General features: G+C 69.8%; 52 protein-coding genes. 25 read left to right on the top strand and 27 right to left on the bottom strand.

Annotated elements, in window-relative coordinates:
* Positions 1-265 precede the first annotated feature (265 nt).
* The 4 genes from ACFWNN_RS32080 to ACFWNN_RS32065 form a co-directional block, all read right to left on the bottom strand.
* The gene (locus ACFWNN_RS32080) at positions 266-1,003 is read right to left on the bottom strand and encodes an SAM-dependent methyltransferase (RefSeq protein WP_382443680.1); all 738 of its coding nucleotides are present in this window, start codon (positions 1,001-1,003) and stop codon (positions 266-268) included.
* Positions 1,004-1,232: 229 nt separating this feature from the next.
* The gene (locus ACFWNN_RS32075) at positions 1,233-1,631 is read right to left on the bottom strand and encodes a VOC family protein (protein WP_382443679.1); all 399 of its coding nucleotides are present in this window, start codon (positions 1,629-1,631) and stop codon (positions 1,233-1,235) included.
* Complete coding sequence (locus ACFWNN_RS32070) at positions 1,628-2,425, bottom strand: helix-turn-helix domain-containing protein (RefSeq protein ID WP_382443678.1); 798 nt, start codon at positions 2,423-2,425, stop codon at positions 1,628-1,630. Before ACFWNN_RS32070 ends, ACFWNN_RS32075 begins: the two co-directional genes overlap by 4 nt.
* Before the next feature lie 10 nt (positions 2,426-2,435).
* Positions 2,436-3,410 (bottom strand): ROK family protein, encoded by a 975-nt coding sequence (locus ACFWNN_RS32065; protein WP_382443677.1) that lies wholly within the window; start codon positions 3,408-3,410, stop codon positions 2,436-2,438.
* A 38-nt stretch (positions 3,411-3,448) separates the two neighbouring features.
* On the opposite strand from ACFWNN_RS32065, the gene ACFWNN_RS32060 reads away from it, so the two are divergent.
* From ACFWNN_RS32060 to ACFWNN_RS32020, 9 genes are all read left to right on the top strand, one after another.
* The gene (locus ACFWNN_RS32060; protein WP_382443676.1) at positions 3,449-4,456 is read left to right on the top strand and encodes a Gfo/Idh/MocA family oxidoreductase; all 1,008 of its coding nucleotides are present in this window, start codon (positions 3,449-3,451) and stop codon (positions 4,454-4,456) included.
* A complete protein-coding gene (locus ACFWNN_RS32055) occupies positions 4,453-4,917 on the top strand; it encodes a heme-degrading domain-containing protein (RefSeq protein ID WP_382443675.1) in 465 nt (154 codons plus the stop codon). The genes ACFWNN_RS32060 and ACFWNN_RS32055 overlap by 4 nt, the downstream gene beginning before the upstream one ends.
* A gap of 360 nt (positions 4,918-5,277) precedes the next feature.
* A complete protein-coding gene (locus ACFWNN_RS32050; RefSeq protein ID WP_382443674.1) occupies positions 5,278-6,684 on the top strand; it encodes a family 2B encapsulin nanocompartment shell protein in 1,407 nt (468 codons plus the stop codon).
* Between the two features lie 19 nt (positions 6,685-6,703).
* The gene (locus tag ACFWNN_RS32045) at positions 6,704-7,768 is read left to right on the top strand and encodes a hypothetical protein (protein WP_382443673.1); all 1,065 of its coding nucleotides are present in this window, start codon (positions 6,704-6,706) and stop codon (positions 7,766-7,768) included.
* The gene (locus ACFWNN_RS32040; protein WP_382443672.1) at positions 7,761-8,774 is read left to right on the top strand and encodes a hypothetical protein; all 1,014 of its coding nucleotides are present in this window, start codon (positions 7,761-7,763) and stop codon (positions 8,772-8,774) included. Before ACFWNN_RS32045 ends, ACFWNN_RS32040 begins: the two co-directional genes overlap by 8 nt.
* Positions 8,775-8,810: 36 nt before the next feature.
* Positions 8,811-10,211, top strand: a complete 1,401-nt coding sequence (locus ACFWNN_RS32035) for a family 2B encapsulin nanocompartment shell protein (RefSeq protein ID WP_382443671.1) — start codon at positions 8,811-8,813, stop codon at positions 10,209-10,211.
* A 16-nt stretch (positions 10,212-10,227) separates the two neighbouring features.
* Positions 10,228-11,262, top strand: coding sequence for a family 2 encapsulin nanocompartment cargo protein polyprenyl transferase (locus ACFWNN_RS32030; protein WP_382443670.1), 1,035 nt, complete (start codon positions 10,228-10,230; stop codon positions 11,260-11,262).
* 21 nt (positions 11,263-11,283) lie between these two features.
* A complete protein-coding gene (gene ispH, locus ACFWNN_RS32025; RefSeq protein ID WP_382443669.1) occupies positions 11,284-12,225 on the top strand; it encodes a 4-hydroxy-3-methylbut-2-enyl diphosphate reductase in 942 nt (313 codons plus the stop codon).
* Positions 12,215-13,921, top strand: a complete 1,707-nt coding sequence (locus ACFWNN_RS32020; RefSeq protein WP_382443668.1) for a 1-deoxy-D-xylulose-5-phosphate synthase — start codon at positions 12,215-12,217, stop codon at positions 13,919-13,921. Before ispH ends, ACFWNN_RS32020 begins: the two co-directional genes overlap by 11 nt.
* On the opposite strand, the gene ACFWNN_RS32015 is transcribed toward ACFWNN_RS32020, so the two are convergent.
* The gene (locus ACFWNN_RS32015; RefSeq protein WP_382443667.1) at positions 13,884-14,981 is read right to left on the bottom strand and encodes an acyltransferase; all 1,098 of its coding nucleotides are present in this window, start codon (positions 14,979-14,981) and stop codon (positions 13,884-13,886) included. The genes ACFWNN_RS32020 and ACFWNN_RS32015 overlap by 38 nt on opposite strands.
* Positions 14,982-15,036: 55 nt before the next feature.
* Entirely contained in the window at positions 15,037-15,636 is a 600-nt protein-coding gene (locus ACFWNN_RS32010) for a TetR/AcrR family transcriptional regulator (RefSeq protein ID WP_382443666.1), read from the bottom strand.
* A 105-nt stretch (positions 15,637-15,741) separates the two neighbouring features.
* Here ACFWNN_RS32010 and ACFWNN_RS32005 point away from each other — a divergent pair, with 105 nt between their 5' ends.
* Positions 15,742-16,587, top strand: a complete 846-nt coding sequence (locus ACFWNN_RS32005) for an alpha/beta fold hydrolase (RefSeq protein WP_382443665.1) — start codon at positions 15,742-15,744, stop codon at positions 16,585-16,587.
* Between the two features lie 51 nt (positions 16,588-16,638).
* Here ACFWNN_RS32005 and ACFWNN_RS32000 read toward each other — a convergent pair whose 3' ends face one another.
* Entirely contained in the window at positions 16,639-17,760 is a 1,122-nt protein-coding gene (locus ACFWNN_RS32000; RefSeq protein ID WP_382443664.1) for a citrate synthase, read from the bottom strand.
* Between the two features lie 41 nt (positions 17,761-17,801).
* Here ACFWNN_RS32000 and ACFWNN_RS31995 point away from each other — a divergent pair, with 41 nt between their 5' ends.
* Positions 17,802-18,926: a citrate/2-methylcitrate synthase gene (locus ACFWNN_RS31995; RefSeq protein WP_382443663.1), complete on the top strand. Its 1,125-nt coding sequence runs from the start codon at positions 17,802-17,804 to the stop codon at positions 18,924-18,926.
* Here ACFWNN_RS31995 and ACFWNN_RS31990 read toward each other — a convergent pair.
* On the bottom strand, positions 18,919-19,068 hold the full coding sequence (locus tag ACFWNN_RS31990) for a hypothetical protein (protein WP_382443662.1): 150 nt from the start codon (positions 19,066-19,068) through the stop codon (positions 18,919-18,921). The genes ACFWNN_RS31995 and ACFWNN_RS31990 overlap by 8 nt on opposite strands.
* A 71-nt stretch (positions 19,069-19,139) precedes the next feature.
* On the opposite strand from ACFWNN_RS31990, the gene ACFWNN_RS31985 reads away from it, so the two are divergent.
* Positions 19,140-20,084, top strand: a complete 945-nt coding sequence (locus tag ACFWNN_RS31985; protein ID WP_382443661.1) for a GlxA family transcriptional regulator — start codon at positions 19,140-19,142, stop codon at positions 20,082-20,084.
* Here ACFWNN_RS31985 and ACFWNN_RS31980 read toward each other — a convergent pair.
* Positions 19,989-20,522, bottom strand: coding sequence for a MarR family winged helix-turn-helix transcriptional regulator (locus ACFWNN_RS31980; RefSeq protein WP_382443660.1), 534 nt, complete (start codon positions 20,520-20,522; stop codon positions 19,989-19,991). The genes ACFWNN_RS31985 and ACFWNN_RS31980 overlap by 96 nt on opposite strands.
* Positions 20,523-20,616: 94 nt before the next feature.
* On the opposite strand from ACFWNN_RS31980, the gene ACFWNN_RS31975 reads away from it, so the two are divergent.
* On the top strand, positions 20,617-21,174 hold the full coding sequence (locus ACFWNN_RS31975; protein ID WP_382443659.1) for a YceI family protein: 558 nt from the start codon (positions 20,617-20,619) through the stop codon (positions 21,172-21,174).
* Here the strand turns inward: ACFWNN_RS31975 and ACFWNN_RS31970 are convergent.
* Entirely contained in the window at positions 21,161-21,964 is an 804-nt protein-coding gene (locus ACFWNN_RS31970) for a universal stress protein (protein ID WP_382443658.1), read from the bottom strand. The two genes, ACFWNN_RS31975 and ACFWNN_RS31970, sit on opposite strands and share 14 nt — an antisense overlap.
* An 84-nt stretch (positions 21,965-22,048) precedes the next feature.
* Between ACFWNN_RS31970 and ACFWNN_RS31965 the strand changes: the two genes are divergently transcribed.
* Positions 22,049-22,699, top strand: coding sequence for a response regulator (locus ACFWNN_RS31965; protein WP_382443657.1), 651 nt, complete (start codon positions 22,049-22,051; stop codon positions 22,697-22,699).
* Here ACFWNN_RS31965 and ACFWNN_RS31960 read toward each other — a convergent pair.
* Positions 22,696-24,261, bottom strand: a complete 1,566-nt coding sequence (locus ACFWNN_RS31960; protein ID WP_382443683.1) for a GAF domain-containing protein — start codon at positions 24,259-24,261, stop codon at positions 22,696-22,698. The two genes, ACFWNN_RS31965 and ACFWNN_RS31960, sit on opposite strands and share 4 nt — an antisense overlap.
* Before the next feature lie 318 nt (positions 24,262-24,579).
* Between ACFWNN_RS31960 and ACFWNN_RS31955 the strand changes: the two genes are divergently transcribed.
* Positions 24,580-25,224, top strand: a complete 645-nt coding sequence (locus tag ACFWNN_RS31955) for a hypothetical protein (RefSeq protein ID WP_382443656.1) — start codon at positions 24,580-24,582, stop codon at positions 25,222-25,224.
* Here the strand turns inward: ACFWNN_RS31955 and ACFWNN_RS31950 are convergent.
* The 3 genes from ACFWNN_RS31950 to ACFWNN_RS31940 all read right to left on the bottom strand — a co-directional run bounded on the left by ACFWNN_RS31950 (position 25,221) and on the right by ACFWNN_RS31940 (position 27,768).
* The gene (locus ACFWNN_RS31950) at positions 25,221-25,898 is read right to left on the bottom strand and encodes a family 16 glycoside hydrolase (protein WP_382443655.1); all 678 of its coding nucleotides are present in this window, start codon (positions 25,896-25,898) and stop codon (positions 25,221-25,223) included. The two genes, ACFWNN_RS31955 and ACFWNN_RS31950, sit on opposite strands and share 4 nt — an antisense overlap.
* A gap of 101 nt (positions 25,899-25,999) precedes the next feature.
* Positions 26,000-27,157, bottom strand: coding sequence for a hypothetical protein (locus ACFWNN_RS31945; RefSeq protein WP_382443654.1), 1,158 nt, complete (start codon positions 27,155-27,157; stop codon positions 26,000-26,002).
* A gap of 110 nt (positions 27,158-27,267) precedes the next feature.
* A complete protein-coding gene (locus ACFWNN_RS31940; RefSeq protein ID WP_382443653.1) occupies positions 27,268-27,768 on the bottom strand; it encodes a CGNR zinc finger domain-containing protein in 501 nt (166 codons plus the stop codon).
* 117 nt (positions 27,769-27,885) lie between these two features.
* On the opposite strand from ACFWNN_RS31940, the gene ACFWNN_RS31935 reads away from it, so the two are divergent.
* The gene (locus tag ACFWNN_RS31935) at positions 27,886-28,320 is read left to right on the top strand and encodes a nuclear transport factor 2 family protein (protein WP_382443652.1); all 435 of its coding nucleotides are present in this window, start codon (positions 27,886-27,888) and stop codon (positions 28,318-28,320) included.
* A 1-nt stretch (position 28,321) separates the two neighbouring features.
* Positions 28,322-29,002 (top strand): MOSC domain-containing protein, encoded by a 681-nt coding sequence (locus ACFWNN_RS31930; RefSeq protein WP_382443651.1) that lies wholly within the window; start codon positions 28,322-28,324, stop codon positions 29,000-29,002.
* Here the strand turns inward: ACFWNN_RS31930 and icmF are convergent.
* Positions 28,999-32,205, bottom strand: a complete 3,207-nt coding sequence (gene icmF / locus ACFWNN_RS31925) for a fused isobutyryl-CoA mutase/GTPase IcmF (RefSeq protein WP_382443650.1) — start codon at positions 32,203-32,205, stop codon at positions 28,999-29,001. The genes ACFWNN_RS31930 and icmF overlap by 4 nt on opposite strands.
* A 136-nt stretch (positions 32,206-32,341) precedes the next feature.
* On the opposite strand from icmF, the gene ACFWNN_RS31920 reads away from it, so the two are divergent.
* On the top strand, positions 32,342-32,680 hold the full coding sequence (locus ACFWNN_RS31920) for an iron chaperone (RefSeq protein WP_382443649.1): 339 nt from the start codon (positions 32,342-32,344) through the stop codon (positions 32,678-32,680).
* Here the strand turns inward: ACFWNN_RS31920 and ACFWNN_RS31915 are convergent.
* Positions 32,677-33,933 carry a LuxR C-terminal-related transcriptional regulator gene (locus ACFWNN_RS31915; protein ID WP_382443648.1) on the bottom strand — a complete coding sequence of 419 codons (1,257 nt, stop codon included), beginning with the start codon at positions 33,931-33,933 and terminating at the stop codon, positions 32,677-32,679. The genes ACFWNN_RS31920 and ACFWNN_RS31915 overlap by 4 nt on opposite strands.
* Before the next feature lie 132 nt (positions 33,934-34,065).
* On the opposite strand from ACFWNN_RS31915, the gene ACFWNN_RS31910 reads away from it, so the two are divergent.
* Positions 34,066-34,971 (top strand): NADP-dependent oxidoreductase, encoded by a 906-nt coding sequence (locus ACFWNN_RS31910; RefSeq protein ID WP_382443647.1) that lies wholly within the window; start codon positions 34,066-34,068, stop codon positions 34,969-34,971.
* A 473-nt stretch (positions 34,972-35,444) separates the two neighbouring features.
* Here the strand turns inward: ACFWNN_RS31910 and ACFWNN_RS31905 are convergent, their stop codons facing one another.
* A complete protein-coding gene (locus tag ACFWNN_RS31905) occupies positions 35,445-36,380 on the bottom strand; it encodes a polyprenyl synthetase family protein (protein WP_382443646.1) in 936 nt (311 codons plus the stop codon).
* Positions 36,381-36,558: 178 nt separating this feature from the next.
* Between ACFWNN_RS31905 and ACFWNN_RS31900 the strand changes: the two genes are divergently transcribed.
* The gene (locus tag ACFWNN_RS31900) at positions 36,559-37,521 is read left to right on the top strand and encodes an aldo/keto reductase (protein ID WP_382443645.1); all 963 of its coding nucleotides are present in this window, start codon (positions 36,559-36,561) and stop codon (positions 37,519-37,521) included.
* A gap of 41 nt (positions 37,522-37,562) precedes the next feature.
* Here ACFWNN_RS31900 and ACFWNN_RS31895 read toward each other — a convergent pair whose 3' ends face one another.
* On the bottom strand, positions 37,563-37,718 hold the full coding sequence (locus ACFWNN_RS31895) for a hypothetical protein (RefSeq protein ID WP_285630839.1): 156 nt from the start codon (positions 37,716-37,718) through the stop codon (positions 37,563-37,565).
* Between the two features lie 89 nt (positions 37,719-37,807).
* Here ACFWNN_RS31895 and ACFWNN_RS31890 point away from each other — a divergent pair, with 89 nt between their 5' ends.
* Complete coding sequence (locus ACFWNN_RS31890; protein WP_382443644.1) at positions 37,808-38,206, top strand: molybdopterin-binding protein; 399 nt, start codon at positions 37,808-37,810, stop codon at positions 38,204-38,206.
* 4 nt (positions 38,207-38,210) lie between these two features.
* Positions 38,211-38,759, top strand: coding sequence for a hypothetical protein (locus tag ACFWNN_RS31885; protein WP_382443643.1), 549 nt, complete (start codon positions 38,211-38,213; stop codon positions 38,757-38,759).
* A 15-nt stretch (positions 38,760-38,774) separates the two neighbouring features.
* On the opposite strand, the gene ACFWNN_RS31880 is transcribed toward ACFWNN_RS31885, so the two are convergent.
* The 8 genes from ACFWNN_RS31880 to ACFWNN_RS31845 all read right to left on the bottom strand — a co-directional run bounded on the left by ACFWNN_RS31880 (position 38,775) and on the right by ACFWNN_RS31845 (position 46,456).
* Positions 38,775-39,965 (bottom strand): acyl-CoA dehydrogenase family protein, encoded by a 1,191-nt coding sequence (locus ACFWNN_RS31880; RefSeq protein ID WP_382443642.1) that lies wholly within the window; start codon positions 39,963-39,965, stop codon positions 38,775-38,777.
* A gap of 1 nt (position 39,966) precedes the next feature.
* The gene (locus ACFWNN_RS31875; RefSeq protein ID WP_382443641.1) at positions 39,967-40,794 is read right to left on the bottom strand and encodes a 3-hydroxyacyl-CoA dehydrogenase NAD-binding domain-containing protein; all 828 of its coding nucleotides are present in this window, start codon (positions 40,792-40,794) and stop codon (positions 39,967-39,969) included.
* Complete coding sequence (locus ACFWNN_RS31870; RefSeq protein ID WP_382443640.1) at positions 40,791-41,510, bottom strand: acetoacetate decarboxylase; 720 nt, start codon at positions 41,508-41,510, stop codon at positions 40,791-40,793. The genes ACFWNN_RS31875 and ACFWNN_RS31870 overlap by 4 nt, the downstream gene beginning before the upstream one ends.
* A 2-nt stretch (positions 41,511-41,512) precedes the next feature.
* On the bottom strand, positions 41,513-42,256 hold the full coding sequence (locus tag ACFWNN_RS31865; protein WP_382443639.1) for a crotonase/enoyl-CoA hydratase family protein: 744 nt from the start codon (positions 42,254-42,256) through the stop codon (positions 41,513-41,515).
* Positions 42,253-43,401 carry a CaiB/BaiF CoA transferase family protein gene (locus ACFWNN_RS31860; protein ID WP_382443638.1) on the bottom strand — a complete coding sequence of 383 codons (1,149 nt, stop codon included), beginning with the start codon at positions 43,399-43,401 and terminating at the stop codon, positions 42,253-42,255. Before ACFWNN_RS31860 ends, ACFWNN_RS31865 begins: the two co-directional genes overlap by 4 nt.
* A gap of 116 nt (positions 43,402-43,517) precedes the next feature.
* Positions 43,518-44,426 (bottom strand): LysR family transcriptional regulator, encoded by a 909-nt coding sequence (locus ACFWNN_RS31855; protein WP_382443637.1) that lies wholly within the window; start codon positions 44,424-44,426, stop codon positions 43,518-43,520.
* A 10-nt stretch (positions 44,427-44,436) separates the two neighbouring features.
* Positions 44,437-45,372, bottom strand: coding sequence for a hypothetical protein (locus ACFWNN_RS31850; protein WP_382443636.1), 936 nt, complete (start codon positions 45,370-45,372; stop codon positions 44,437-44,439).
* A 49-nt stretch (positions 45,373-45,421) separates the two neighbouring features.
* Positions 45,422-46,456, bottom strand: coding sequence for a methyltransferase (locus ACFWNN_RS31845; protein ID WP_382443635.1), 1,035 nt, complete (start codon positions 46,454-46,456; stop codon positions 45,422-45,424).
* A gap of 288 nt (positions 46,457-46,744) precedes the next feature.
* On the opposite strand from ACFWNN_RS31845, the gene ACFWNN_RS31840 reads away from it, so the two are divergent.
* Together ACFWNN_RS31840 and ACFWNN_RS31835 are read left to right on the top strand one after the other, a co-directional pair.
* Positions 46,745-47,542 (top strand): hypothetical protein, encoded by a 798-nt coding sequence (locus tag ACFWNN_RS31840; protein WP_382443634.1) that lies wholly within the window; start codon positions 46,745-46,747, stop codon positions 47,540-47,542.
* Between the two features lie 10 nt (positions 47,543-47,552).
* Positions 47,553-48,839 carry an FAD-binding oxidoreductase gene (locus ACFWNN_RS31835; RefSeq protein WP_382443633.1) on the top strand — a complete coding sequence of 429 codons (1,287 nt, stop codon included), beginning with the start codon at positions 47,553-47,555 and terminating at the stop codon, positions 48,837-48,839.
* A 63-nt stretch (positions 48,840-48,902) separates the two neighbouring features.
* Here the strand turns inward: ACFWNN_RS31835 and ACFWNN_RS31830 are convergent, their stop codons facing one another.
* On the bottom strand, positions 48,903-51,449 hold the full coding sequence (locus ACFWNN_RS31830; RefSeq protein ID WP_382443632.1) for a BTAD domain-containing putative transcriptional regulator: 2,547 nt from the start codon (positions 51,447-51,449) through the stop codon (positions 48,903-48,905).
* 63 nt (positions 51,450-51,512) lie between these two features.
* Between ACFWNN_RS31830 and ACFWNN_RS31825 the strand changes: the two genes are divergently transcribed.
* Positions 51,513-53,138: a C39 family peptidase gene (locus ACFWNN_RS31825; protein WP_382443631.1), complete on the top strand. Its 1,626-nt coding sequence runs from the start codon at positions 51,513-51,515 to the stop codon at positions 53,136-53,138.
* Positions 53,139-53,261: the final 123 nt, after the last annotated feature.

The raw sequence follows: 53,261 nt of genomic DNA, 5'->3' as shown, positions 1-53,261 counted from the left end.
CGCTCATCGGCCGGAAAAGGCCGGGCTGAAAAGCGCCCGGCCGAGCTCGAGAAGCTAGCACCTCGCACCCAAAGTCAAGCCCCAATCGCCATGCGTGGGCGGAACCGGCTCTCGGAGTGGCATCAGCCCGTTCGGGCTCGCCTTCGGCATCGCGTGCCAGGCCTCGTAGGTGGCTGGCTTTGCGTTGACGGCTGTCCGGTTGAGTTCGCGCGCCTGGCCAAGACGGTGGTCGCCTTGCGTTCGCGACTGCGGTTGAGTGGTGGTGTCAGGGCTTGCGGGCCTCGACCAGGAACCGTTCTGACGTCGACACGAACTCGCCGTGTTCCTCGATGTGTTCGTGCATCGCGCGCAGACGGTCGCGGTAGGCCTCCACCGTGAAGCCCGGCACGGTCCACAGCACCTTGCGCAGGAAGTGCACCACCGCGCCGACGTCGAAGAACGCCACCCGCAGCGACACCGGTTCGAGTTGGAGCACCTCCAACCCGGCTGCTTCGGCGTCCGTACGGGCGGTCGCTGTCGACCTTGCCTGGCTCACCGGTTGCGGGCCCATCATGAAGTCGGTGAGCTCGCGGTTGGTGCCTGCGCCGATCTGCTGCGAGAAGTAGGTCCCGCCCGGCTTCAGCACCCGCGCGATCTCGCTCCATGGTGTGAGGACGGGGTGCCGGGAGATCACCAGGTCGAAGGTCGAGGCGCGGAACGGCAGCGGGCCGTCGTCCGGTGCCCGCACCACCAGCGGCAGGTTTCCCGCCGCCACCAGGGCGTTGGGCGGCCAGGACTCGGTCGCGGCCATCAGCGGCGGCAGGACGGGCGCGGAGGCCGTGACCTCTCCTCCGCCGGTTTGCAGGTCCAGGGCTGATGAGACCGCTCTCAGGCGGTCGGCGATCTGGTTCGCGTAGCCCCACGGCGGGCGTTGCTCGGTGGCTCGTCCCGCGAACCAGCCGAAGTCCCAGCCGTCCAGCGGGACGGCCTCGCCTTCGGCTACGAGCGTCTCGAAAGTCCCCATGGGAGCGAATGTCATCACAGAAGTACCGGGTGGGCCACCGAGATCGGCGGCACCTGCCCTGGGCGCTGAGACGCCGCGTCCCTGGTTCGTCTCGCGCTCGGCGGGGCAGGTGCCGCAGGGGGTTACAACGACCGAACGGCCGCTTGGTTACGCCCTAGGACGCAACACAAGCACGGCCGTTCGGCCTACAGTCGGGTTGTCACTCTCTTGAGGGAACCGATCGGGTGCTTCAGGCTCCGCGGTAGTTGCCGAAGCTCCAGCGGTTGCCCTCGGGGTCGGCGACGGTGAACCCGCGCGAGCCGTAGTCCTCGTCGCGCAACCCGCGGATCTCCGTTGCTCCGTTCGCCAACGCCTGCGCGTGCAGCTCGTCGGGCCGGTCCGTGACGACGTAGACCGAGGCCTGACCGGCCCTGGTCGCCTCGACCTCGCCGACCGACCGCACGACGGACCCGAGCATGACGCCGCCGCCCTCGGGCCAGACCATCTCGCAGTGCACGACCTCGCCGTCGCCCTCCCCCGGCACGACGAGATGTTCCTTGAACCCGAACGCCTCCACGAGGAAGCGGATCGCGCCGGGTGCGTCCTGATAGGACAGTGTGGGCCAGCAGGTGGGCGGTGGTGTGCTCATGAGGACAACTCTGCGCCCTGCCCGCCCTCGCTGCCTTGTACGAATGGAAGCTCGGCCGCGATCCACTCCGTCGGGGTCGCCCCGCAGAGCGCCCGCCAGTCCCGGTTGAAGTGCGCCTGGTCGGTGTACCCGCAGGCCGCGGCCACCTCGGTCAGCGTGGGCCGCACCTCCCCGCGCAGCATCCGGTTGGCCCGCTCGAACCGCATGACCCTGGCCATCACCTTGGGCGTGAGCCCGTACTCGACGGCGAACCGCGCGCTCAGGTGCTGCCGGCTCCACCCGACCTCGGCGGCGATCTCCGCGACCGGCGCCCCGGCCGCCAGCCGCTGCCACGCCCACGCCACCTCGACCTGCTGGCGCACCGGCCGGACCATCGCGCCGAACAGCTCGTCGAGGAGCGCGAACCGGTCGAGCCACGTGGGCGCGTCCTGCACCCGTTCGCGTAGGCCGGCCGGTGCGTCGAGGGCGTCGAGACCGACGGTGGTCGCGCTCAGCCCCCCGGCCGGCATCCCGAACAGGGCCCGCAGGCCCAGCGGCGTGAGGTCGCACTGCACGCCGTGCTGGAACCCGTCGTGCGTGATGAGGACGGCCTCGTCGTGCAGGCCGCCGCACAACGTGGCGAACCGGCCCTCCGGCAGGTCGACCGTGCCGTCCAGCGTGACCACGAGGGTGAGCGACCGGGACGGCAGGCCGCGGTGCACGCCGGGTTCGGTCCGCATCCGGTACCCGGAGTAGCGCGTGACGAACGGCCGCAGCCGCGGGTGCGGCAGACCGATGACGTGCTCGACGTCCACGAGCCCGATGCTAGAACAACTCTCCCAGGATCAGCAGCCCAGCGCCGATGGGCACCAGGTCGGCGCCGAACTCCGTCACGCTCACGTCCACTTCGGGCATCGCCCGCAGGTAGAGGTCGGGCGACGCGAGCACCTTCCGTCCACTCAGGACGATCTGGTCGAGGTCGAGCAGCTGCACCAGGTTCGTGACCGCCGCCGCGATGACCCGGGCCGCGTCGACGCCCGTGGTGGCCGCGTGCACCGCCTCGATGCAGCCGCGCCGTCCACAGACGCACAGCGGGCCGTCGAGCTGGATGGTCGTGTGGCCGAACTCGCCGGCGCCTGACCGCGTGCCGCGATGCACCTCCCCTCCGAGGAAGAGGCCCACGCCCAGACCGGTGCCCACGAAGACGAGTGCGGCGTCCTGCAACGGCCTGCGCCACGCCTCGGCCAGCACGGCGGCGTTGGTGTCCTTGTCGACGACGACGGGCAGGCCGAGCCGTTCGGAGACCAGCGCGCGCAACGGCACCGCGGACCAGCCCGGCAGGCCGTTCGGGGACACCACGCCGTCGCGGAAGTCGAGCGGACCGGCGATGCCGATGCCCAGGCCCAGCACCTTCGGGTCCGGCTCGACCAGCGGTTCCAGCGCGGCGAGCACGTCGGACGGGGTGAACATCGGCGGCAGCGGCACGACGGACGACGACACCGGCTCGCCGGTCAGGTCGAGCTTCACGACCCGCAGCTCGTCGCGGTCGACGTAGGCGCCGTACGCGAACGCGCCATCAGCCACCAGCCGCAACGAACGGCGGGGCTTGCCGCGACCCCCGTCGCGCACCGCGCCCGTCTCCTCCAGCAGGCCCGCCGCGATGAGCCTCGCCACGATCTTCGAGACCGCCTGCGGGGTCAGCTCGGCCTGCTCGGCGATGGAAGCCCTGCTCAGGGCACCTGAGCGGACGAGCCGGAGCACGGTCCGGTCGTTGTGCGAACGCAGCGAGGTGAGGTCCACGGTCGCAATTATTCAACAGCGTTGCTTTAATCGGAAGCATGACAAGGGTCGGACTTCTGGGCTACGGCATCGCGGGGCGGGTCTTCCACGCGCCGCTCATCACCTCGACCGAGGGCATGGACCTCGTCGCGATCGTCACGGCGAACCCGGAGCGGCAGGCGCAGGCCCGCGCCGCGCACCCGGACGCGAAGATCGTCACCGCCGACGAGCTGTTCGCGCTGGACCTCGACCTGATCGTCGTGGCCACGCCGAACCGGACGCACGTCGAGTACGCCCGGAAGGCGATCGACCGGGGCGTCGCGGTCGTGGTGGACAAGCCGTTCGCGCCGTCGTCCGCCGAGGCGCAGGACCTCCTGGACGCCGCCCGAGCCGCGAACGTCCCCCTGACGGTCTTCCAGAACCGCCGCTGGGACAGCGACTTCCTGACCCTCCGCGAGATCGTCGGACAGCTGGGCGAGGTGCGGCGCTTCGAGTCGCGGTTCGAGCGCTGGGTGCCGGAGATCTGGGACAACTGGCGCGAGTTCGGCGACCCCGCGGAGGCCGGCGGCCTGCTCTACGACCTCGGCGCGCACCTCGTCGACCAGGCGCTGGAGCTGTTCGGCCCGGTCAAGTCCGTCTACGCGGAGCAGGACCGGCGACGCCCCGGCGCGCAGGTCGACGACGACGTGTTCGTGGCGTTGACGCACGAGAACGGCGTGCGCTCGCACCTGTGGGCGAGCGCGCACGCGGCGAACTACGGGCCGCGGTTCCGGGTGCTCGGCAGCGAGGGCGCGTTCGAGATCGACGGCCTGGACGAACAGGAGGACGCGCTCGCCGCCGGACGCCGCCCGGCCGACGGGAACTGGGGCCGCGAGACCCGCACCGGACGGCTCGGCGTGCTCGACGAGACGACCGAGATCACCGTCGAACCCGGTGCGTACCAGCACTTCTACGCCGAGCTGGCCGCCGGGCGCGTCCCGGTCGACCCTGCCGGCGCCATCGCCTCGCTCCAGGTCATCGAGGCCGCTTTCCTGTCCGCACGCGAGAACAAGGTGGTCGAGCTGTGAGCTCAGAAGAACTCCTCGCCCAGGAGCGCAGGCTCCAGTTCACCCGGTTCGGCAACGACGTCGCGATCGACCTCGGCCTGCACCTGCTCGACGCCGCCCGCGAGCAGGGTCTGCCGATCGCGATCTCGGTGCAGCGCAACGGGCACCGGCTCTTCCACGTCTCACTGCCCGGCACCGCGCCGAACAACGACAGGTGGCTCGAGCGCAAGGCGCGTGTCGTCGAGCTGTTCGGCCACAGTTCGTTCTACGTTGGGGAGACGTTCCGCGAGAAGGGGACGACGTTCGAGGCGGAGTCGCGGCTCGACCCGGACCTCTACGCCGCGCACGGCGGTGTGTTTCCCGTCATCCTTCGGGGGACAGGCCCCGTCGGCACCGTCGGAGTGTCCGGACTCCCCCAGGCGGAGGACCACGCGTTCGTCGTCGCCGAGCTGGAATCGTTCCTGAACTCGCGCGACGCGTAATAACTCGAATAGTCGTTGGTACAAATTGACAGCCACCACTTCGAGTGGATTTCGGTCCACTCGAAGTGGAGTCACATAACATCGGAACCAGTGCGGACAATGCGCACGAAAGAGTGATCCTACTGGTCCAAACGAGTGCTCGATTCCATCGATCCGAGAATAATGATCAGTCACCCACCTGCCGATACAACTGCCGTTGCGTGAGGCAGCAGTTGTACGCTCTGTAGCGCCGACAGGCCTAAACCACCCACCCGAATGTCGCCTTTTTGGCCCCTTCACAGTTCTCAACAGCGCGAACTAACGTCCGTTCCGGCTTATCGGATTGGTCCATTAGCGCATTGAGATAGGTGGGTACCGGTTGTGACTGTGACGGATTCTGACCTCAATGAGGGCCGTCAGCAGCTGAGTTTGGGCACGGCCGCCGCACGAAATCTGGCCACTACCACCAAGTCCGTCCCGCAGATGCAGGGAATCACTTCCCGCTGGCTGCTCAAGGTGCTGCCCTGGGTGCAGGCCGCGGGTGGTGCGTACCGCGTCAACCGCCGTCTCACCTACACGCTGGGCGATGGCCGCGTCTCGTTCACGAACATCGGCGCGGAGATCCGCGTCGTGCCCCTGGAGCTCACCGAACTGGCTCTGTTGAAGGGCTTCGACGACGAGGAGGTGCTCTCCGCGCTGGCCGGCCGCTTCACGCAGCGGGAGTTCGGCATCGGCGACGTGATCGTCGAGAAGGGCCGCCCGAAGGACACCGTCGTGCTGATCGCGCACGGCAAGGTGGACAAGATCGGCACCGGTGAGTACGGCGGCGACACCGTGCTCGGCAACCTCGCGGACGGTCAGTACTTCGGGGAGACCGTCCTCGCGGGACCGCAGGGCGAGTGGGAGTACACGGCCAAGGCCGTCACCCCGGTCACCGTGCTCACGCTGTCGTGGGAGGACTTCCAGGCGCTCAACGGGGAAGCGGGCGGCCTGCGAGCGCACATCCAGCAGACGTTCAACAGCCGCAACAAGCCGCAGGACGAGCACGGCGAGGCCGAGATCGGACTGTCGTCCGGTCACGACGGCGAGCCGATCCTGCCCGGCACGTTCGTCGACTACGAGCTCTCGCCGCGCGAGTACGAGCTGAGCGTCGCGCAGACCGTGCTGCAGGTCCACAGCCGCGTCGCCGATCTCTACAACCACCCGATGGACCAGATCGAGCAGCAGTTGCGGCTCACGATCGAGGCCCTGCGCGAACGCCAGGAGCACGAGATCGTCAACAACCGCTCGTTCGGCCTGCTGCACAACGCGGACCTCAAGCAGCGCATCCACACCCGGTCCGGCCCGCCCACCCCGGACGACTTCGACGAGCTGCTGTCGATCGTGTGGAAGGACCCCGGGTACTTCCTCGCGCACCCGCGCACGATCGCCGCGTTCGGCCGTGAGCTCAACAAGCGCGGCCTGTACCCGCAGCACATCGACTTCAACGGCCAGCAGGTGCCGGCGTGGCGCGGCATCCCCGTGCTGCCGTGCAACAAGATCCCGGTCTCCGACACCCGCACGTCGTCGGTGATGCTGATCCGCACCGGCGAGCAGAACCAGGGCGTCATCGGCCTGCACCAGACCGGCATCCCGGACGAGTACCAGCCGGGCCTGTCGGTGCGGTTCATGGGCATCAACGACCAGGCGATCATCAACTACCTGGTCAGCGCCTACTACTCGGCGGCCATCATGGTGCCGGACGCGATCGGTGTGCTGGAGCACGTCGAGCTCGGTCGCGAGGGCTAAGGCGTTGGCGTCCTTCACCATGCCGGAGTTCTACGTGCCGCACCCGGCGCGGATGAACCCGAACCTCGAACGGGCCCGCGTGCACTCCACGCAGTGGGCGCGGGACTTGGGGATGCTCGACACCGGGGTGTGGACCGAGGAGGTCCTCGCGGGCGACGACTACGGGTTCATGTGCGCGTGGACCCACCCGGACGCGCCCGCGGAGATCCTCGACCTCATCACGGACTGGTACGTCTGGGTCTTCTACTTCGACGACGAGTTCTTCGCGGAGTTCAAGCAGGGCAAGGACGTGGCGGGCGCGAAGGCCTACCTCGACCGGCTGCCGGCGTTCATGCCGCTCAACGGCACGGACCCGTGGCCGGAGCCGGAGAACCCGACCGAACGCGGCCTCGTCGACCTGTGGCAGCGGACGATCCCGCTGATGTCGCAGGACTGGCGGCGCCGGTTCACCACGAGCACCCACAACCTGCTCCTCGAGTGCATGTGGGAGATCCGCAACATCGAGAGCGGCACGGTCGCCAACCCGATCGAGTACATCGAGATGCGCCGCAAGGTCGGCGGCGCGCCGTGGTCGGCGAACCTGGTGGAGGTCTCCGAAGCAGCCGAGGTGCCCGCGTCCGTCGCGGGCACCCGGCCGCTGCGGGTCCTGTCCGACACGTTCTCCGACGCGATCCACCTGCGCAACGACATCTTCTCGTACGAACGGGAGGTCGAGCGCGAGGGCGAGAACTCCAACGGGGTGCTCGTGTTCGAGAAGTTCTTCGGCCACGACACGCAGACCGCCGTCGAGGCCGTGAACGCCCTGCTGACCTCACGCCTGCACCAGTTCGAGAACACCGTGTTCACCGAGCTCCCGTTGCTGTTCGCGGAGAACGCGCTGGCACCGGACGAGCAGGCGCGGGTGCTGAAGTACGTGAAGGGCCTGCAGGACTGGCAGTCCGGCGGCCACGAGTGGCACCTGCACGCGGGTCGTTACACCAAAGTGGACGGTGGTGGCGGCAACTCCGCTTTCTTCCGCACGATCCTGCGCGGGCCGACCGGTCTGGGCACGTCCGCGGCGTGGCTGGGGGTGGCCCGTGGTTGAGATCCCGTCGTTCGACATGCCGTTCTCCGCCCGGCTCTCGCCGCACGTCGACAAGGTCCGCCAGCACAGCAAGCTGTGGGCGCGCGACATGGGCATGCTCGACGGCACCGTGTGGACCGAGGCGTACTACGACCAGTCCGACTTCGGCTCGTTCACTCCCCTGGCCCACCCGACGCTCGGCCTGGACGCGCTGGTCCAGATCAGCGACATGCACGTGTGGGCCTGGTACGTGGCGGACCTCTTCTACGACGGCTACTTCCGCACCAGGGACCTCCCCGGCGCCAAGGCGTTCGTCGCTCGGATGCGGTCCATCATGGACAGTCCGGCGCAGCCGACGTGGACCGTGGCCGAACGAGGACTCGCCGACCTGCTCACCCGCGCGCCGCTCGACCAGCGCGACCGGGAGTCGCTCGACGAGTACTTCGACGCGATGCTGTGGGAGGTCCACGCCAACGCGCTCGGCCGGGTGCCCGACCCGGTCGACTTCGTGGAGATGCGGCGGCGGACCGTCGCCGCCGACATGTCCGCACGGCTGGCCGCCGGGCCGTTGATGGACCGGCTGCCGCCGGAACTGCTGGCCAACTCCACCATGCAGGCGCTGGTGGACGCGTTCGCCGACATCACCAGCCTCAAGGCCGACGTCGTGGGCTACCAGCGGTTCGGCCCGGACACCGGGCTCGTCACCAACGCGGTGCACGTCGTGCGGACCTTCTTCGACTGCGAGCTCCAGCAGGCGATGAACATGGTCGCGGACCTGGTCAACGCCCGCATGAAGCAGTTCGCGACGTCGGCGGCGGACGACCTGCCGTACCTCGCCGACCAGTACGGGCTCGACTCGGCGCAACGCATCGCGTTGAAGGCGTACGTCGAGGCGTTGAAGGCATGGCTCGCGGGCGAGCTCATGTGGACGCAACGCACGGGCCGTTACGAGCCCGACCCGACGCCTGCGACGGCGTCTTTCCTCCGCCCCACCGGACTCGGTACCGCTGCGGTCCTGGTCCGCTAGTTCCACAACCGCACCAACAGATTGGCAGGATTTCCCGTGACTGTTACCGATCCGGGCCTTGGGGTCGAGAACGCGCAGCTGAGCCTCTCGACGGCCGCCGCTCGCAACCTCGCCACGACCACCAAGTCCGCACCGCAGATGCAGGGGATCTCGCCCCGGTGGCTGCTGCGCATGCTGCCCTGGGTCGAGGCGAAGGGTGGTGCCTACCGCGTCAACCGCCGGCTCACCTTCGCGATCGGCGACGGCCGGGTCACGTTCACCGCCGTGGGTTCCGAGGTGCGGATCGTGCCGCAGGAGCTGGGCGAGTTCGTGCTGCTGCGCGGGTTCGAGGACGAGGCCGCGCTCACGGCCGTCGCGAACCGCTTCGAGCAGCGCGAGTACGAGCCGGGCGAGGTGATCGCGCAGCGCGGCCAGTCCGTCGACGAGATCATCGTGATCGCGCACGGCAAGGTCACCAAGACCGGGCGCGGCGAGTACGGCGACGACGTGGCGCTCGGCACCATCGCGGACGGCGAGTACATCGGTGACGAGCCGGTGCTCTCCGGTGCCGACAAGGACTGGAGCTTCACCGCCCGCGCGTTGACGCCGACGACGGCCGTGGTGCTGTCTCGGGCGGCGTTCGCGCAGCTCAACGGGCAGATCGACCCGTTGCGCGAGCACATCCAGCAGCAGCTCGCGAACCCGACGAACGCCTCCAACAAGCACGGCGAGGCCGAGATCGACATCTCGTCCGGCCACGACGGCGAACCGACGCTGCCCGGCACGTTCGTCGACTACGAGCTGCGGCCGCGCGAGTACGAGCTGAGCGTGGCGCAGACGATCCTGCGCGTCCACACGCGTGTCGCGGACCTCTACAGCCAGCCGATGGACCAGGTCGAGCACCAGTTGCGGCTGACGATCGAGGCGCTGCGCGAGCGCCAGGAGTTCGAACTCATCAACAACAAGGAGTTCGGCCTCCTCGCCAACGCGGACCTCAAGCAGCGGGTCAGCACCAACTCCGGCCCGGTGACGCCGGACGACATGGACGAGCTGATCTCGCGGCGCCGCAACACCAAGCTGATCCTCGCGCACCCCAAGGCGATCGCGGCGTTCGGGCGTCAGCTCAACAACCGCGGCCTGTACGTGCCGACGGTCGAGGTCGAGGGCAAGGCGCTGCAGTCGTGGCGCGGCGTCCCGATAGCGCCGTGCGACAAGATCCCGGTCAACAAGAACGGCACCACGTCGATCATCGCGCTGCGGCTCGGTGAGGAGAAGCAAGGCGTCGTCGGCCTGCGCCAGACCGGCCTCCCGGACGAGTACGAGCCCGGCCTCAACGTGCGGTTCATGGGCATCGACGAGCACGCGATGCTCAAGTACCTGGTGTCGACGTACTACTCGGCCGCGGTGCTGGTGCCGGACGCCCTGGGCGTGCTGGAGAACGTGGAGATCGGTCTCTAGAGCCATGACTGCGGAGATGACCGAAGCGTTGGCCGCCGGGCGTCCGTCCGGCGAGGTCCTCGCGTGGAGCCGGAGCCTCGTGCTGCCGGCTCTGCGCAAGGCCGTCGACCAGCTGCCGCCGTCGTTGCGGGCCGTCGCGGAGTACCACCACGGGTGGCGCGACGAGTACGGCAACCCGGTGCTGGAGAACGGCGGCAAGGCGATCCGTCCCGCGTTGGTGCTGCTGGCGGCCGAGGCCGTCGGCGGCACCGCCTCCTCCGCCGTGCCGGCGGCGGTCGCGGTCGAGCTGATCCACAACTTCTCGTTGCTGCACGACGACGTGATGGACCGCGACACGACCCGGCGGCACCGGCCCACGGCGTGGACCGTGTTCGGCGTGAACGCGGCGATCCTGAGCGGTGACGCGTTGCAGGCCGTGGCCGTGGACGTCCTTGCCGCGTCCGGACATCCGCGGTCGCTGGAGGCGATCCGGACGCTGGGCGACGCCGTGGTGGCGTTGCTCGACGGGCAGGCGTACGACCTGGACTTCGAGACGCGCAACGACGTGTCGGTGGCCGAGGTCGAACGGATGGCGCGCGGCAAGACCGGTGCCCTGCTCGGTGCCTCGACCGCGTTGGGCGCGCTGTACGGCGACGGGTCCGACGGGCAGGTCGAGGCGATGCGCGGGTTCGGTGCCGAGCTCGGGCTCGCGTTCCAGCACGTGGACGACCTGCTCGGCATCTGGGGCGACCCGGAGGTGACGGGCAAGGCCGTGCACTCGGATCTGGTGAACCGCAAGAAGTCCCTGCCGGTCGTGCGCGCGTTGAACGCCGGTGTGCCCGCCTCCGAGGAACTCGGCGTGCTGTACCTCGGGTCGCAGGAGATGGACGCGGAAACGCTTGCGCGAGCGGCTCATCTGGTCGATCTGGCCGGTGGGCGGGCGTGGAGCCAGACGCAGGCCGACGAGCTCCACACGCAGGCGCTGGTGCATCTCGGCGAGGCTTCGCCGACCGCGCGTGCGGCCGTGGAGCTCGGCACGCTCGCCCAGCTCGTGACACACCGGGACCACTGACCCTGCTCGGAAAGGCGTTAGATGAAGGAACATCCGCCGCGTTCGGTGCTGCTCGCGTCACCCCGGTCGTTCTGCGCCGGGGTGGAGCGCGCCATCGAGATCGTGGAACGACTGCTCGACCAACGCGGCGGCCCCATCTACGTGCGCAAGCAGATCGTGCACAACGTCCACGTCGTGCGTTCGCTGGAGGCTCGTGGCGCCGTGTTCGTGGAGGAGCTGTCCGAGGTGCCTTTCGGTGCCACGGCGGTCTTCTCCGCGCACGGCGTGTCTCCGGCGGTGCGCGCGGAGGCCCGTCTGCGGGACCTGGACGTGCTGGACGCGACCTGCCCGTTGGTGACGAAGGTGCACGCGGAGGCTCGACGTTTTTCTGAGCGCGGCGACACGATCGTGCTGATCGGGCACGCCGGGCACGAGGAGGTCGAGGGCACGCTCGGCGAGGCGCCGGACCAGATGGTGCTGGTGGAGACCGTCGAGGACGTGCTCGCGCTGGACATCACCGGGCCGGTCTCGTACCTGACCCAGACGACGCTGGCCGTGGACGAGACCCTGGAGGTCATCGCCGCGCTGGAGCAGAAGTTCCCGCAGTTGCGCGGGCCCGGTTCGGACGACATCTGCTACGCCACCACGAACCGGCAGATCGCGATCCGCGAGGTGGCGGAGCAGTCGGACCTGGTGCTGGTGGTGGGGTCGAAGAACTCGTCCAACTCGGTGCGGATGGTCGAGCTGGCCGCACGCGGTGGCACGCCGGCCTACCTGATCGACGACGCCTCGGAGATCGATCCGGAGTGGCTCGCCGGGGTGTCGTCCGTCGGGCTGTCGGCCGGTGCCTCGGCGCCGCCCGAACTGGTGGACGAGGTCGTGGCGGCCTTGGAGGCGTTGGGATCCGTGACGGTGTCCACGCACACGACGGCGGTCGAGACGATCGCGTTCACGCTTCCTCTGGCGGTGCGCCGTGCTGGCTGACATCACCTCGCCCTCGGACGTGCGCGCGCTGTCGTCGTCGGAACTCTCCTCGCTGGCCTCGGAGATCCGGTCGTTCCTGATCTCCAAGGTGCATCGGACCGGCGGGCACCTCGGGCCGAACCTGGGGGCCGTCGAGCTGACGATCGCCGTGCACCGGGTCTTCACGTCGCCGGTCGACGTGGTGCTGTTCGACACCGGGCATCAGGCGTACGTGCACAAGATGCTGACCGGCCGGTGCGCGGAGTTCGACTCGTTGCGGCAGGCCGGTGGGCTGTCGGGATATCCGTCGGCGGCCGAGTCGGCGCACGACGTCATCGAGAACTCGCACGCCTCCACCGCACTGTCCTATGCGGACGGTCTGGCCAAGGCGTTCGAGCTGGCTTCTGCCGAACGCCGGGTCGTCGCGATCGTCGGCGACGGCGCCCTGACCGGGGGCATGTGCTGGGAGGCGTTGAACAACATCGGCGGTTCCTCGCGTCCGGTCGTGGTGCTGCTGAACGACAACGGCCGTTCGTACGACCCGACGGCCGGTGGTCTCGCGGCGTCGTTGCTGGCCGGGTCGGCGCGGGCGTTGTTCGAGTCGCTGGGCCTGGCCTACCTCGGCGAGATCGACGGCCACGACGTGCACGCCGTCGAGAACGCGTTGTGGGAGGCCAAGTCCCTGGGCCGGCCGGTGGTCGTGCACTGCAAGACCGTGAAGGGCAAGGGATACACCGCCGCCGAGTCCGACGAGGCCGACCGCATGCACGCCGTGGGTGCCTCGGGGGCCACGTCGAGCCGGACGTGGACCGACGCGTTCTCCGACGAGATCGTGGCGATCGGCACCGACCGCCCGGACGTGGTGTGCGTGACCGCCGCGATGCTCGAACCCGTGGGCCTGCGCCCGTTCTCCGAGGCCTTTCCCTCGCGGATCTTCGACGTGGGCATCGCCGAGCAGCACGCCGTGACGTCCGCGGCGGGCATGGCGATGGGCGGCCTGCACCCGGTGGTGGCGGTCTACGCCACCTTCCTGTCGCGGGCGTTCGACCAGCTCCTGATGGACGTCGCGCTGCACCGGCTGCCCGTGACGTTCGTGCTGGACCGGGCGGGTGTGACGGGCCCGGACGGTGCCTCCCACCACGGCATGTGGGACGCCTCGATCCTCCCGGTGGTCCCGGGCCTGCGCCTCGCCGCCCCGCGCGACCCGTCGTCGCTGGCCACTCTGCTGCGGGAGGCGGTCGAGGTCTCGGACGGTCCCACGGTCGTGCGCTACCCCAAGGCGGCGCTGGGGCCGGACGTCCCCGCGATGCGGCACGTGGGCCACTTCGACGTCCTGCGCGAGGTCGAGGACGCCGAGGTGCTGCTGATCTCGGTGGGACCGCTCGCGGGTCCCTGTCTGGCGGCGGCGGAGGAACTCGCCGCGCACGACGTCCGCGTCGACGTCGTGGACCCGCGCTGGATCGCGCCCCTCGACCCGCACCTGATCAAGTTCAGCGGCCGGTACCGGCTGGTGCTGGCCGTGGAGGACACCACGTCGACCGGTGCCCTCGGGGCCCGACTCGGTCAGGCGCTGGCCGGGACGTCCACGTGCGTGGCGACGTTCGCGCTGCCGCCGCGTTTCCTGCCGCACGACTCCAGGGCTCGCATCCTGCGCGCCCACGGCCTGGACGCCGCCGGCATCACGACGAGCGTGCTGAAGCGCCTCGGCGTGAAGTGACCACCCAGCCGATGGCGAACGACAACGCGATGGCGCCGGCTCCCACCAGCGGCGCCTTCACCTCGGCGGGTGCTTCGAGCGGCCGCAGTGCCGTGGCGAGCGCGAGCAAGATGGGCCCCTGCACGACGAACGCGACGTAAGCGGACCGCGCCAGCCCCTCGACGAAGGGTCCCTGGCGCGTCAACCGCCGCTGTGCCAGCCCGATCAGCCACAGACTCCCGGCCACCACCAGGATTCCTTCGACCAGGGCGAGGACGGCGGCCTGCCACCGCCACCCGCCGAGGAACGGTTCCGCGCTCTTCGCCAGGTCCAGGACGCCCATCAGTGCGGCGGCGACCGGGAGGAGCGCGATCGTGCCGATGACGACGGTGCGGGTCATGCGGTAGATCTCGTCCGGCACGCGTTCCGCGAGCTTGCGCCCACCGATGGCGCCGAGCAGCAACATGCCCAGGCACTGCGGCCACCACCAGAGGTGCAGGTCGCCGACCTGGCCGCTGCGCGCCGGGAACACCAGCCGCGTCAGGAAGGTCGTTCCGGCCACGACGACCGTCATGCCGAGAACGGTCCGCGTGGTGATGATGCGTTCTTTTATGGGCGGTGCCAACGCGATCCCGATGCTGAAGATCAGCAACACGCCCACGAACCACAGCGATCCGCCGTCCAGGAACGGATCGCGTCCCGTGAACGCCTGCCACCACGTCACGTCGCGCCCGGCGCCGGTGTAGGCGAGCCACACGAACGTCGGCCACACCACCAGCGCGCTGACCACCCAGGGCGTGCCCAGCCGGACGAGCCGCTCGGCGATGAACCGCTGCCTGCCTTTGCGCTCGATCGAGCCGGGCGTGAAGATCCCGGCCATGAAGTAGAACGTGCCCATGAAGAACAGCCCGGACGGCCCGATCACCGCGGCCAGCACCGTCTCGACGCCGGGGTGGAACGTGACCTCGTTGACCTCGTCGTAGGGCCAGCCGCCGATCGCGGAGTAGCCGAGCAGCGCGTGGCCGCCGATGACCCACGCCACCAGGATCACCTTCAGGTTGTCCACTGCGGACAATCTCATGGTTTTCATGGTCCGCTTCTCCTGGCGATCACGCCAGCGGCCAAGAGGGGTCTCGTCAGCCGGTGAACAGCTGGCCGAGCCGGTAGTCGACGATCTCGGCGGCCCTGGTCGCGTCGTAGGCGTCCACGAGCATGCCGCTGAGCAGGCCGCCCGTCATGATCGCCAGCGCGTCCGCCTCCAGCTGGAGGTCGAGGCCCGGTGCGATCCGGTCGCGTTGCCGTGCGTGCTCGAGCTGGTCCGCGATCAGGCGCACGAGGTGCGGCAGCATGGCCTGCTGGTCCGGCGCCTGGCTGCCGCGCGTGACGTCCACGGCGAAGTAGGCGATCTGCACCGCGCACAGCATGCGGGTGCGTTCGTCCGTCGGCAGGACCCCGAGCACGCACGCGCGGATGACAGCGCGTTCGTCGCCCGTCTCGGCCGCCTCCGCGATGACCTTCCCGGCCCGTTCGGCGCCCAGTTGGGTGATGCGTTGCCAGGCGTGGCGCAGCATCTCCTCCTTGGTCGGGAAGTAGTACTGGATCTGGAACATCGACACGCCCGCCTCCGCCGCGACCGCGCGCAGCGTCACGGCCTGCAGGCCCTGCGTCGACGCGATCCGGAAGAGCGCCTCCGCGAGGTCACGCCGTTTCTCGTCGTGGTCAACGCGCTTGGGCATGTGATCACTGTGGCACAGCGGCCGGTGTCGACGGGCACCGCACACGCCTGTTACATTGCATCTGCATTGGAAAAAACATCTGGGGGTGTGATGGTCGGGAAGTTCGTGGATCAGAAGGCAGCGGACCGCTACTTCGCCACGTACGAGGCGATCCGGAGCAAGTGGCCGGTGCCGTCCGAGGAGCTGGACGTGAATACCCGGTTCGGCACGACGCGCGTGCGGCGCAGCGGCACCGGCACGCCGATCGTGCTGCTGCACGGCGCCATGGGCACTTCGTTGTCCTGGTACCCCTGGGTCGGCGAACTGGCGGCGCGGCACACCTTGTACGCCGTCGACATGATCGGCGAACCAGGGCGTTCGGTCCAGACTCGGCCGATGGAGAGCACCGACGACGAGGCGGACTGGCTCGCCGACGTCCTCGCGGGCCTCGGTCACGAGAAGGTCCACCTGATCGGGATGTCGCGCGGCGCCTGCCTGGCGCTGAACCTCGCCACCCGGCGTCCTGCCGGGGTCGCCGGCATCCTCGCCTTCGAACCGGGCGGGTTCGGGATCGACTTCCGGAAGTTCGTCCTGTGGAGCATCGGCGAGCTGTCCCGCTGGTGGCTGCCCGCCGCGATCCTGCGCCGGATCAGCAAGGGCGATCCCGCCGTGCGCCACACGATGCGCCCGCTGGTGTTCCGCGGCATGAAGTACAAGGTCCAGATGGCTCCGCTGCACGTGTTCACCGACGACGAGCTGCGGTCGATCGAGGTGCCCACCTACTTCATCCTGGGCGAGCGCTCGTTGATCAAGGCACGGCAGCTCGCCGCGCGCGTCGAGTCGCTCGTGCCGCGCGTGCGCACCGAGATCGTGCCCAGGGCGACCCATGCGCTGAACCTGGAGGAACCCGAGCTGACCACCGCGCGGATCCTCGCCTTCGCCGGGGAGGACCACGCCGCCCTGCCGGAGTGAACTCGCGCTGAGGTGCCAGGCGTCCTGGGGGTCGCCTGGCGCTTCGCACGGCTACGGCCTGTCGCCCGTGTAGACGCCCATCGTGCGGAACCGCAGGCCCGGCTCCTTGTACTCCTCCATCGCGTGCGCGATCCACCCGACGATCCGCGCGATCGCGAAGATGGCCTCACCGGCGTCCGGCTGCATCTTGAACATCAACGCGAACTGCGCGAGCGCCAGGTCGACGTTCGGGAAGCCCTGCGTCTGCGTGGCGATCACCTTGTCCGCCACCAGATCCCCGTGCCTGCGCAGCTCCGCCAGCAGGAAGTCGGCTCGCGGATCGCGCTGCTGGTACACCCGGTGCCCGAACCCCGGGATCGGCTGACCGGACCGCAGGTGCTCGGCCACCGTCCCCATCGGGTCGGACTCGGCCTGCATCAGGAACCGGCACGCGATCGTCGTCGCGGTGCCGTGCTTCTGCCCCTCCATCGCGCCCATGCCGGCGGACACCACGGCGTAGGGGTGGGCGTGGGCCGAGGCGGCGACCCTGGCCGCCATGGTCGAGATCGCCAGGTCGTGATCGGCCAGCAGGATCAGCGTCGCGTTCAGCAGGTCGGTCTGGGCGGGTTCCGGCGAGAGGCGGGCCCAGAGGCGCTCCGCGATGTCGGTACCGGCGGGCCGGCCGACCAGCGGCAGCGACTCGACCACGTCGGCGATCAACGACTTGGCGCTGGTGATGGCCCGGTCCAGGTCGTACCGGAGCGGATCACCGACGCTCGCCAGCGCGATGGCCACCCTGACCCGGTCGGTGAGTGTGGCACTGTCGGGGAGGGCCATCCAGATCTCCTGGCCCTCGGGGAACTGGACGCCGACGGAGTCGATCCCGGTCCACAGCCAGTGAGCGACGTCCTCGAACCGCTTGGTGGCGGCCATCTCGGGAACCGGCCGCCCCCGGTAGTACAGGCGGTCGTTCTCCAGCAACGAGATCCTGGTGCGGATGCGATCGGTCACAGCGGCCACTGCTCCGCGGGCACCAGTGCGTTGCGCCAGGGCCTCCACCTGGGCCACGTCGAACATGCTGGAGCGGTTGACCTTGTTGCTGGTCAGGAGCCCGCGGCTGACGTACGCGTAGACCGTCGCCGGCTTCACGCCGAGGCGACGGGCAGCTTGATTCGTCGTCAACATTGATTCCATCAACGTTGACTGTACAAGACATGTTGACGGAACCTTTGTGCATGTTGATTGATGCACCCAAAGGGCTTAAAGACGTCGTCGTCACGACCACCCGGATCGGGGACGTGAACGGGGCCGCGGGCTACTACCACTACCGCGAGCACGACGCGATCGACCTGGCCAGGACGCGGTCGTTCGAGGAGGTGTGGTTCCTCTTCACCGAAGGCAGGCTGCCGACCGCCGACGAAGCCGCCGCGTTCGCCCGGCAGACCGCCGAGCTGCGGGAACTGCCGGCGTCGATCAGTGAGGTGCTGCCCGCCATCGCGCGGTCGGGGTGCACGGCGCTGGCCGGGCTGCGGACCGCGTTGTCGATGGTGCCGTGCCGGCCGATGTGGGACGCGCCGATGAGCGAGCGGAAGGCGGACGCGCTCAAGGTCAGCGCGATGACGCCGACGATCCTGGCTGCACTGCACCGAATCAACTGTGGACTTGACCCGATCAACCCCAGGGTTGATTTGTCCACGTCGGCGAACTGGTTGTACATGTTGACTGGACAGGAGCCGTCAACGTGGACGAGTCGTGCTGTAGAGCAGTACTTGATCGCCACGATCGACCACGGCTTCAACGCGTCAACATTTACTGCGCGCGTCGTGGCGAGCGCCGGGGCCGACGTCGTGTCCGCGGTGACGGCGGCGATCGGGACGTTCTCCGGGCCGTTGCACGGGGGCGCACCGGACCGGGCACTGGAGGCGCTGGACCTCATCGGGTCGCCGGACAACATCGACGCGTGGGTGCGGGAACGCATCGAGCAGGGCGACCGGATCATGGGGTTCGGCCACGCCGTCTACAGGACGGAGGACCCGCGGGCGCGCCTGCTCAAGGAGGTCGCGCTGGAGCAGCCGACCGCGCTCACCGAGTTCGCGGTCACCGTCGAGCGCAGGGTCACGGAGCTGCTGGCCGAGCTCAAGCCCGGCCGGCAGCTGTACGCGAACGTGGAGTTCTACGCCGGCGTGGTGATGGAACGGTGCGGGATTCCGCGCGAGATGTTCACGCCGACGTTCGCGTGCAGCCGGGTGGTCGGATGGTGCGCCAACGCCCTCGAGCAGTCCGAGGACAAGAAGATCATCCGGCCGGTCGCCCGCTACACGGGCCCGGAACCCCGCATCGGGGAGGCACGACTCAGGTGAGGTACCTCAGGTCGTCGCGAACGCGGACGCGGTCGCGGTCGTTGACGTCGGAGGAGCCCGCCAGACCGGCGTTCTGGTCGCGGTGCCGGTCGAGCCAGACGGAGAGTGCTGCCACTGCCAGGACGATCGCTGCAAGAGTCATGTCAGTAAGTTTGCGGCCATCAACATCCCGCCAACAGTGGCAGATCTGACGCTGCACGCTAAAATCCTGCCATGCTCCGTTCCGTGGCGGTTCCGCTCATCGACGGCGTCGCGCCGTTCGAGTTCGGCCTGCTCTGCGAGGTGTTCGGCGTCGACCGCACCGAGGAGGGCGTGCCGCTGGTCGACTTCCGGGTGTGCGGGGAGACCCCGAACGAACCGGTGCCGACCAACATCCGCGGCGTGAGCATCACGCCGGAACACGGGTTCGACGCGCTGCAGAGCGTCGACCTCGTCGCCCTGCCGGCCGCCAGCGTGCGCGACGAGTACCCGGAGAAGCTGGTCAAGGCGCTGCGCGAGACCGACGCGACGTTGCTCAGCGTGTGCAGCGGGGCGTTCATCCTCGGCGCGGCCGGCCTGCTCGACGACCGGCACTGCACCACGCACTGGCGTGAGGCGCGCACGTTCCAGGAGCGCTTCCCGAAGGCCCAGCTGGACGCGGACGTGTTGTTCGTGGACGACGGCAACATCATCACCAGCGCCGGCACGGCGGCCGGCATCGACGCGTGCCTGCACCTCGTGCGCCGCGAGCTGGGCACCAAGATCGCCAACACCATCGCGCGCCGGATGGTCGTGGCCCCGCAGCGCGACGGCGGTCAGCGGCAGTTCGTGGAGCTGCCCATCCCCGAGTGCAGCGCCGACAGCCTGGAGCCGGTGCTGGAGCGGGTGCTCGACACGATCGCGGACAACCACACGGTGGCCACGATGGCGAAGCTCGCCGTCATGTCCGAACGGACCTTCGCGCGCCGGTTCGCAGCGGAGACCGGCACCACGCCGAACAAGTGGCTGTCGCTCCAGCGGGTGCTGCACGCGCGCAGGCTGCTGGAAGAGACCGACCTGGACGTCGACGCGGTCGCGACCAGGTCAGGCTTCGGGACAGCCGCTCTCCTCCGACACCACTTCCATCGGGTCGTCGGCGTCGCACCGAGCGATTACCGCCGCACATTCTCCTGTCGTTAGGCGCCCGAAGATCTTCTCGGAGATCTCCCGCAACGCCACCACCTCGGAGTCACTGAGCAGGTCGAACACCAGCTTGTGCACGGTCTCGGCGTGCGACGGCGCGGCCGCCTCGATCGCCGCGCGACCCTCGTCGGTCAGCACGACGAACGACCCGCGCCCGTCACTGCGGCAGTTCTCCCGGCGCACCAGGCCGCGTTTCTCCATCCGTGCGACGTGATGTGAGATACGGCTCTTCTCCCAGTGCAACGAGCGTGCGAGTTCTAAGACCCGTACGCGCTCATCGGGCGTGTCCGTGAGCTGCACGAGCACGGTGAAGTCGGCCATCGACAGGTCCGAGTCGACCGACATCTGCCTGCTCAGATGCGCATTGAGCTCCCCCTGCATGCGGACGTAGGCACGCCACGCCCGCTGCTGTTCAGGTTCCAACCATCGTGTCACTGCTCCAGCATACGGGAATAGTTGACACATCATCCACGTTCCGGCAGGGTGAGTGACACTTCAACCAAATCGAGCAACCGAAGGACTTGACACCATGACCACCGCCACCAACCTCACCGAACTGACCGGCGACTACGTCATCGACGCCTCGCACTCCCGCATCGGGTTCGTTGCGCGCCACGCGATGATCACCAAGGTTCGTGGTGCGTTCAACGAGTTCGACGGCAAGATCGCCATCGACGGCGACAAGCCGGAGAACACCACCGCCGCCGTGACGATCAAGTCCGCGACGATCGACACCCGCAACGCGCAGCGCGACGGTCACCTCACCACCAACGAGTTCCTCGACGTCGAGACCTACCCGGAGATCAAGTTCGTCTCGACCTCCGCGAAGCAGGTCGACGACGACAACTTCGAGATCACCGGTGACCTGACCATCAAGGACGTCACCAAGAGCATCACCATCCCGTTCGCCTTCGAGGGCGTGGCCGTCGACCCGTTCGGCAACACCCGCGTGGGCTTCGAGGGCTCGCACACGATCAACCGCAAGGACTACGGCGTCAGCTGGAACGCGGCGCTCGAGGCCGGCGGCGTGCTGGTGAGCGAGAAGGTCGTCCTGGAGTTCGAGATCTCCGCGATCAAGCAGGCCTGACGACGGCCACCGGGCACGGGGCGTGGTAGATCAGGGCCTGCGAGGTAGATCCGAGCAGCATCCCGGCGAATCCGCCACGCCCCCGCGTCCCGACGGCGAGCAGTCCGGCGCGGTGCCCGAGCTCCAGGAGCAACGGAATCGGCCGCTCCCCCACCACGAGCTCCTCGACGACGACGTCCGGGTACTTCTCGAGCCACCCGGACAGTCGCGCCTTCAGCAACGACGACTGCTCGTCGACGTGCGCCATCGCCGCTACCACCGACGTTCTCGCAGCCGCGGCCTCCTCGAACGCGAAGCCGATGGCCGCGTCCGACTCGGGCGACAGGTCGACCCCCACCACCACGGGCCCGTCCTGCTGATGCCCCCGCACCACCACCACGGGACTGTCACCGTGAATCGACAGCGCAACGGCCGTTGAGCCCACCAACGCTCCGGTGAACCCGCCCAGCCCATGCGACCCGACCACCACTTCTCGTGCGCGTGCAGACTCCGCGATCAACACGGGCGTGGGGTGCTCCATGCGCAAGTCGTGCTCAACAGGCACATCAGGCGCTTCCGCCCGTGCGACCGCAACGGCCTGAGAAAGCCACATCCGCCCCTGGTCGTACATGGCCGACCGCAGGTCACGCGCCGACGAGATGACCTCGGGATACCCGCGCGTAGGCAACGTGTACGCGTGCACAAGCCGCAACGGCGCACCGTGCCGCATACACGCGCGAGCGGCCCACGCCACCGCGGTGAGCGCAGACGAGGACCCGTCGACCCCGACAACCACAGGCAGTCTGCTCATGATCCCAAAGTAAGCCCGATCGTCGTAGCGAGCCCTCTGCCGTTGGTCCCCTCATCGCAGGGTCTTTGGGCTACCGTGACCCCCATGGCGACGCGTGTTTTCCTCGTCGACGACCACGAGATCGTCCGCCGCGGCATCGCGGACCTGCTCGGCGAGGAGTCCGATCTCGAGGTGGTCGGCTACGCCGCGTCGGTGGCGGAGGCCCTGGCCAAGGTGCCGGGCGCCCAGGCCGACGTGGCGGTGCTCGACATCAGGCTCCCCGACGGCAACGGCATCGAACTCTGCCGCGAGCTCCGCAGCAGAATCCCGGGCCTCCAGTGCCTGATGCTCACGAGCTTCGCCGACGACGAGGCCCTGTTCGACGCGATCATGGCCGGCGCCTCGGGCTTCGTGCTCAAGCAGATCCTCGGCGCCGACCTCGTCAACGCCGTCCGCACCGTCGCGGCGGGACAGTCCCTTCTGGACGCCCGCACGACCTCCGCGCTGCTCAACAGGATCCGCCGCGAACGTGAGGAGGGCGACCCGCTGCGCATGCTGAGCGAGCAGGAGCGCACCGTCCTCGACCTGATCGGCGAGGGCCTCACCAACCGGCAGATCGCCGAGCGCATGTTCCTGGCGGAGAAGACCGTCAAGAACTACGTCTCCCACCTGCTAGCCAAGCTCGGCATGCAACGCCGCACCCAGGCGGCGGTCTTCGCCTCCCAGTTCCGCAAGGACGGCGAGAAGCCGCACTAGCCCAGCGGCACGCGCCACACCACGCAGGCGCCGCCGCCCTCCGTCGCGCGCACCGCGAGCGACCCGCCGAACTTCGACGCGCGGTGGGCCAGGTTGCGCAGGCCGCTGCGTGCCACGTCGGCGGGAATGCCGACCCCGTTGTCCTGCACCGTGATCACGACGTCCTCGCCGGCGTCGATCAGCACCGTCAGCTCGGTGGCGTCGGCGTGGCGGACCGCGTTGGTGACGGCTTCGCGCACCACGGCCTCGACGTGTTCGGCGAGTTCGGGGGGCACCGAGTTGTCGACGGTGCCGGACATGCGGATGGACGGCTTGAGGTGCGTCGCCTCGGTCAGGCCCGCCACCAGGTCGAGGAGGCGGCGGCGCAGCGAGGTGTTGTCGGTCGAGTGCAGGTCGAAGATGGACGTGCGGATCTCGCGGACCGTCTCGTCGAGCTGTTCGACGGCGGTCTGGAGGCGGGCGGCCACCTCGGGTTCGGTGACGCGGCGCATGGTGGCCTGCAACGTCAGGCCCGTGACGAAGAGGCGCTGGATGACGTGGTCGTGCAGGTCGCGGGCGATGCGGTCGCGGTCTTCCAGGACGTCGAGCAGGCGTTGGGAGCGTTGTTGCTCGGCGAACTCCAGGGCCACGGCGGCCTGGTCGGCGAACGACGCGAGCATCGGCACCTGGTCCGGCAGGAAGCGGGTCTCGCCGCCGCGGCGCAGCACGAGCAACGCGCCGGTCACGCCCATCTCGGAGCGCAGCGGCACGGCGAGCGCCGGGCCGAAGGACTTGCCGAGGTCGTCGACCAGCAACGGCACGCCCGAGCGCACCACCTCGTCGACGGCGTAGTCGGTGGCGTTGAAGTCGTCGACCTTCGCACCGGCGCCGGCGGCGACGGACAACGGCGCGTGCTGACCGTCGCCCAGCACCACCAGGGCGGCGTCGGCGGCGGCCAGCTCCACGGTGCGCTGCGTGATGAGGCGCAGCGCGTACTCGCCCGACGCGCCGCCGAGGAGCTCGGAGTTGACCTCGCCGATGGCTTCGAGCCAGCGCTCGCGCATGCGGGAGCGTTCGAACAGGCGGGCGTTCTCGATGGCGATGCCCGCGGCGGCGGCGAGGGCCTGCAGGACGGCCTCGTCGTCGGCGGTGAACTCGGCGGCGTCGATCTTCTCGGTCATGTAGAGGGCGCCAAACACCTCGTCGCGCACGCGGACGGGCACGCCCAGGAAGCCGTGCATCGGCGGGTGGTTGGGCGGGAAGCCGACGGACATCTCGTGCTGCGAGAGGTCGCGCAGCCGCAACGGCGCCGGCTCCTTGATGAGCAGGCCGAGCAGGCCCTTGCCCTCCGGCAGGTGGCCCATCGTGGCGCGGGTCGCCTCGTCCACGCCCACGTACACGAACTCCGCCAGGTCGTCCCGGGTGCCGAGCACGCCCAGCGCGCCGTAGCGGGCGCCGACCAGGTCGACGGCGGCCTGGACGATGCGCTGCAACGTCGAGTCGAGCTCCAGGCCGGACGCCACCGCCAGCACCGCGCCCAGGAGCTCCTGCATGTGGTCACGGGTGGTGACGATCTCGTCCATGCGGTCACGGACCTCGTCGAGCAGCTCGTCGAGGTCACGGCGACCGGGCGCGTCAGGCACGCCGCCTAGATTCGCACACTTTTCGGCCCCGCACGGCCAGGGCCTGTTTCAGGCAATCGTTCGATGAGAGGCGCGGTCGAGGTGGTTCCTGGCGGTGCGGGCGGCCGACCCGCATACCGGCGCGTATTCGGGTCGGCCGCCCGTGCCGTCAGGGGCCGCCTCGGCCCCGGCTGTCGCGGACGATTGCCTGAAACAGGCCCTAGCAAGTGAGGACCTTCGACCGTGGCTGACTCGTGAAAGCGGCCGGAGAGTATGACCATGACGATCGCTGTGCCCGGCTCACTCGGACTGGCGGGTGAGGACGTGCGCAACGTCCTCGCGCTCGCGAGAGCCTCGGTCGACGGCGTGCGGTTCGAGGTGCGCCCCGAGCAGATCGAGCTGCACACCTCCGTCCCGCACGACCGGGAGACGCGCCTCGCCTGCGGGGTGGCGTTGCTCAACGCCCGGCTGGCGTTGCAGGGGCACGGCATCCGTCCACTCGTGACGCTGTTGCCGGGGCCGAGCGCGAACGACGCGGCGGCGGCCATCCGGCTGGGCGGGTACCAGGAGCCAGGGCCGGACGTGGTGGCGCTGCTGCACGCTCTGCGCACCAACCGTCGCACGTGGACGGCTTATCCCGAACTGGCGTCGTGGCGCGGGCTGCTGTCGCGGGCGGCCGAGGTCGAGCGGGCCTGGTTGCACGTGCAGAGCCCGACCGAGCTGGTGCTCTGCACGTTCAACCAGGGCGCGGCGGCGGAGATCCGGGCGGGGCAGGCGATGCAGCGCGTCGTGCTGACGGCGGCGACGGTCGGGTTCGCCGTCTCCCCCGCGCTCGACGCGGTGAGCCTGTCCGCGTTGCGCGCGGACCTCCGCCCGTCCCTCGGCAACACGCTGGTGCCGCAGGTCGTCCTGCACCTGGGCTAGGTCGTCAGGAACTTCGACGGGTCGGCCACGGGTGACTCGACGACGAGGTCCTTGTACTCGTCCTCGATGCCCTTGTTGTGGATCTGGATGGCCAACGGGGCCTCGCGGCCGGCGGGTTCCTTCTTGTCCTCGAACTTCAGGACCTCCGTCGCCTTGCACTGCACGGCGCCGTCGGGCAGCGGGCAGCACGCCATCCGCGCGATCCCGGTGTCACCGTCGGCGAGGATCTCGCACTGGGCCCACTTCTTCACGTCCCAGCTCGGGTGCGGGTACTTCGTGAACAGCTTGCCGCCGCCGTTGTTGTGGCCTGGGCGGTAGTCCCACGCGCCGCCGTTGGGCGGCTGGAACTGGATGGCGCCGAGCCCGTTCAGGGCCGGTGTCGCGATCCTGCCCCAGATCAGCACGGTCGGCTTGTGGTCGCCGGAGACCTGGCGCAGCTTGAAGATCCAGCGGAAGCTCTTGTACTGCCGCCTGTTGTAGTAGATCCAGCCGCGGGTCGCGTTCTTCTGGCTGTGGATCGCGCCGTTCTTCACGACGAACGCGTCCTTGGCGTGCATGGTCCAGCCGTCGAGCGTCCTGCCGTCGAACACGGGCACCAGCACGGGATCCGCCTGAGCCGGGGTTCCCGAAGCCAGTGCCAGCGCCAGCACAGCTATCCACAATGGACGTAACATGGTCGACCGTCCTCCGAGGTGGCGCGGCGACGGTGACATCACCGTAGAACCGATTCCTCGGAGCGGTCAACGGAAACGCGTGTTTCTGAAAACGGACATCCCTACCTGGCCAGCACCGCCTTCCAGAGCAGCCGCGCGAGTTCCGGGTGGCAGATGTCGTTGTGGGCACCCGCGATTCCGTCGATGCGGCGGATCACGGACGTGCAGTCGACGTTGTGCACCTGCCCGCGCGACAGTTCGCCGGGAGATCCGATGTTGTGGCCGTGTGCGTACGTGCCCTGCACGCCGTGCGAGCCGATGCCGCCGTACTTCGGGTACGAGTCGAGGTCGATCTGACGGCCCGAGCGCGCGGCCAGCGGATAGAAGCGGCCGATGGCGTAGTCGTTCGACGACGTGGTGACGATGATCGGGCCCGGCACGCGGGCCAGCACGCCGCGGAAGTAGCCGGAGCCGGGTTCGCCGGGCAGCCGTTCCGCGAACGACCACAGCGACATCGCGCCCTGCACCAGCGTCAGCGTCGCGGCGGGCACCACGTTCGCCATCGCGGTCGCGGTGATGCAGCCGAAGCTGTGGCCCATCAGGTGGATGCGGGCGGACGGCGCGGCCTGCGCGACGTCCCGGGCGATCCGCGCGGCGCCGCTCTCGCCGAAGACCTTGGCGCGCCGCTTCATCTTCCAGAACGTCAGGATCCGCAACGGCGACAGGATGCCGCCCAGCGCCGGGTCCTCCAGGCACGCGCGGTAGAGCTGCTCGGCGTCGAACACCATGCCGTCCTCGCCCGGCAGGTCGGGCACCGAGCCCTCCAGGTAGTCGTAGGCCTGCTTGACGGCGGCCGACATCCAGCCGGGGTGCTGCCGCGCGGCCTCGACGATCGTGCGCACCGCGGCCGTGCGCCCGGCGCCTCCGCCGAGACGGTTCGCCTGCGCCTTGATGAACTCGTCCGAGCGCACGTCCTCGTCGCCCCACGCCTTGGACGGCCAGTGCAGCCCGACGAGCAACGCCTTGAAGCCGCCCGGAAGCCCGTGTGCGGCTTCACGTTCGGCGCGGCAGTCCGCCATGGTGCGGACCCACTGCCCGTACTGGTAGCGGGCGGCCGGCACGTCGCCGTTCCACCCGTGTATGAAGAAGAAGACGTCGGTGACGCCTCGGCGGGCGTCGTACAGCACGTCCGCGCTGTCGCGCCCCCGCTCGTTGCCGGTCTCGTCGAAACAGACGAGGTGATAGCTGATGTCGTGACCTGGCACGGATTCTCGGGACATCACGGATCACCACCACACAAAACGCGCCCAACCTGTTGTCCGTTTAATCGGAACCGGCGCGGCTCATGTTTACCCCCGCTGATCAGGAAAACCCGTTCGGACCAGGGGATTCACCCCCGGTTGCGCCGGTAGTGGCGGGCCGCGCGGACCCGGTTGCCGCACGACGGCGAGCACCATTCGCGGCGCGGGTGGTCCTTCACGAAGTACAGCACGCAGCCCGGCGCGTGGCAGGCGCGCAACAACACGCGGTCCTCGCCGGTGAACAGCTCCACCGCCTCGGCGGCGATCGCGGCCCGTTCACGATCCGCGAGTGATCCCTCGCTTTCGTTGTGCCGCAAGAACTCGCCGTCCCGCACGGTCAGCTGCGGCCAGAGCCGCGCGCTGCGCGCCGCACGGTTGACCGCGACCACCGCACGTTCGAGGTCACGCCCCTGCGCGATCTCACGGGTGTCCTCGGTGACGACGGCGGCGAGGTCCCGCAGCGCCTGCCGCAGCTCCAGGAACGCCTCCAGATCGGCCTCGTCGGCCGGCACGCCCAGGAACTCGCGAAGCCCACCGACAGTCGTCAGGTCGTCGTGCAGGTGCGACCGGTTGGCCCAGATGGTGTTCATCAACAGGACCGGACGGGGCTCGTCGGGCGTCAGCACGCCTAACGGTAACACAGGCTTGCATCCGTTAGGTCTTCGTTCTAACGTTTACAACGTCGCCCAACCGTTGGAAGGATCGTCGTGAAACTCGTGCCCCCGTTCACCGCCGAGACCGCCCGCCTGAAGGTGCAGGCCGCCCAGGACGCCTGGAACACGAAGGACCCCGTGCGCGTCGCCGGGGCCTACACACCGGACTCGGTGTGGCGCAACAGGTCCGAGTTCGTGCACGGCACCGACGAGATCGTGGCGTTCCTGACGAAGAAGTGGGAGCGCGAGCACGAGTACGTGCTGCGCAAGTCGCTGTGGGCGTTCAGCGACAACCGCATCGCCGTGCGCTTCCAGTACGAGTGGCGCGACGACGAGGGCCAGTGGTGGCGCAGCTACGGCAACGAGAACTGGGAGTTCGCCGAGTCGGGCCTGATGGCGCGGCGCGAGGCGAGCATCAACGACGTGAAGATCGCCGAGTCGGAACGGCGCGTCGACCCCCTGTCCACCGACGAGATCCCGGCGGAGTGACGTGCACGTCGAGGCGTTGTGGCGCTACCCGGTGAAGTCGCTCGGCGGCGAGCCCCTGGACCAGGCGGTGTTCACCTCCGACGGCGTCGAGGGCGACCGGCTGGTGCACGTGCAGGGACCACGGGGCGTGCTGACCGGGCGCACGCGGTACGGGCTGCTCACGATCCCCGCCACGACCGGGCCCGACGGGCCGCTGGTGGACGGGCACCCGTGGGACAGCTGGCAGGCGCACGAGAAGGTGCTCCCGTTCGGCGGAAGGCTGACCCGCTACGCCGGGCCGGAGCGCTTCGACGTGCTGAACGTGCTGGTGGCGACGGACGGGCAGGTGGCGGCCGCGGGCGTCGACGTCCGGCGGTTGCGGCCCAACATCCTGATCGGCGGGGTCGAGGCCGGAGTCGAGGACACCTGGCCCGGTCACGCCCTGGTGGTCGGGGACGTGGTGATCGGGATGTACCAGAAGCGCGCCCGGTGCGTGGTGACCACGATCGACCCCGACACGGGCGCGCAGGACCTGGACGTGCACCGGCGCATCCGGCACGAGTTCGGCGGCGTGCTGTGCCTCGACAGCTGGGTGATCCGGTCCGGCGTGGTGAACGTCGGCGACCCGGTCGAGGTGGTGCCGACCGACGAACTGCCCGCGCACGTCGGCGGGTGGATCGTCGGCCGGCCCTACGCCGTCTAGATGTTGCGGCGGTACTGGCCGCCCACCTCGAAGAACGCCTCGGTGATCTGGCCGAGCGTGCACACGCGGGCCGCGTCCATCAGCACCGCGAACACGTTCTCGTCCGTCTGCGCCACCTCCCGCAACCGGGCCAGCGCCCGTGCGGCCTCGTCGCGGTGCGCGGCCTGGTAGGCGCGGGTGCGGTCGACCTGCGACTCCTTCTCCTCCTCGGTGGCGCGGGCGAGCTCGATCTTCACGACCTCGCGCGTGCCGTCCTCAGGCAGGAAGGTGTTGACGCCGATCAACGGCAGCGAGCCGTCGTGCTTGCGCTGTTCGTAGAGCATCGACTCGTCCTGGATGCGGCCGCGCTGGTAGCCGGTCTCCATCGCGCCGAGGACGCCGCCGCGTTCGGAGATGCGGTCGAACTCCATCAGCACGGCCTCTTCGACGAGGTCGGTGAGCTCGTCGATGACGAACGAGCCCTGCAGCGGGTTCTCGTTGGCGGAGAGGCCCCACTCCTTGTTGATGATCATCTGGATGGCCATCGCGCGGCGCACCGACGACTCGGTCGGGGTGGTGATGGCCTCGTCGTAGGCGTTGGTGTGCAAGGAGTTGCAGTTGTCGTACAGGGCGCAGAGAGCCTGCAACGTCGTGCGGATGTCGTTGAAGTCCATCTCCTGCGCGTGCAGCGAACGACCTGAGGTCTGCACGTGGTACTTGAACTTCTGCGAACGCTCCTGAGCGCCGTAGCGGTCGCGCATCGCCACGGCCCAGATCCTCCGCGCCACCCGGCCGATGACGCTGTACTCGGCGTCCATGCCGTTGGAGAAGAAGAAGGACAGGTTCGGCGCGAAGTCGTCGATGTTCATGCCGCGCGCGAGGTACGACTCGACGTAGGTGAAGCCGTTGGCGAGAGTGAAGGCGAGCTGGCTGATGGGGTTCGCCCCGGCCTCGGCGATGTGGTAGCCCGAGATCGACACCGAGTAGAAGTTGCGCACCTGCTGCTGGATGAACCACTCCTGGATGTCCGCCATCATGCGCAGCGAGAACTCCGTGGAGAAGATGCAGGTGTTCTGGCCCTGGTCCTCCTTGAGGATGTCGGCCTGCACGGTGCCGCGGACGTTGGCCAGCGCGAACGCCTTGATCTGGGCGTGCTCCTCCGCCGACGGCTCGCGGCCCTCCTTCTCCGTGAAGACGCCCACCTGCTGGTCGATCACGGTGTTCAGGAAGTACGCGAGGATCGTCGGCGCCGGGCCGTTGATCGTCATCGACACGGACGTCGTGGGCGCCACCAGGTCGAAGCCGTCGTAGAGCGCCTTCATGTCGTCCAGTGAGGCGATCGAGACGCCGGACGTGCCGATCTTGCCGTAGACGTCCGGCGGGGTGTCGGGGTCGCGGCCGTAGAGCGTCACCGAGTCGAACGCCGTGGACAGTCGCGTGGCCGGGTTGCCCTTGGAGAGGTACTTGAAGCGGCGGTTCGTGCGGAACGCGTCGCCCTCGCCCGCGAACATGCGCGCCGGGTCCTCGCCCTCGCGCTTGAACGGGAAGACGCCCGCGGTGTACGGGAAGAAGCCGGGGAGGTTCTCCTTGCGCAGGAACCGCAGCAGCGAGCCCTCGTCGTCGTAGCGCGGCAGGCTGACGCGGCGGACCTGATTGCCGGACAACGTCTCGCGCGTCAGCGACGTGCGGATCTCCTTGTCCCGCACCTTGAACACCAGCTCGTCGCCGGAGTACTGCTCGACGGTCGCGGGCCACGCCGTCAGCAGGTCGGTGCTGGACCGCTCCACCTTGCGTTCGGCGTCGGACGCGAGCTCGGCGATGTCCTCGACACCCTTGCCCGCGGCCTCCAACGCCTTCTGCGCGGCGGAAAGCTGCGTGTGCGTGCGCACGGCCTGGACCTGCTCGTCGGTCTTGCGGTGGTAGCCGCGCACGGTGTCGGCGATGTCCGAGAGGTAACGCGCGCGCGACGCCGGCACGACCGTGGACGCCGAAGTCGACGTCTTGCCGGACACCGGAACGAGGGTGCCGTCCTCCACGGCGAGGCCGTGATCGACGAGGCCGTCGCGCAGGAACTGGTACAGCGCGGTCACGCCGTCGTCGTTGAACGTCGCGGCGGACGTGCCGTAGACCGGCATGTCCTCCCACTTCACGCCGAACGCCTCACGGTTGCGCACCATCTGACGCGCGACGTCGCGGCGTGCGTCCTCGGCGCCGCGGCGTTCGAACTTGTTGATGGCGACGGCGTCGGCGTAGTCGAGCATGTCGATCTTCTCCAGCTGCGACGCGGCGCCGAACTCCGGCGTCATCACGTACAGCGAGAAGTCGACGAACGGCACGATGGCCGCGTCGCCCTGACCGATACCGGGCGTCTCGACGATGACCAGGTCCGCACCGGAAGCCTTGCACGCCACGATGGCCTGCTCCAGGCCGTCCGGGATCTCACTGCCCGCACGGCGCGTGGCGAGCGAGCGGAAGAACACGTGGTCGCCGTCGAGGCAGTTCATCCGGATGCGGTCGCCGAGGAGCGCGCCACCACCACGGCGGCGCGTCGGGTCGACGGCGAGCACGGCGATGCGCAGCTTGTCCTGCTGGTCGAGGCGGAACCGGCGCACGAGCTCGTCGGTCAGCGACGACTTGCCGGAACCACCGGTGCCCGTGATGCCCAGCACCGGCACCTTGCGGGTGGTCTCCAGCGGCTCGGCGGTGCCGGCCTCGATGTGCGTGATCGCGCGCGCCAGGGCCTCGTCGGCACCCGTCAGCAGCGCGTCGTGGCTGAACGGCGCGGTGAGCGCGTGGTCACACTCCTCGATCATCAGGTTGATCATGCGGGCGAGCCCCATCGTCTGCCCGTCCTGCGGCGAGAAGATCCGCGCGACCCCGCGCGAGTGCAGCAGCTCGATCTCCTCGGGGACGATCACGCCGCCCCCGCCGCCGTAGACGCGGATGTGCCCGGCGCCGCGCTCGTTCAGCAGTTCGACCAGGTACGAGAAGTACTCGACGTGGCCGCCCTGGTACGCGCTGATGGCGATGCCCTGCGCGTCCTCCTGGATCGCCGCGTTGACGACCTCCGCGACCGACCGGTTGTGCCCGAGGTGGATGACCTCCGCGCCCTGCGACTGCAGGATCCTCCGCATGATGTTGATCGCCGCGTCGTGGCCGTCGAACAGGCTGGACGCGGTCACAAAGCGCACCGGGTTCGCCGGCTTGTGCAGAGTGGTCGCCATGAGAATAGTTTGACTTCCTACTATTGGACGTGCAACCGAGCGTGGTCCAGGTCTCTGTATCGAGCAGGAACGACATGATCCCGCCACCGGCCACAGGTTCGCTCGCGGAGCACTCAGCGCAGGTAGCGTGCCCGGCATGACCGACGTCGACGACTACTTCGCGAGCCTCGACGCGTCGTCGCGGGACGCGTTCGCCCGGATCCGCGTGCTGGCGGAGGAACTCGCGCCCGCCGCGGAGCAGGGCACGAGCTACGGCATGGCGGCGCTGCGGGTGCGGGGCAAGCCGCTGCTCGGGTTCAAGGCCGCGAAAGATCACCTGGCCGTGTTCCCGTTCAGCCCGGCCGCGATCGACGCCGTACGCGACCAACTGGTTGGTTACTCGCTGTCCAAGGGGACGATCCGCTTCACGGCGGACCGGCCGCTGCCCGACGACGTCGTCCGCGACCTGGTCCGGCACCGGCTGAGCGAGATCTAGCGCGAGGCGGCGCCCCACTCGTGCGCGAGCGCGGCGGCCTCGCCGCGTGACCCCACGCCGAGCTTCTCCAGGATCTTCGCGACGTGGAACTTCACCGTCGACTCGCTGATGTGCAGCTCACCGGCGATGTCGCGGTTGCGGCGGCCACGCGCGAGCTGCCCGAGCACCTCCAACTCCCGCGCGCCGAGCACGGTCAACGGGTCCTCGCGCGGGTTCTCCGGCGGCCCGAGCGGCACGTGGATCGTCACCGTCGCACCCCAGCCGGGCACGGCGTCGACCTCGACCTCACCGCCGAGCGGCCCGAGCCGTTCCGGAACCCGCCGCACGTCGAGACTGCCGCACGACAGGGTGCCGGGACCGTTGTCGCGGACGGTCGCGCGCAGCACCGCGCCCGCGATCTTCCAGCCGATGTGGACGCGACTCACCCCGCCCTGGTCGTCCAGCATCGCGTGCACGGTCGACCGGACCACCGCCGCGGCCGTCGAGGCGACCTCGGTCGGCACGACGCGGTCCGCGCCCTCCTCCGCACCGGGCGGGCCGAGGTCGAGCCGCACGTCCCGGCCGCGCAGCACCCGGCGCAGCGACTCGGCGAGGCGTTCGAACGCGTCACCTGCCCGTTCCTCGACCTGGGCGCGGTCGAGGTCGGCCCGCGCCCGCAGCTCGACCAGCGCGGTCACGGCGAGGTCGACGGCACGCGACCGGGCTCCCGAGTCGGCGACGTCGCGATCGCGCAGCACACCGAGCAACGCCGTCAGCGCGGCGCCGTAGACGTCGCCGAGGTCGGAGATCGCCACGGCCCGTGCCGCTGCTGCGGCGCGCGACACGGCGAGAGTGGCGGGCACCGCCTCGTTGCGCATGCCCTCCATGTGCGAGGTGACGACATCCCACAGCGCGTTGGCGACCGTCAGCACGTGCGACGGCACCGGTACGTCGTCGTCGCGCAGCAGCACGAGCATCGCGCTGGGCTCGGACATCGCGCTGACCAGCACCACCACCGGTATCTCGGTCTCCCCCACGACCGCGCGGCCCTGCCAACTCCCCCGCGCGGGCACCTGCGAGCGCAGCGCGGCGAGGTCGGCGATCGTCACGGACGGCCCTGACGACTCGCCGCGGAACTTGAACGGCGCGTACGAGCAGTTGGACAGCTCCGCGATCGCCACGTGCGGGATGTCCGCGGCCAGCGCCTCGGACACGCGCTGGAGCGTCTCGCCCAGCGGCGCCTGGATCAGGGCGGCGGCGGTCTGGAGGTCCATGAGACCGAGCGTAACCCCGCAGGCCGGGCAGCCGGCTGGTCTTTCGACTAGGGCGAACTAGCCGAAGTACGGGCATAGGTGATCGAGCTGGATCGTTAGTGTTGATACGTCAACCAAATGAAGGAGTCAGCCATGAAGGCGATCAGCTACACCACGCACGGCGGTCCCGAGGTCCTGAGCCTGGGCGAGGCCGACGCCCCGCACGCGGGCCCCGGCCAAGTGCGCCTGAAGGTGGTCGCGGCGGCGGTCAACCCGCTGGACCACAAGATCCGCAATGGCTGGTTCCCGCAGATGACGCCGCCGTTCCCGGCCGTCCCAGGCCTGGAGGCCGCCGGAGTCGTGGACGAGGTCGGCGAGGGCGTCACGGGCGTGCAGGTAGGCGACGAGGTGCTCGGCTGGGTCACCGCCGGCTACGCCGAACACGCCCTGGCCACCGACTTCGCCCCGAAGCCCGCGACCCTCGACTGGGACCAGGCCGCCGCGCTGCCCACTGCCGTCGAGACCTCGGCCCGCGTCCTCGACCTGCTGGAGGTGGGCGAGGGCGACACGCTCCTGATCCACGGCGCGGCGGGAGTCGTCGGCGCGGTGGGCGTGCAGCTCGCGATCGCCCGCGGCGCCAAGGTCATCGGCACCGCCTCCCCCGCGAACCACGACTACCTGCGCTCGCTCGGCGCCACCCCGGTCGCGTACGGCGAGGGCCTGGGCGACCGAGTCCGCGCCGCCGCCCCGGACGGCGTCGACGCCGTGTACGACGCGGCCGGGCAGGGCGACCTGCCGCTGTCGATCGAGCTGCGCGGCGGCACCGACCGGATCGTCACGATCGCCGACCCGGCAGCCGCGGACCTGGGCGTTCCGTTCTCGTCCGGCCGCAGCGGACCGTTCGGGGACGAGCTCGCCGGGTACGCGCGCCTCGCCGCCGACGGCAAGCTCGCGGTGCGGATCGCGGCGAGCCTGCCGCTGGCGGACGCGGCGAAGGCGCAGGAACTGGTCGAGTCCGGGCACGCGGCGGGCAAGGTCGTGCTGCGCCCGGAGGAGTGACGGTCGGGAGGCGTCGGTCGGGAGAGCGGCGGCCAGGGGGTAGCGGTCAGCTGCGAGGGGCGGTCGGCTCGGCGGATGCGGTCGGTTCCAAGGAAGCGACGGCCAAGCAGGGCGGTCGGCTCCGCGGGTGCCGTCGCTGGCGGGCGGTTGGCCAAGCAGGGCGGTCGTCTAAGCAGAGCGGTCGGCTCAGCCGAGAGGTCGGCCCGGTCGAGCGGTCGGCTGAGCAAAACGGCCAGCTCCGCAAGTGCCGCCAGCAGGCGGTCGACTAGGCGGGTGCGGTCGGCTGCGGAAGGCGGTCGGCCCGGCGGGGCGGTCGGCTGGACGGGGCGGTTGGCCAAGCAGGGGCGGTTGGCCAAGCAGGGGCGGTTGGCCAAGCAGGGGCGGTTGGCCAAGCAGGGGCGGTTGGCCAAGCAGGGCGGTCGTCTCACACGAGCGGTCGGCTCCGCGGGTGCCGTCGCCGGCAAAGCGGTCAGCTAGGCCGGCGCGGTTGGCTGCGAGGAGGCGGCCGGTTCGGCCGGGGCCGTTGGCTGCGACGGCACGACGGCGACCAGCCGGTCCGTCGTCACCCTCCTCGCCAGGCCCGCCAACTCCCCCGCCGCGACGGCCTGCGGCGTGCACTGCCGCAGGTGGTTCAGGCCGCGCGCGAGCAACAGCTCGGCCTGCTGTTCGCACCACCGCAGCCCGCCCGCCGCCACCACGGCCGCGTGCGAGTCGGGGCCGTCCACCTCCACGCCCGCGTTGATCGCCACCACGACCGGGAGCGTGCGCCGTCCCGAGGCCAGGTCGTCGTGGATGCCCCGGATGTCGTCCACGTGCTTGCGCGCCAGGCCTAGGTCGTCGCCGAACTGCCGCAGGTGTGCTGCCTGGCTCGCGGTCGCGCCGGCGGCGAGGGCTCCCAGTTCGCACGCCGCCGCGGGGAGGGAGCTGTGCTTCGCCGCCGCCACGCCCAGGTGCTGTGCCATGTCCGCGGAGGCGTCCTCGTCCATGCCGATCTCCTGGACGTAACCGTCCACAACGGACATCAGCGCGACGTTCAGCAGCATCACGCCCGGCTTGGTGAGGCGTGCGCAGGCGAGGGAGAGGAGGGCGTCGGCGGCCGAGACCGTCCGGTCGGCGCCGAACACCTCGCGCGCGCCCGTGCGGTGCATCAGGTCCGCGTGCAGCTTTTCGTGCACGTCGGCGAACTCCAGTGCGACCGCGATGAGCGCCACGTCGTCGTCGCCGAAGGCGGCGGCGGAGAGTTGCACCAGGGCGGCCGTCGAGAAGTCCTGGGACGCCAGGGCGTGCTCGACCACCTCGCGGGTTTCGCCGGGCAGTTCGTCGAGCGCCGCGCGCACCAGCGGAGCCACCGCGGCGCGGGTGCGGGCCTGCACGTCCTGCGGCGGCGCGGCCACGTCGATGCTCGTCATGCGCTTTCCTCTCAGACCCCGGGAAAACGACGCTAAACCCGCAGCTCAGGCGAACAGGCGCGAACACCACTGTCGTGTCGAAGAGAGGCACTATCCGGCGAGCGCGACTAGGTTGATGTTGAACGGGCTGTCGTCACCATCACCCGACCGTGATCGTCGTTTTCCTGAGGGGCTGACCGTGCGGTACACCAAGCTCGCGGGCATGGACGTGTCCGAGATCTGTCTCGGCATGATGAGTTACGGAGATCCGAAGCGCGGCGGCCACCCGTGGTCGTTGCCGGAGGAGGAGTCCCGGCCGTTCGTGAAAGCCGCGCTCGACGCCGGCATCAACTTCTTCGACACCGCCAACACCTACTCGGACGGCTCCTCCGAGGAGATCACCGGCCGGCTGCTCAAGGACCTCGCCCAGCGCGACGAGATCGTGCTCGCCACCAAGGTGCACCACCGGATGCACGAGGGCCCGAACGGGTTCGGCCTGTCCCGCAAGGCGATCTTCGCCGAGATCGACAACTCGCTGCGCCGCCTCGGCACCGACTACGTGGACCTGTACCAGATCCACCGCTTCGACCCGACCGTGCCGCTGGAGGAGACGCTCGAAGCGCTGCACGACGTCGTGAAGTCCGGCAAGGCGCGGTACATCGGCGCGTCGTCCATGTACGCGTGGCAGTTCGCGAAGGCGTTGTTCACGCAACGGCAGCACGGCTGGACTCGGTTCGTGTCGATGCAGAACCACTACAACCTCGTCTACCGCGAGGAGGAACGGGAGATGCTGCCGCTGTGCGCGGACCAGGGCATCGCCGTGATCCCGTGGAGCCCGCTCGCCCGCGGCAGGCTGGTGCGCGACTGGGACTCCTCGACCGCCCGCACCGAGACCGACGAGTTCGGCAAGCGCCTCTACCTCGACTCCGACCGCGAGATCGTCGAGACGGTCGCCGAGGTCGCGGCGGCCAGGGGCGTGTCCCGGGCGCAGGTCGCGCTGGCGTGGCTGCGGCGCAACCCGGTCGTGACGGCGCCGATCGTCGGTGTGACCAAGCCGGGACAGCTGGACGACGCGGTGGCCTCGGTCGACTTCGAGCTCACCGACGACGAGGTGCGGCTCCTCGAGTCCGGGTACCAGCCGCGCGGCATCGCCGGGCACTGACGAAGAGGGGCACCCGGTGCGGAACCGGGTGCCCCGAACGTTCAGCTCACTCCGTGCTCTGCGGCGAGCCGCCGGAGGTTCGCCAGATCGGCCCCGTGCACGTCAGCCGCGTACGCGTCCTTCTGCTCGACCGCGACGCGCGTGGCCTCCTCCGCCTGCTCGATGCGGGCGAGGAGGTTGTCCCTGAACTCGTTCATGCATCACGACCTGTCGGATTGAAGAGTTCCCTGCGGTTCGCACCGTACCCGCCCGGCTTCCGGGCGAACGCGGGACTAGGCTTCGGTCCGTGCCGAACTTGCGGATCAGCGAGGCCGCCGCGCTGCTCGGGGTGAGCGACGACACCCTGCGCCGGTGGATCGACCAGGGCCGTCTCGCGTCCGTGGTCCTGGACAACGGGCGCAAGGGCGTCAGCGGGACCGAGCTCGCGCAGTTCGCGCAGAAGATGACGGACGTGGCCGAGCCCGGCGCGACGGTGGCCGCCTCGGCCCGCAACCGCATGAAGGGCATCGTCACGCGCGTGCTCAAGGACGGCGTGATGGCCCAGGTCGACATGCAGGCCGGGCCCTTCCGCGTCACGTCCCTGATGAGCCGGGAGTCGGCGGACGAGCTCGGCCTGGAGGTCGGCAGCGTCGCGGTGGCCTCGATCAAGTCGACGCACGTGGTCGTCGAGATCCCCGAGGCCTGAGACCGTGTTCCTGGTCCACGGCGGGGAAACCGCGGCCGACGCGCCCGTTCTGCGCACCGGCGGGGTCCCGCTGGTCCCGGACGGATTCACCTGGCCCCTGTGCCGCGAATGCGGTGGCGCCATGCAGTTCCTCGCCCACCTGCCGCTCGACATCGGCGCGGTGGCGGTGTTCATGTGCCAGAACGACCCCGGCATGTGCGACGAGTGGGACGCCACCTCTGGCGGCAACCGCGCCCTGCTGTTCACCGCTCCGCTCTCACCGGCCGTCGTTCCCGCCGAGGGCGAGACGCTGCTCGGCGCGGTGACCGCCTTGGGGCCTCACGCCGAAGAGCCGCCCGAGGAGTTCGTCCTCGGACGGCTGGGTGGTGAACCCGAGTGGTGGCAGAACGACGAGACGCCCGCTTGCCCGTCCTGCAGCGCTCCCATGACCTTCGCGGCCCAACTCGAAGAGGGGCGCGACCACCGGACCGCGATCAACTTCGGCGGCGGTGGCCGGGGGTACGTCTTCCACTGCCGGCCCTGCGGAGAGGCCGCGTTCCTCTGGCAGCGTTGACGTCCGCGGACGGCCCTACACGAACGCGCTCTCGCCGGTGATCGCCTTGCCGACGATCAGCGTGTTCATCTCGCGGGTGCCCTCGAACGAGTAGATCGCCTCGGCGTCGGCGAAGAAGCGCGCCACGTCGTAGCCGAGCACGATGCCGTTGCCGCCGAAGATCTCCCGCGCCCACGCGACGACCTCGCGCATGCGGGAGGTCACGAACGCCTTGGCGAGCGACGAGTGCTCGTCCTGGAAGATGCCCGCGTCCTGCAACCGGGCGAGCTGCACGAGCATGCCCCACGACGCGGTGATGTTGCCGAGCGACTGCACCAGCTTGTCCTGCACCATCTGGAACCGGGCGATCGGGCGGCCGAACTGCTCACGTTCCTTGGCGTAGGCCAGCGCCAGCTCGTACGCGCCGATCATCACGCCGAGGGCCTGCCAGGCGACGCCACCGCGGGTCGCGCGCAGGATCTCGGCGACGTCGCGGAACGAGTTGATGTTCTGCAGGCGATTCTCTTCGGGCACGCGGACGTCGGTCAGCGTGATCTCGGCGTTCTCGACGATCCGGAACGCGATCTTGCCCTCGATCTTCTCGGCGACGAAGCCGGGCGTGCCCTTCTCCACCACGAAACCCTTGACCTGGTTGTCGTCCAGGTCGCGCGCCCACACGATCACGTAGTCGGCGAAGGTGGCGTTGCCGATCCACTTCTTGGCGCCGTTGAGCACCCACGCGTCACCGTCGCGGCGGGCCGTGGTGCGCATGCCGCCCGCGACGTCGGAGCCGCCCAGCGGTTCGGTCATGGCGAACGCGCCGATCTTGTCCATCGCGGCCATGGCCGGGAGCCACCGGTCGCGCTGCTCCTGCGAGCCGCCCGCGTAGATCGAGTACATCGCGAGTCCGTTGTGGACGCCGAAGAAGGTGGCGATCGACGCGTCGGTGCGGGTCATCTCCATCGCCAGCATGCCGGTCAGGAGGTTCGAGACGGCGGCGGGGTGGTCGCCGTAGCCCTCGTACGACAGGGCGGTGAGCCCGGCGCCGCGGAACTTGCCGATCAGCTCGTGCGGGAACTCGCCCTTGGCCCAGTTCTCGTTGACCAGCGGCTTGATCTCGGTGGTCATGAACTCGCGGGCGTTCAGCAGGATCTTGCGCTCCTCGTCGCCGAGCAACGCCTCGTAGTTGTAGAAGTCGGCGGTGAGCTGGTCTTCCAGGCGGTTCATGTCAGTTCTCCTCCAATGCCGTCAGCACGGCGAGCTGCCTGCGGTCGCGCGTCTCGGCGAGGGCCGAGTACGTGGAGGAGCCGTAAGCGTCTTCCACGGCCTTGATGAGCCGTTCCGGATCTTGAGCGGGGGTGCCGAGCTCCAGGCCCCGCATGGACTTGCCGATGTGCTCGGCGAGGTGCCGGTACCCGCCGGGGCCGCCACCGAGGTGGGCGCCGAGGAACGGGCCGACGGTCGCCCAGCGCAGGCCGAGCGAGTGCGTCACGACGGTGTCGAGGTCGGCGGGCGTGACGACGCCCTGTTCGACCAGGTAGGCGGCCTCGCGGGAGAGCGCGGCCTGCAGGCGGTTGCCGACGAAGCCGGGGATCTCCTTGCGTTCCACGACCGGGGTGCGGCCGAGCGCGCGGTAGAAGTCGACGGCTCGGGCGATTGACTCCTCCGTCGTCTGCTCGCCCGGCACGACCTCGACCAGCGGGATGACGTGCGGCGGGTTGAACGGGTGTCCGATGAGGACGCGCGAGCCGTCGATGCCCTGGGTGAACGCGGTCGACGGGATCGCGGACGAAGAGCTGAGCAGCAGCGCGTGCTGCGGCGCCTCGCGGACCAGCTCGGCGAACAGGGACTTCTTGAACTCGAGGTCCTCCGGGCCGTTCTCCTGCACGACGTCGGCGTCGCGCACGGCGTCCGCCAGGCTCGCGACGACCTGCACGCCGTCGGGAACGACCAGGTCAGGACGGGGATCGACGACCTTGACAGAGTGGCCGTGCCCGGCGAACAGGCGGGCCCACGAGAGGCCGATCACGCCGGCGCCGATGACTGCCGTCTTCATGCTTCCTCCAAGTAGTTGTGGACCGGCTTGGCGGGAGCGAGCGTCAGGTCGGTGATGACGTGGCTGGCGGAGACGACCTCCAGCACGGGGAGGTCGGCGAGCGGCGCGAGGACGTGCTGGAACAGCTGCAGGCGCGCCGGACCGGTGTACGCGGCCTTGACCACGACGTCGGTGATCTCCGTGCGCACGAGCTCCTGGACCCGCGGCGTTCCGTCATAGTGAGGGATCGTCTTCAGCATGAAGGTCGGAACCGTGATCTCCGCCTCAGCCGTCCGGATGTCCAGGTCGTACTGCTTGTAGCCCATCGTGGCGGTGGCGACCCGGATCGTCCCGTAGTCGAGCGTTCCGACCAGGGCGCCGCTGTCGGCGTAGAGCGTCGGCTTGCCCATGACCTTCGGGTACGCGCTGACCTCGCGGCCGGACGCGGTGGCGGCGAAGCTGTCGAGGTACATGGCGTGCAGGTACTCGCCGCGCTCGCCGTCGAAGACGACCTGGATCGCCTGCCCGGCCTCGGTGTACGGGCCGTAGCCGGTGACGTCGTTCATCTTCATGACCTCGAACCGCACGAGCGGCTCGTCGATCGCCAACGGCTGCGGCACGACGGCCCGCAGCGCTTCCGGGTCGGTCCGGTAGACGATGTTCAGGTACTCGCGGTCGAAGAAACGCGGCTGCACGGCGGGAAACGCCGGAGCGCTCAAAGGCGTGATGCCCAGCATGATCAGCGTCCTGTCCACTGTGGAGCGCGGCGCTCGGCGAACGCGGTCATGCCCTCGCGGACGTCGGCCGTGCCCATCAGGCGGGCGCTTGCGGTGCGTTGCGCGGCCCAGGGGTCCGGGGAGCGCACGACTTCCTTGACGGCGGCGAGCGCCAGCGGGGCGTTCAGCGCGATCTGCTCGGCGAGCTGGAGTGCGATCGCGGCGGCCTCGCCGGGCGGCACGACCCGGTTGGCGATGCCGAGCGTGCCCGCGCGGACGCCGTCGATCGGCTCGCCGGTCAGCAGGATCTCCATCGCGAGGTGGTGCGGGATCCGTTGCGGCAGGCGGACCACTCCCCCGGCGGCGGCGATCAGGCCGCGCTTGACCTCGGGCAACCCGAACCGCGCGTCCTGCGCGGCGACGATCAGGTCACAGGCCAGCGCCATCTCGAACCCGCCACCGAGCGCGAACCCCTCGACCGCGGCGATCAACGGCTTGCTCAACTCGGCTTCGGTGAGACCGCCGAGGCCGCGGTCGCCTACCACCGGCGACTCGCCCTTCAGCGCGGCCTTGAGGTCCATGCCGGCGCTGAACGAGCCTCCCGCGCCGGTGAGGACGCCGACCCGCAGGTCGGGCGTGGACTCCAGTTCGTCCAGGGCGGCCGACAGCCGAGTCGCGACGGCCGCGTTGACGGCGTTGCGGGCTTCGGGACGGTCGAGGGTGATCAGCAGTGCCGAACCGACGCGTTCGGTGCGAACCTCGCTCATGCCAACTCCTTCAGCACTTCTGCGGTGTCCTGGCCCGGCAGCGGGGCCAGGCGGCGGACGGTGGCGGGCGTGGCGGAGAACCTGACCGGGATGCCGATCGAGCGAACCGCGCCCTCACTGGGGTGCTGCACCTCGTCGAGCAGGTGGCCGTCGCGGACGTACGGGTCCTCGTGCGCCCTGTCCAGCTCCAGCACCGGACCGAACGGGATGCTGTGCTTCGCGCACACCTCGGCCCATTCCTCAGTGGACAGTGCGGACGCGCACTCGTCGACGACGCCCATCAGGTCGTCGCTGTCGTCCGGGTCGATGCGGTCACCGGCGACGCGCGGGTCCTCGACCAGGTCGGGACGTCCTGCGGCAGCGAAGAAGTCGCGGAAGTTCTGCGGGTTGTAGGGCACGACGCACGCCAGGCCGTCCTTCGTGTGCACGGCGTGGTGGCCCTTGGCCATCGACAGATTGAAGCCCGTCGGCCCCTCCTCCGGCACGAACGCGTGCCCGGCGAGGTGCTCGACCAGGTTGAACGCGATCATCGTGTCGGCCATGGGGATCTCGACCCGCTGCCCCTCACCGGTGTTGTTCCGGTGCACCAGCGCGGCGAGCACGCTGTAGGCGATCGTCAGCGACGACACCTTGTCGCCGAGGATCGTCGGGAGGTAGACGGGCCTGCCGATCGCGCGGTTCGCGATGTCGACCAGGCCGGACGCACCCTGGATCGTCTCGTCGTAGGCGGCGATCCCGGCTCGGTCGGAGTCGCCGCGGAAGCCCTGGGCGTGGGCGTAGACCAGGCCGGGGTTGCGCTCGGCGACGTCGGCGTAGTTCAGCCCGAGCCTGCTCAGCGCACCCGGACGCATGTTGGTGATCAGCACGTCGGCCGTGTCGATCAGCTTGAGCGCGGTCTCGCGGTCGTCCTCGTCCTTGAGGTTCAGCGCGACGCTGCGCTTGTTGCGGTTGACGTTGAGGCTCAACGCGGTCATGCCCGGCGTGGTGCGGTAGCGGCCGTTGCGGACGGTGTCCACCGGCGACTCGATCTTGATCACGTCGGCGCCGAGGTCTCCGAGGATCTGGGCCGCGTACGGGCCCATCACCACGGTCGAGAGGTCGATCACCCGCACGCCGTCCAGCGGACCGGCGGTGATGTCCTTCATCGTTCGTCCTTTCGCACCTGTTCGTTTTCCTGCACCACCGACGTTAGTGAGGGACGAACAGAAAGGGAACGATCAGCTCGCGAACAATGGTATGACCAGAGCGATCACACCATTCTCTATTTGACGAGAGGCTCCGCGAACACCTCTTTGGCGACCTCGACGAGCTCGTCGAGGTCGCCGCCCGACGCCCGGTCGTGCCGCCACAGCAGGCCGGTGTCGAGCTGGGCGCGGAAGTCCTCGAACGGCAGGATCGCCATGTTCTCCAGCTGGTAGCCGCGCATGGAGCTGTCCTCGTCGAGCATCGAGACCGAGAACCCGAGGCCTCCGGAAACGATCTCCGAGGTGCCCTGGTAGCCGGTGTTGCTGAGCTGGATGCGCTTTTTGATGCCCAAATCGTGCAATTGCCGGTCGAGCAGCTCGAAATAGGCGGGTATCAGTTCTTCCGGCGACTTCGCGTACGCGAGTTCGGTGAGATCGGCGAGTTTGACCGATTTCTTCCCTTCGAACAGATCGGCCGGAACGACCGCGCCGAGCCGTTCGGACATGACGTGCAGGGTGTCCAGCGAGGGCTCCCGGATCGGGAGCCTCGCCAGGGTGAGCGCGAGCCTGCCGTCCTTCACCGCCGCCACGAGGTCCGTGGTCGTGCCGGGCCAGCGCTTGACCTCGAACCGGTCGGCGACCTGCTCGGCGAGCAGGGTCAGGCGTTCGCGCAGCACCGGGTGGACGCCCGCGGGCATGCCGACGAACACGGTGGTGCGGTCGGGTTTCGTGGCCTGGTCGAGGCGCCATTTGATGGAACCGACGCGGTCGAGGACGTCCCGGGCGATCGGCAGCAGCGCGGTGCCGGCGTCGGTCAGCGCCACGTGGTGGGTGCTGCGGTCGAACAACTGCCGGCCCAGCTCGTGTTCGAGGTCCTTGATCCGCTGGCTCAACGGCGAGGCGGCCATGTGCAGCTTCCGCGCGGCCGCCGAGAAGTTGAGCTCGTCGGCGACCGCGACGAAGTATCGGAGATGCAGCAGTTCCACTCCGCCAACACTAGGCCTTTCGGAGTACGAACTCGTCGCTGCGGCCTCCCCCGAGCAGCACGTCGAGCCTTCCGGCCAGCGCGTACACCCCGCACCGCGTCCGGGCGAGCGTCGTCGGCGCCTTGTCCGGCCACGCAGTCTCCTTCACCACTTCGACCGTCTGCCAACGATCCTGCGTGCGCACCTCGACCAGCCGGTTGGCGGCGGTGTTGTCGACGAGCAGCAAGCGGTTGCGGCCCAACGCCAGCAGGCCGTCCGGCGCGCCGATCGGAGCAGTGATCGTGGTGACGTTCTGCGGGTCGCGGAGCGGAATGACGGCGAGCTTGCGCGCGCCGGACAGGGCCGCGATCAACTTGTCACCGACGTGCACGATGCCGTTGAGGCCCCAGCCCCCGGTCGGCGGCTGCGCGAGGTCGGGGTGCTGGACGAACGTGGTGGCGTGGCCGCCGGGCGTGACGCGGTGGACCGTGCCGGAGATGGAGTCGGTGACGAACGCCGTGCCGTCGGGGGCGAGCGCGACGTCGTTGGCGAAGTGGCCCGGCCCGGTGGCGAGCGTGACGCGGTGGAGCGCTTTTCCGGTCCGCAGGTCGTAGATGCCGAGCCCGGCGAACGCCCTGGTGGTCTCCGGCCTGCTGCGGTCGGCGAGCCCGAGGTCGGCGTTGGCGACGAGCACGCGGCCGCGTCGCGCGTCCACCGCGATGCCCATCGTGGTGATCAGCCACGGGTCGTCGACGAGCGTGCGGGCCTGGCCCCGCACGACACGCGACACCGTGCCGTGCGTGACGGACCCGACGAGGAACTGGTCGCGCAGCGGGTCGTACGCGACGCCTTCGGGGTGCAGCGACGGGCCGTTGCCCGTGATCACCGGCTCGCACGTCTTCGCGGCGGCGTGCGCGGTGGCCGGGGTGAGCAGGAGGAGGAGCAGCGAGATCAGGATTCTCGTCATCCTGCCGATCCTCACCGCGGCACCCGGCCCCGGCTACCGACTTCCGTCGCTACTTGTAGGCGATGATCGCGGCGTTCGCCCCGGCCGAGTGCATCGGGACCGTCTCGATGCCGCGGAAACCCGCGCCGGTCAGCCACTCCCGGTACTCGGCGTCGGTCCAGTTGTGCCCGCCCCTGGTCTCGACCAGCATGTTCAGCCCCATCATGGCGGCGGGCAGCGGACCGGTCTCGTCGTCGTCGAGCACGAGCTCGCAGATGATCACGGCGCCGCCAGGAGGCAGTGCGGCGTAGCACTTCGCGAGGATGTCCCGCGACGTCCGCTCGTCCCAGTCGTGCAGGATCATGCTGAGCAGGATCACGTCGTGGCCCGCCGGGAACTCGGCGTCGGCGAGGAAACTCCCGCCGTGCGCGGAGATCCGGTCGCCCAGGCCGTGCTCCGCCACCTTGGCGCGGCACTTCTCGGCGATGTGCGGGAGGTCGTAGACGGTCGCGGTGAGGTGCTCGTGCCGGCGGCAGAGGCCGATCGGGAACGGGCCCATGCCGCCGCCGACGTCGAGCAGCCTGCGGTGCCGGGTGAAGTCGTGCGCGTCGGCGAGGGCCTCCGCGGTGAACGCCGAGAGGGAGAACATGGCCTCCCAGAAGTTCTCCAGGATCGCGGGCTCGGTCTCGGCGACGAACGCACTGTCCTGAGTGGACGAGTCCCACGTCGTGGGGGCGTTGGTGCGCAACGCCTCCTGCAACCGCCCCCACGCCGGGTAGGCGTGCTGGTCGGAGTACTGCACGAACCCGCCGAAGTAGTGCTCCTTGCCGGGCACCAGGAACTCGGCCGCGAGACCGGAGTTGCGGTAACGGCCGTGCGAGCGGACGAGCAGCCCCATCGCCGTGCAGCTGCCGAGCAGCATCCGCACCGGGCGCGCGTGCAGTCCCAGATCGGTGACGAGCTCCGCGAAAGTGGCTTCACCACGCCGTTCCACGGCGGCGAAAAGGCCGATGTCGACGGCGGCGGCCATTGCCTTGAACTTCCAGAATCCCGTGGTCAGCTCCATCAGCGGGATCGGTGTGACAGGGGCGACAGTCGAAGTCACCAATTCGAGTCATCCTCACGGTGATCGCGGCTCTGCGAGACGCGGGCCACCTATCGTAATGATCACTCACCGTCCGTAGTCACACCGGGGTCCCGGAGTTGATCAATGAACACTGGCGCTGCACCTGGCGACCAGCTCCCGCTCGTCCTGCCGCTGCCCACGGCGTTGCCATCGTCCATTTCGGACGTTTCCAAACGGTTGTCGGCGCTGCTGCTGGACATTCCCGCGGATCATTTCGAGGCCATGGAGTTTCGGAACTCGGTGGTTCGGGACCAATTGATCCGGTGGATGACGGATAACCTGGACACCGGATTCACGCCGGAAGACACTTCTCCTCCCGCCTGCGAGGTGCACGACGATTTCTTCGTCATTCGTCGCGCCGAGGGCGACAGCGCCGCATTGCTCGCGGGCGCGATTCTGTTGAGCGATCTGCTCGTCCAGCGCGATCTCGCCGCGAACGGGACCACTGTGGACAGTGACCCCGAGCGGATGCTGATCGGCGTCAGCGGCTACCTGACCTCCACCACCCTGCCGGCGAGCGAGGACCGCCCGTGGCACGCCGAGGACCCGGCCGCGGCGGCGAACCACCGGTGGCTCGTGGGCCACCAGCGGTTCTTCGTGCTGATGCAGCTGCTGATCATCTCGGTGAAGCAGTTGCGGGACAAGGCCGACGCCGACGCCGTCCAGGACTTCGCCTGGCTGTGCCGCAGCAGTGCCCACGCGATGCGGTACGCGGCCGACTTCCCGCCCGAGATCTACGGCGTGGTCCGCGAGACCATGGTGCCGCCGGTCGTCAACGCGGGCTTCAGCGGCCTGCAGACCCGCGACCACCGCGAGCTCGTCGTGCAGTTCCGCAAGCTCAAGCAGGACGGCGCGATGGCCCGGCTGAGCCACGACGACGCGGCTGAGGTGCGCGGCGCGATCCAGGAGATGTACGACGCGCACCTGTGGGTGTGCGACCGCTTCGGCGGCCGCACCGAGCAGAGCCTGCTGATGGAACAGCTCGGCGGCAAGACCGAGACCGGCCTCGAAGCAGCGGAGAAGCTGGCCCGGCAACGACTCGCCACCTTCGCCGCACACCACTAGGAGCGACCCCGTGCTCATCGACCACCCCGCGGCCTTCCGCACCCGCGCGATCGCCGACGTCCTCAGGCCCGCGACCGCCGACGAGGTCGTGGCCATCGTCCGGTCCGGCCGCGGCCCCCTGCACCCGATCAGCACGGGCCACAACTGGGGCCTGGGCTCAGGTCTGCCGGTCGCGGACGGCGCCACCGTCCTGCACCTGGGCGGCCTGGACCAGGTCCGCGCCCTCGACCTCGACCGCGGCTACGCCGTCGTCGAACCCGGCGTCACCCAGGGCGCACTCGCGGAGTTGGTGCGGGACACGCCGAGGATCTTCAACCTCACCGGCTCCTCCCTGCACACCAGCGTCATCGGCAACGCCCTCGAACGAGGTGTGGGCGTGCACCGGGCCAGGGCCGAGGACCTCGTGGGACTCGAAGTGGTGCTGGCGGACGGCGAACGCCACCACGTCGGCTGGTGGCCGGGCACCTCCGCCGTCCCCCGCACGCACGGCCTCGGCCCGACGCTCACCCACCTCTTCACGCAGTCGTCGTTCGCGGTGGTGACCGCCGCCGTGGTCCGCCTGCTGCCGCGCCCGGAGGAGGTGCGGATGCTGCCGTTCACCTTCGAGCGCGACGACCTGGCCGACGCGGTCGACGTGCTGCGCGAGTGGACGGCCCAGCGCCTGATCCCGCCCACCACCAAGGTCTACAACCCGGTCGCGGCCCAGGCGAACGGCGTGCGGGACTACCTGGCGCACGTGTGCCTGAGCGGGTCGGGCGACGTGGTCGAGGCGCTCAGCTCGGTGCTGCTCGACGCCGCGCGCCGGTCCCCGCTGCTCGCCGCACCGGCCTCGGCGGCCGACGAGGTGGTCCGGCGGACCTACGCGGGCGAGCCCGACCCGGCCGACACCTGGTTCCTGCGCAAGACGACGGGCTGCCCCGCCGACCGCGTCGACGCCGAACTCGGGCTCCTGATGTTCCTGCCGATCGTGCCGTTCTCCGGCGAGGCCGTGACGCTGACGGAGAAGCTGGTGCGCGACTGCTGCCCGTCCGCTCCCGGCGTGACGATGAACGTGCTCGACAGCGACACCGTGGACCACGTCATCGGCATCGGCTTCCCGCCGGGCGACCTCGCCGCGGCCGCGGAGGCGCGGGAGACGCTCGACCGGCTGCACGACACCTTCGCGGCGGAAGGGTTCTTGCCGTACCGCCGGGACGTCGACAGGCCGGTGGCGGCGACGGCGTTGCAGGCCAGGATCGGGCAGGCGCTGGATCCGGGCGGCGTGTTCGCGCCGGGCAGATACTCGGCCGGGAGGTAGTGGGATCCGGGTGGGGGTGAGGCTTGGGCGCGAGTTGACGGCCTGCGGGGAGGTCCAACCGGCCTAGCCTTCCAGCCCGGCCAGCCGACGACCCGCTTCCGTCTCCCCCCACCGGAACCCGATCCGCCGCGACAGCTCGACCGCCTCGGCGTAGGAAGCCTTGGCCTCCCCCGCCCGACCGGCCAGCTCGTGCACGATCCCCCGGTCCAGCAGCACGCCGGCCTCGATCTGCCGGTCCCCCACCGACCGCGCGAGCCGCAACGCCTCGTCCGCCAGTTCCAGCGCTTGGTCCAGAGAGCCGAGCTGGCGATGGGCGTCCGCCATGTTCGCCAGCGCGTGCAGCTCGCCCGGCCTGTCCCCGTACGCCCGCAGCGTCGCCAGCGTCTCCTCGTAGCAGACCAGCGCAGCCGGCAGATCGCCCAGCGCCGCGTGCACCAGCCCGAGGTTGGTGCGCACGTAGGCCGCCCCCTGCGCGTCGTCCAGCTCCTCGCGCAACGTCAGCGAGGCCTCCAGCGACGTCAGGGCGGCGGGCAGGTCGCGGCGGCGCCAGTGGGCGATGCCGAGGTTGTTGAGCGTCACGGCTTCCAGCTGGCGGTCGTGCAACGCGCGCGCCAGGTCCAGGGCGGCCGTCCAGTGCTGCTGGGCCTCGGCGAACCGGAAGCCCCGCTCGCAGGCCGCGCCGAGCTCCTTCAGCGCCAGCGCTTCCGCCCGCAGGTCGCCCAGCGTGCGCGCGGCTTCCAGCGCCAGGGTGTTCAGGGCCGCCCAGTCCGCGACCTCCGAACGGCGGCGGAAGTACCAGGACAGGCCCTCGGCGAACGCGATCGCGCCGGCCGGGGAGGCCTGGTGGGCGGCGGCCAGAAGGTTGTCGCGTTCTTCGGCGAGCCAGAGGTCGGTCGGGTTGTCCGCCAACGCTTCCAGGTAGTGCTTGTGCAGGCGTTCCAACGCCAGGGTGCGTTCGTCGGACGTCTCGGTGGCGCGGCAGCGTTCACGGGCGAAGAGGCGCAGCAGGTCGTGCAGGGCGTACCGGCCCGGCACCGGTTCCTCGACCAGGTGCGCGTCGGCGAGCTCGGCGAGGAGCTCCTCCACGTCCGGCACGTCGGTCAGCGCGCGGGCGGCGGCGACCGCGAAGTCCGGGCCGTCGAGGAGCCCGAGCAGCCGGAAGACCCTTGCCACGTCGGCGGATCCCAGTTCGGCGTAGCTGACCTCGAACGCCGAGCGCACCGCGACGTCGCCCAGCCTCAGCTCGTCGAGGCGGCGGGTCTCGTCGGCCAGCCGCGCCGCCAGCAGCGGCGCGGTCCACTGTGGACGGGCGGCCAGCCTCGCCCCGGCGATGCGCAGGGCCAGCGGCAGGCCGCCGCACCAGCGCACGAGGTCGGCGGCGTCCTCGACCCGCCCGGCGACGCCCTCCAGCAGGCGGTACGCGTCTTCCAGTTGCAGGGCACCGAGTTTGACGTACGACGCGCCGTGCAACGACGTGAGCGGGCGGCGGGAGGTGATCAGCACGGCCGAGCCGGGGCCTGTCGGCAGCAGGCGCTTGACCTGACCGGCCGTGGCAACGTTGTCCAGCACCACCAACAGCCTGCGGGACGCGGTGAGCGAGCGGTAGCGCAGCGCCTCCTCGTCGCCGGGGCGTTCGCCGAGGGCGCGCAGGAACTGGCTCAGCACGCGGTCGGACGCGCCGTCGGACAGGTCGGCGTACAGCTGGCCGTCGGGGAAGCGCGCCGCGATCTCGTGCGCCGCCCGCACCGCGAGCGCCGACTTGCCGATGCCCGCCTGGCCGGTGATCACGCACACCGCGACCCGGTCCTGCCGCGGCTGCCCCTTGATCAGGGCGAGCTCCCGGGACCGGCCGGAGAACGTGACGACGTCCGGTGGCAGCTGCCGGATCGCCGCCGCACCGACGGGTTTCGCGCGCAGGATCTCGGCCTGCAGGCGCCGCAACGACTCCCCCGGCTCGACGCCGAGCTCGTCCTGGAGCACGCGCCGGCACTCCTGGTAGGCGGCGAGCGCCTCGGCCGCGCGGCCCGCCCGGTGCAGCGCGCCCATCTGCAGTTCGCGCAGGCGTTCGTGCAACGGGTGTTCGCGCACCCACTCGTTGAGGTCCGCGACGATCTCGACGTGCCGGCCCAGGTCCAGCTCGGCCTCGGCGCACTCGACCCGCGCGGCGAGCCGTAGTTCCTCCAACTGCGCCACGACCCCGCGCAGCAACCCGGACGCGGCGAGGTCGGCCAGCGCCGGGCCGCGCCACAACGCGAGCGCCTCGCGGTAGGCCTGCGGGGTGCGTTCGCGGCGGGCCGCGTCGAGCAGTTCGGTGAAGCGGGTGAGGTCGAGCTCGGCCGGGTCGATCGACATCAGGTAGCCGGGCGCGCGCGACAGCAGCCGCGAGCCCACGATCTTGCGCAGCTGGTAGACGTAGACCTGGAGGTTCTTCAACGCCGTCTTCGGCGGGGCGTCGTCCCACAGCACGCTGATCAGCCGGTCGACCGACAGCACCCGGCCCGGTTGCGCGAGGAGCAACGCGAGCACCGCTCGTTGTTTGGGCGGCCCAAGGCCCAGCCGCACGCCGTCGTCGGCGTAACACTCGACCGGCCCGAGCACCCGGAACTCCACAACTCCCGATCGTAACCACCAACCGCATACCGGACGCATGCCACGCGCCAGGACGTTTGCACCATGACGAGAACCTCACTGGCTCTGGTGCTGACACTCGGCACGGTGGCCGCCGCGGTGTCCCCCGCTCAGGGCGTCGAGCCCTACTCCACCAGCCCCGCGCAGTCGCACGCCGTCCGGTCCGGCGACGGCTACGACGTGGTCGTCGGCGGCGCGAAGAGAGCCTCTTTCGCTGTCAGCGATCCCGCCTACACAGTCCGTTCGACGTCCTCTGCCGATGGCGCCTATGCGGCTGTGATCTCAGACTTCGACGGCACGAGCGGCGGTTCGTTGCACACCGTCGACCGCTACGGCAAGAAGCGGTTCATCGCTCGTGGAGCGATCACGTCTGCGGTGTTCCACGGTGCGAAGCTCGCCTACGCCGATGGCGAGAACGTGGTGGTGGACGGCGTCGTCGCGGGCAAGCTCAAGGGCCGCGCGCCGTCGTTGCTCGGCTTCACCACCGACGGCAGCGGGTTGCTGGCCGTCGAGCACCCGGACGTCGCCGACGACAGCACGTTCGTGGGCTCGCTGGTGCGGTTCGACCTGAAGTCCGGCGCCGCGAAGCCGCTGATCAGCTCAGGTGACGAGGCTTTGTACCGCGACTTCAAACTGGTCGACGTCCAGGGCGAGCGGCATGTCAGCTTCATCAAGCACAACGAGATCTACCGCTGCGGCGGCGCCGAACCGCAGTGGCTGGGGCTCGCGTCGGAGAACGGCGAGGTCACGTCGCTGGTCGGCGAGACGAAGCACCACTACCGCAGCGCCGTGTGGAGCACCGACGGCGCGCGCGTCGCCTACGAGGTCATGGGCTGCGTGTCGGACAAGACGCTCGGACCCGACCAGTTCTCCGCGTTCAACGGCGTCTACGTGCAGGACCTGGCCACACACAAGGCTTCACGGGTCGTCGAGGGCCTGTCGTTCAACTACGCGCTGACCGGTTTCGAGGGCGCCGAGGCCGTGATCGGCAGCCCGGCGCGCGGTTACGTGAAGGCGTCGGGCCTCAAGGCCTCGTCGCTGGACGGTGGTCAGGTGACCACGATGGGCCGGCTGAACCGCGCCGAGTACATCCACCAGCTGTGGGACACCCGCAACGACTTCAACGGCAACTCCTCGTGCGGCCCGACCAGCGCGGTCATCGACCTCGTGACCTACCAGCTGCCCAACGAGTTCGGCGTGCAGGTCGCCCAGCCGTTCTCGCACTACTCGAAGTGGGGCCGCTACATCACCGACGAGTTCTCCAACCGCGGCACGACCTTCAACCGCACCATGGCCGACTGGGGCCGCACCGGTGCGTGGAAGGGCGCGCACGGCTGGATCACCGGCTACTACTGCGGCGGCAACCCGGCCCGTCCCTGCGCCTCCTGGGAGTCCGAGCGCGACTTCCTCGCCCGCAACGGCGCCGCCGTCCAGCAGGGCAACTTCACCCCGGCGCAGGTCCGCGCGTTCCTCGACCAGGGCAAGTTCGTGATCATGAGCGGCACCTGGGGCTCCACGGCGGGCCACCTGTCGGTCGTGATCGGCTACCACGACAACGGCCAGTTCTACGTCCACGACACCTACGGCGCCGGCACCGACGGCAGCTACGACGGCGCGAACCAGCTCTACAGCTGGAACTACATCGCGCCCGTCCAGATGTGGGCCGCCTGACTCACCCCCTGCCGGGGGGGGGGCCGCCCCGCGGGGGGGGCGCCCGCCGGGGGGGCGGGGGGGGCTGGGGGGCCCCGCGGGGGGGGGGGGGCGGTGGGGGGGGGGGTGGGGGTGGGGGGGCGT

The sequence above is a fragment of the Lentzea sp. NPDC058450 genome (assembly GCF_042721395.1).
Classification (GTDB): Bacteria; Actinomycetota; Actinomycetes; order Mycobacteriales; family Pseudonocardiaceae; genus Lentzea.
This window is presented reverse-complemented; position numbering and strand designations above follow the sequence as displayed.

Coding starts and splice junctions, on each gene's coding strand:
- ACFWNN_RS31840 (WP_382443634.1), top strand. CDS start 46,745: ATGACGGATAACCTGGACACCGGATTCACGCCGGAAGACACTTCTCCT.
- ACFWNN_RS31955 (WP_382443656.1), top strand. CDS start 24,580: ATGACGATCGCTGTGCCCGGCTCACTCGGACTGGCGGGTGAGGACGTG.
- ACFWNN_RS31970 (WP_382443658.1), bottom strand. CDS start 21,964: ATGAGCAGACTGCCTGTGGTTGTCGGGGTCGACGGGTCCTCGTCTGCG.
- ispH (WP_382443669.1), top strand. CDS start 11,284: ATGAAGGAACATCCGCCGCGTTCGGTGCTGCTCGCGTCACCCCGGTCG.
- ACFWNN_RS31825 (WP_382443631.1), top strand. CDS start 51,513: ATGACGAGAACCTCACTGGCTCTGGTGCTGACACTCGGCACGGTGGCC.
- ACFWNN_RS31860 (WP_382443638.1), bottom strand. CDS start 43,401: ATGAAGGACATCACCGCCGGTCCGCTGGACGGCGTGCGGGTGATCGAC.
- ACFWNN_RS31895 (WP_285630839.1), bottom strand. CDS start 37,718: ATGAACGAGTTCAGGGACAACCTCCTCGCCCGCATCGAGCAGGCGGAG.
- ACFWNN_RS32080 (WP_382443680.1), bottom strand. CDS start 1,003: ATGGGGACTTTCGAGACGCTCGTAGCCGAAGGCGAGGCCGTCCCGCTG.
- ACFWNN_RS32000 (WP_382443664.1), bottom strand. CDS start 17,760: ATGGAATCAATGTTGACGACGAATCAAGCTGCCCGTCGCCTCGGCGTG.
- ACFWNN_RS31875 (WP_382443641.1), bottom strand. CDS start 40,794: ATGAAGACGGCAGTCATCGGCGCCGGCGTGATCGGCCTCTCGTGGGCC.
- ACFWNN_RS31945 (WP_382443654.1), bottom strand. CDS start 27,157: ATGTCCCGAGAATCCGTGCCAGGTCACGACATCAGCTATCACCTCGTC.
- ACFWNN_RS31960 (WP_382443683.1), bottom strand. CDS start 24,261: ATGGACGAGATCGTCACCACCCGTGACCACATGCAGGAGCTCCTGGGC.
- ACFWNN_RS31940 (WP_382443653.1), bottom strand. CDS start 27,768: ATGAACACCATCTGGGCCAACCGGTCGCACCTGCACGACGACCTGACG.
- ACFWNN_RS31950 (WP_382443655.1), bottom strand. CDS start 25,898: ATGTTACGTCCATTGTGGATAGCTGTGCTGGCGCTGGCACTGGCTTCG.
- ACFWNN_RS32045 (WP_382443673.1), top strand. CDS start 6,704: ATGCCGGAGTTCTACGTGCCGCACCCGGCGCGGATGAACCCGAACCTC.
- ACFWNN_RS31915 (WP_382443648.1), bottom strand. CDS start 33,933: ATGGACCTCCAGACCGCCGCCGCCCTGATCCAGGCGCCGCTGGGCGAG.
- ACFWNN_RS31910 (WP_382443647.1), top strand. CDS start 34,066: ATGAAGGCGATCAGCTACACCACGCACGGCGGTCCCGAGGTCCTGAGC.
- ACFWNN_RS32015 (WP_382443667.1), bottom strand. CDS start 14,981: ATGAGATTGTCCGCAGTGGACAACCTGAAGGTGATCCTGGTGGCGTGG.
- ACFWNN_RS31920 (WP_382443649.1), top strand. CDS start 32,342: ATGACCGACGTCGACGACTACTTCGCGAGCCTCGACGCGTCGTCGCGG.
- ACFWNN_RS31990 (WP_382443662.1), bottom strand. CDS start 19,068: ATGACTCTTGCAGCGATCGTCCTGGCAGTGGCAGCACTCTCCGTCTGG.
- ACFWNN_RS32030 (WP_382443670.1), top strand. CDS start 10,228: ATGACCGAAGCGTTGGCCGCCGGGCGTCCGTCCGGCGAGGTCCTCGCG.
- ACFWNN_RS31965 (WP_382443657.1), top strand. CDS start 22,049: ATGGCGACGCGTGTTTTCCTCGTCGACGACCACGAGATCGTCCGCCGC.
- icmF (WP_382443650.1), bottom strand. CDS start 32,205: ATGGCGACCACTCTGCACAAGCCGGCGAACCCGGTGCGCTTTGTGACC.
- ACFWNN_RS31905 (WP_382443646.1), bottom strand. CDS start 36,380: ATGACGAGCATCGACGTGGCCGCGCCGCCGCAGGACGTGCAGGCCCGC.
- ACFWNN_RS31865 (WP_382443639.1), bottom strand. CDS start 42,256: ATGAGCGAGGTTCGCACCGAACGCGTCGGTTCGGCACTGCTGATCACC.
- ACFWNN_RS31880 (WP_382443642.1), bottom strand. CDS start 39,965: ATGAACCGCCTGGAAGACCAGCTCACCGCCGACTTCTACAACTACGAG.
- ACFWNN_RS31975 (WP_382443659.1), top strand. CDS start 20,617: ATGACCACCGCCACCAACCTCACCGAACTGACCGGCGACTACGTCATC.
- ACFWNN_RS31850 (WP_382443636.1), bottom strand. CDS start 45,372: ATGACGAGAATCCTGATCTCGCTGCTCCTCCTCCTGCTCACCCCGGCC.
- ACFWNN_RS32060 (WP_382443676.1), top strand. CDS start 3,449: ATGACAAGGGTCGGACTTCTGGGCTACGGCATCGCGGGGCGGGTCTTC.
- ACFWNN_RS32010 (WP_382443666.1), bottom strand. CDS start 15,636: ATGCCCAAGCGCGTTGACCACGACGAGAAACGGCGTGACCTCGCGGAG.
- ACFWNN_RS31995 (WP_382443663.1), top strand. CDS start 17,802: ATGTTGATTGATGCACCCAAAGGGCTTAAAGACGTCGTCGTCACGACC.
- ACFWNN_RS31870 (WP_382443640.1), bottom strand. CDS start 41,510: ATGCTGGGCATCACGCCTTTGAGCGCTCCGGCGTTTCCCGCCGTGCAG.
- ACFWNN_RS31985 (WP_382443661.1), top strand. CDS start 19,140: ATGCTCCGTTCCGTGGCGGTTCCGCTCATCGACGGCGTCGCGCCGTTC.
- ACFWNN_RS32075 (WP_382443679.1), bottom strand. CDS start 1,631: ATGAGCACACCACCGCCCACCTGCTGGCCCACACTGTCCTATCAGGAC.